This is a genomic window from Aquamicrobium segne (assembly GCF_042656785.1).
In the GTDB taxonomy this organism is placed as follows: Bacteria; Pseudomonadota; Alphaproteobacteria; order Rhizobiales; family Rhizobiaceae; genus Mesorhizobium; species Mesorhizobium segne.
In genome coordinates, this window is sequence record NZ_JBHSLL010000010.1 from 1 (window position 1) to 57,671 (window position 57,671).

45 protein-coding genes and 1 tRNA gene (1 of these 46 running past the window's edge) are annotated in these 57,671 nt (G+C 56.0%); 28 read left to right on the plus strand and 18 right to left on the minus strand.

The window, feature by feature from the left end; translation table 11 throughout:
* Nucleotides 1–172: 172 nt before the first annotated feature.
* The 8 genes from ACFPLB_RS02025 to mutS form a co-directional block, all read right to left on the minus strand.
* Nucleotides 173–1,135 carry a dihydrodipicolinate synthase family protein gene (locus ACFPLB_RS02025; protein ID WP_378227588.1) on the minus strand — a complete coding sequence of 321 codons (963 nt, stop codon included), beginning with the start codon at nt 1,133–1,135 and terminating at the stop codon, nt 173–175.
* Nucleotides 1,136–1,225: 90 nt separating this feature from the next.
* Nucleotides 1,226–1,789 (minus strand): ActR/PrrA/RegA family redox response regulator transcription factor, encoded by a 564-nt coding sequence (locus ACFPLB_RS02030; protein ID WP_378227589.1) that lies wholly within the window; start codon nt 1,787–1,789, stop codon nt 1,226–1,228.
* A gap of 182 nt (nt 1,790–1,971) precedes the next feature.
* Nucleotides 1,972–3,285, minus strand: coding sequence for an ActS/PrrB/RegB family redox-sensitive histidine kinase (locus ACFPLB_RS02035; protein ID WP_378227590.1), 1,314 nt, complete (start codon nt 3,283–3,285; stop codon nt 1,972–1,974).
* Between the two features lie 38 nt (nt 3,286–3,323).
* Entirely contained in the window at nt 3,324–4,238 is a 915-nt protein-coding gene (locus tag ACFPLB_RS02040; RefSeq protein WP_378227591.1) for a DMT family transporter, read from the minus strand.
* Nucleotides 4,239–4,274: 36 nt separating this feature from the next.
* A complete protein-coding gene (gene ilvD, locus ACFPLB_RS02045; RefSeq protein WP_378227592.1) occupies nt 4,275–6,119 on the minus strand; it encodes a dihydroxy-acid dehydratase in 1,845 nt (614 codons plus the stop codon).
* Nucleotides 6,120–6,257: 138 nt separating this feature from the next.
* Nucleotides 6,258–9,344 (minus strand): efflux RND transporter permease subunit, encoded by a 3,087-nt coding sequence (locus tag ACFPLB_RS02050; protein WP_378227593.1) that lies wholly within the window; start codon nt 9,342–9,344, stop codon nt 6,258–6,260.
* On the minus strand, nt 9,341–10,483 hold the full coding sequence (locus tag ACFPLB_RS02055) for an efflux RND transporter periplasmic adaptor subunit (RefSeq protein WP_378227594.1): 1,143 nt from the start codon (nt 10,481–10,483) through the stop codon (nt 9,341–9,343). The genes ACFPLB_RS02050 and ACFPLB_RS02055 overlap by 4 nt, the downstream gene beginning before the upstream one ends.
* Before the next feature lie 179 nt (nt 10,484–10,662).
* The gene (mutS, locus tag ACFPLB_RS02060; RefSeq protein ID WP_378227595.1) at nt 10,663–13,404 is read right to left on the minus strand and encodes a DNA mismatch repair protein MutS; all 2,742 of its coding nucleotides are present in this window, start codon (nt 13,402–13,404) and stop codon (nt 10,663–10,665) included.
* A 134-nt stretch (nt 13,405–13,538) separates the two neighbouring features.
* On the opposite strand from mutS, the gene ACFPLB_RS02065 reads away from it, so the two are divergent.
* The 3 genes from ACFPLB_RS02065 to ACFPLB_RS02075 all read left to right on the plus strand — a co-directional run bounded on the left by ACFPLB_RS02065 (nt 13,539) and on the right by ACFPLB_RS02075 (nt 17,527).
* Nucleotides 13,539–15,818, plus strand: coding sequence for an NADP-dependent malic enzyme (locus ACFPLB_RS02065; protein ID WP_378227596.1), 2,280 nt, complete (start codon nt 13,539–13,541; stop codon nt 15,816–15,818).
* A 157-nt stretch (nt 15,819–15,975) separates the two neighbouring features.
* Entirely contained in the window at nt 15,976–16,206 is a 231-nt protein-coding gene (locus tag ACFPLB_RS02070) for a hexameric tyrosine-coordinated heme protein (RefSeq protein ID WP_378227597.1), read from the plus strand.
* A 100-nt stretch (nt 16,207–16,306) separates the two neighbouring features.
* Nucleotides 16,307–17,527 carry a threonine ammonia-lyase gene (locus ACFPLB_RS02075; protein ID WP_378227598.1) on the plus strand — a complete coding sequence of 407 codons (1,221 nt, stop codon included), beginning with the start codon at nt 16,307–16,309 and terminating at the stop codon, nt 17,525–17,527.
* A 120-nt stretch (nt 17,528–17,647) separates the two neighbouring features.
* On the opposite strand, the gene ACFPLB_RS02080 is transcribed toward ACFPLB_RS02075, so the two are convergent.
* Nucleotides 17,648–18,409, minus strand: a complete 762-nt coding sequence (locus tag ACFPLB_RS02080) for a DeoR/GlpR family DNA-binding transcription regulator (protein ID WP_378227712.1) — start codon at nt 18,407–18,409, stop codon at nt 17,648–17,650.
* 161 nt (nt 18,410–18,570) lie between these two features.
* Between ACFPLB_RS02080 and ACFPLB_RS02085 the strand changes: the two genes are divergently transcribed.
* The 3 genes from ACFPLB_RS02085 (at nt 18,571) to eutH (ending at nt 23,223) form a co-directional block, all read left to right on the plus strand.
* On the plus strand, nt 18,571–19,479 hold the full coding sequence (locus tag ACFPLB_RS02085; RefSeq protein WP_378227599.1) for a phosphotransferase: 909 nt from the start codon (nt 18,571–18,573) through the stop codon (nt 19,477–19,479).
* Complete coding sequence (locus ACFPLB_RS02090) at nt 19,476–21,935, plus strand: GcvT family protein (RefSeq protein ID WP_378227600.1); 2,460 nt, start codon at nt 19,476–19,478, stop codon at nt 21,933–21,935. The genes ACFPLB_RS02085 and ACFPLB_RS02090 overlap by 4 nt, the downstream gene beginning before the upstream one ends.
* A gap of 61 nt (nt 21,936–21,996) precedes the next feature.
* A complete protein-coding gene (gene eutH / locus ACFPLB_RS02095; protein ID WP_378227601.1) occupies nt 21,997–23,223 on the plus strand; it encodes an ethanolamine utilization protein EutH in 1,227 nt (408 codons plus the stop codon).
* Between the two features lie 156 nt (nt 23,224–23,379).
* Here eutH and ACFPLB_RS02100 read toward each other — a convergent pair whose 3' ends face one another.
* Nucleotides 23,380–24,231, minus strand: a complete 852-nt coding sequence (locus ACFPLB_RS02100; protein ID WP_378227602.1) for a transporter substrate-binding domain-containing protein — start codon at nt 24,229–24,231, stop codon at nt 23,380–23,382.
* Between the two features lie 478 nt (nt 24,232–24,709).
* Here ACFPLB_RS02100 and ACFPLB_RS02105 point away from each other — a divergent pair, with 478 nt between their 5' ends.
* Nucleotides 24,710–25,204 (plus strand): SH3 domain-containing protein, encoded by a 495-nt coding sequence (locus ACFPLB_RS02105; protein WP_378227603.1) that lies wholly within the window; start codon nt 24,710–24,712, stop codon nt 25,202–25,204.
* A 118-nt stretch (nt 25,205–25,322) separates the two neighbouring features.
* Here the strand turns inward: ACFPLB_RS02105 and ACFPLB_RS02110 are convergent, their stop codons facing one another.
* From ACFPLB_RS02110 to ACFPLB_RS02120, 3 genes are all read right to left on the minus strand, one after another.
* Complete coding sequence (locus tag ACFPLB_RS02110; protein ID WP_378227604.1) at nt 25,323–26,069, minus strand: SDR family oxidoreductase; 747 nt, start codon at nt 26,067–26,069, stop codon at nt 25,323–25,325.
* 343 nt (nt 26,070–26,412) lie between these two features.
* Nucleotides 26,413–26,859 carry an RrF2 family transcriptional regulator gene (locus ACFPLB_RS02115; protein ID WP_378227605.1) on the minus strand — a complete coding sequence of 149 codons (447 nt, stop codon included), beginning with the start codon at nt 26,857–26,859 and terminating at the stop codon, nt 26,413–26,415.
* 36 nt (nt 26,860–26,895) lie between these two features.
* On the minus strand, nt 26,896–27,354 hold the full coding sequence (locus ACFPLB_RS02120) for a GNAT family N-acetyltransferase (RefSeq protein ID WP_378227606.1): 459 nt from the start codon (nt 27,352–27,354) through the stop codon (nt 26,896–26,898).
* Nucleotides 27,355–28,001: 647 nt separating this feature from the next.
* Between ACFPLB_RS02120 and ACFPLB_RS02125 the strand changes: the two genes are divergently transcribed.
* The 16 genes from ACFPLB_RS02125 (at nt 28,002) to pgl (ending at nt 46,286) form a co-directional block, all read left to right on the plus strand.
* The gene (locus tag ACFPLB_RS02125; RefSeq protein WP_378227607.1) at nt 28,002–31,034 is read left to right on the plus strand and encodes a xanthine dehydrogenase family protein molybdopterin-binding subunit; all 3,033 of its coding nucleotides are present in this window, start codon (nt 28,002–28,004) and stop codon (nt 31,032–31,034) included.
* Nucleotides 31,034–31,867: an FAD binding domain-containing protein gene (locus ACFPLB_RS02130; RefSeq protein WP_378227608.1), complete on the plus strand. Its 834-nt coding sequence runs from the start codon at nt 31,034–31,036 to the stop codon at nt 31,865–31,867. The genes ACFPLB_RS02125 and ACFPLB_RS02130 overlap by 1 nt, the downstream gene beginning before the upstream one ends.
* The gene (locus ACFPLB_RS02135) at nt 31,855–32,379 is read left to right on the plus strand and encodes a (2Fe-2S)-binding protein (RefSeq protein WP_378227609.1); all 525 of its coding nucleotides are present in this window, start codon (nt 31,855–31,857) and stop codon (nt 32,377–32,379) included. Before ACFPLB_RS02130 ends, ACFPLB_RS02135 begins: the two co-directional genes overlap by 13 nt.
* Nucleotides 32,376–33,398: an MBL fold metallo-hydrolase gene (locus ACFPLB_RS02140; RefSeq protein ID WP_378227610.1), complete on the plus strand. Its 1,023-nt coding sequence runs from the start codon at nt 32,376–32,378 to the stop codon at nt 33,396–33,398. Before ACFPLB_RS02135 ends, ACFPLB_RS02140 begins: the two co-directional genes overlap by 4 nt.
* Before the next feature lie 29 nt (nt 33,399–33,427).
* Nucleotides 33,428–33,898, plus strand: coding sequence for a cupin domain-containing protein (locus tag ACFPLB_RS02145; RefSeq protein ID WP_378227611.1), 471 nt, complete (start codon nt 33,428–33,430; stop codon nt 33,896–33,898).
* A 285-nt stretch (nt 33,899–34,183) separates the two neighbouring features.
* Nucleotides 34,184–34,975 carry an alpha/beta fold hydrolase gene (locus tag ACFPLB_RS02150; protein ID WP_378227612.1) on the plus strand — a complete coding sequence of 264 codons (792 nt, stop codon included), beginning with the start codon at nt 34,184–34,186 and terminating at the stop codon, nt 34,973–34,975.
* Nucleotides 34,976–35,063: 88 nt separating this feature from the next.
* Nucleotides 35,064–35,945: an alpha/beta hydrolase gene (locus ACFPLB_RS02155; protein ID WP_378227613.1), complete on the plus strand. Its 882-nt coding sequence runs from the start codon at nt 35,064–35,066 to the stop codon at nt 35,943–35,945.
* Between the two features lie 72 nt (nt 35,946–36,017).
* Nucleotides 36,018–37,154 carry an acyl-CoA dehydrogenase family protein gene (locus ACFPLB_RS02160; RefSeq protein WP_378227614.1) on the plus strand — a complete coding sequence of 379 codons (1,137 nt, stop codon included), beginning with the start codon at nt 36,018–36,020 and terminating at the stop codon, nt 37,152–37,154.
* Nucleotides 37,155–37,342: 188 nt separating this feature from the next.
* Nucleotides 37,343–38,542, plus strand: coding sequence for an ABC transporter substrate-binding protein (locus ACFPLB_RS02165; RefSeq protein ID WP_378227615.1), 1,200 nt, complete (start codon nt 37,343–37,345; stop codon nt 38,540–38,542).
* Between the two features lie 68 nt (nt 38,543–38,610).
* Nucleotides 38,611–39,498 (plus strand): branched-chain amino acid ABC transporter permease, encoded by an 888-nt coding sequence (locus tag ACFPLB_RS02170; RefSeq protein WP_378227616.1) that lies wholly within the window; start codon nt 38,611–38,613, stop codon nt 39,496–39,498.
* 41 nt (nt 39,499–39,539) lie between these two features.
* Nucleotides 39,540–40,556 (plus strand): branched-chain amino acid ABC transporter permease, encoded by a 1,017-nt coding sequence (locus tag ACFPLB_RS02175; protein ID WP_378227617.1) that lies wholly within the window; start codon nt 39,540–39,542, stop codon nt 40,554–40,556.
* A complete protein-coding gene (locus ACFPLB_RS02180) occupies nt 40,553–41,323 on the plus strand; it encodes an ABC transporter ATP-binding protein (RefSeq protein ID WP_378227618.1) in 771 nt (256 codons plus the stop codon). The genes ACFPLB_RS02175 and ACFPLB_RS02180 overlap by 4 nt, the downstream gene beginning before the upstream one ends.
* The gene (locus ACFPLB_RS02185) at nt 41,316–42,050 is read left to right on the plus strand and encodes an ABC transporter ATP-binding protein (RefSeq protein ID WP_378227619.1); all 735 of its coding nucleotides are present in this window, start codon (nt 41,316–41,318) and stop codon (nt 42,048–42,050) included. The genes ACFPLB_RS02180 and ACFPLB_RS02185 overlap by 8 nt, the downstream gene beginning before the upstream one ends.
* 153 nt (nt 42,051–42,203) lie before the next feature.
* Nucleotides 42,204–43,838: a benzoate-CoA ligase family protein gene (locus ACFPLB_RS02190; protein ID WP_378227620.1), complete on the plus strand. Its 1,635-nt coding sequence runs from the start codon at nt 42,204–42,206 to the stop codon at nt 43,836–43,838.
* 274 nt (nt 43,839–44,112) lie between these two features.
* Nucleotides 44,113–45,582: a glucose-6-phosphate dehydrogenase gene (gene zwf / locus ACFPLB_RS02195; RefSeq protein WP_378227621.1), complete on the plus strand. Its 1,470-nt coding sequence runs from the start codon at nt 44,113–44,115 to the stop codon at nt 45,580–45,582.
* Between the two features lie 2 nt (nt 45,583–45,584).
* The gene (pgl, locus tag ACFPLB_RS02200; RefSeq protein WP_378227713.1) at nt 45,585–46,286 is read left to right on the plus strand and encodes a 6-phosphogluconolactonase; all 702 of its coding nucleotides are present in this window, start codon (nt 45,585–45,587) and stop codon (nt 46,284–46,286) included.
* Nucleotides 46,287–46,395: 109 nt separating this feature from the next.
* Here pgl and folD read toward each other — a convergent pair whose 3' ends face one another.
* A complete protein-coding gene (folD, locus tag ACFPLB_RS02205) occupies nt 46,396–47,295 on the minus strand; it encodes a bifunctional methylenetetrahydrofolate dehydrogenase/methenyltetrahydrofolate cyclohydrolase FolD (RefSeq protein ID WP_378227622.1) in 900 nt (299 codons plus the stop codon).
* A gap of 114 nt (nt 47,296–47,409) precedes the next feature.
* The gene (locus ACFPLB_RS02210) at nt 47,410–48,258 is read right to left on the minus strand and encodes a hypothetical protein (RefSeq protein ID WP_378227624.1); all 849 of its coding nucleotides are present in this window, start codon (nt 48,256–48,258) and stop codon (nt 47,410–47,412) included.
* A gap of 217 nt (nt 48,259–48,475) precedes the next feature.
* Between ACFPLB_RS02210 and ACFPLB_RS02215 the strand changes: the two genes are divergently transcribed.
* Nucleotides 48,476–48,560: transfer RNA gene (locus tag ACFPLB_RS02215), tRNA-Leu, on the plus strand.
* Nucleotides 48,561–48,782: 222 nt separating this feature from the next.
* On the opposite strand, the gene ACFPLB_RS02220 is transcribed toward ACFPLB_RS02215, so the two are convergent.
* Together ACFPLB_RS02220 and ACFPLB_RS02225 are read right to left on the minus strand one after the other, a co-directional pair.
* Nucleotides 48,783–49,931, minus strand: a complete 1,149-nt coding sequence (locus ACFPLB_RS02220) for an amidohydrolase (RefSeq protein ID WP_378227625.1) — start codon at nt 49,929–49,931, stop codon at nt 48,783–48,785.
* A gap of 168 nt (nt 49,932–50,099) precedes the next feature.
* Entirely contained in the window at nt 50,100–51,557 is a 1,458-nt protein-coding gene (locus tag ACFPLB_RS02225; protein ID WP_378227626.1) for an aldehyde dehydrogenase family protein, read from the minus strand.
* A gap of 155 nt (nt 51,558–51,712) precedes the next feature.
* Between ACFPLB_RS02225 and ACFPLB_RS02230 the strand changes: the two genes are divergently transcribed.
* From ACFPLB_RS02230 to ACFPLB_RS02245, 4 genes are all read left to right on the plus strand, one after another.
* Entirely contained in the window at nt 51,713–52,501 is a 789-nt protein-coding gene (locus ACFPLB_RS02230) for an SDR family oxidoreductase (protein WP_378227627.1), read from the plus strand.
* Nucleotides 52,491–54,146 carry a thiamine pyrophosphate-binding protein gene (locus ACFPLB_RS02235; protein WP_378227628.1) on the plus strand — a complete coding sequence of 552 codons (1,656 nt, stop codon included), beginning with the start codon at nt 52,491–52,493 and terminating at the stop codon, nt 54,144–54,146. The genes ACFPLB_RS02230 and ACFPLB_RS02235 overlap by 11 nt, the downstream gene beginning before the upstream one ends.
* A gap of 125 nt (nt 54,147–54,271) precedes the next feature.
* A complete protein-coding gene (locus tag ACFPLB_RS02240; RefSeq protein ID WP_378227629.1) occupies nt 54,272–54,604 on the plus strand; it encodes a cupin domain-containing protein in 333 nt (110 codons plus the stop codon).
* Nucleotides 54,605–54,683: 79 nt separating this feature from the next.
* The gene (locus ACFPLB_RS02245) at nt 54,684–55,358 is read left to right on the plus strand and encodes a GntR family transcriptional regulator (RefSeq protein WP_378227630.1); all 675 of its coding nucleotides are present in this window, start codon (nt 54,684–54,686) and stop codon (nt 55,356–55,358) included.
* Between the two features lie 304 nt (nt 55,359–55,662).
* Here ACFPLB_RS02245 and ACFPLB_RS02250 read toward each other — a convergent pair whose 3' ends face one another.
* Nucleotides 55,663–57,671, minus strand: partial view of a xanthine dehydrogenase family protein molybdopterin-binding subunit gene (locus tag ACFPLB_RS02250; RefSeq protein ID WP_378227631.1) — the 3' portion only. The gene runs 334 nt beyond the window's last position; 2,009 of the gene's 2,343 nt are visible here — the last part of the coding sequence; the start codon falls outside the window, past its right edge; it ends in the stop codon at nt 55,663–55,665.

The window sequence follows — 57,671 nt, forward strand, 5'->3', positions numbered from 1 at the left end:
CATAATCAGTCTCCTTGGGGGAGCCTGAATCACATCACAATAATCTAATCAATAGGTCCTGAGCCTAGAGCGCCGTGCGTCCTGTCGGACGCACAAAGGACGCTCTAACTCTTTGAATGAGCATCGGAATCATCCAAAAACCGATTCCACTTTTTGGTCCGATGCTCTATGATCAGGCTGTGTATTTCTGCACAGCGCCGCCTTGTTTCGACCACTGGGCATACCATGTGTCGAACAGTTCAAGCTGGGTTTCGACAAAGCCGCGCTGACTGTCGCTCAAAGCATCAGTCTCATTGAAGTGCAGCTTATATTCGGGGTTTCCTTTCAGCACCAACATATGCTTGAAATACAGCACCAGATCAGTGCCTTCATCATAGGTTGCCAGCACATGGAGCGCCTGCTCCAGTTCCAGCGCCCGCTGGCGCGCCTCAGCGTCGCCCTTGGCTGCCGCCCGGCACAGCGCCAGCAGATGCAGCACTTCGCGCGGCAACACGCAGCCAATGCCGGTAATGGCCCCGCTGGCTCCGCAATTGACAAAACCATGGAAGACGCAGGTATCCACGCCAACCATCAGCCGTATGTCATCATTGCCGCTGGTGATATGTTCAGCCGCATAGGTCATCGGCTCTGGCCCGCCAAATTCCTTGAAGCCGACGAGATTTGGATGCTCGCTGCGCAAGGCAAAAAACAGGTCCGCACGGGTGGAAAAGCCATAATGGGGGCTGTTGTAGATAACGGCTGGAAGATCGGGGGCGGCTGACAGGATCGCCTTGAAATGATTGCGCTGGGCGGCAATGGACGAACCCCGCGATAAAACCCGGGGGATCACCATCAGGCCGCTGGCGCCCACCTTTTGCGCATGGGCGGCATGGGCGGCAGCAATGGCAGAATTGATGGCGCCGGTGCCGACAATGACGGGCACGCCTGCCTTGACCAGCCGTTCTACCCCTTCCATCCGCTGTTCATCGGAAAGCAGAGGCCAGTCGCCCATCGAGCCGCAATAGATGACGGCTGACATGCCGGTGGCCATCAGTTCCTTGCCCTTGCGCACGAGCGCCTCGAAATCAGGTTTGCGGTCTTGGGTACAAGGGGTCATCAGCGCCGGCATGCAGCCGGAAAAAACTTGCGCATTCATGCAAAAACACTCCCTCGAAGCCTGATCCTGAAAAATCTACAATTTTTTGGAATCATGCGCCAGATAGTACCGTCTGGCGCATAAAATGCTTTAGCGTGGGGCACGTTTGGCGAGAATGCGTTGCAAGGTGCGGCGGTGCATATTGAGGCGGCGCGCCGTTTCAGACACATTGCGGTCGCACATTTCATAGACGCGCTGGATATGCTCCCAGCGTACACGGTCTGCCGACATCGGGTTTTCAGGTGGGGCAGCGCGTTCACCGGCAAGGCGCGTCAGGGCGGCAAATACATCATCTGCATCAGCCGGTTTGGACAGATAATCGACAGCACCAAGTTTTACGGCCGTTACCGCAGTGGCAATGTTGCCATAGCCGGTCAGGATAACGGTGCGTGCATCTTCGCGCTTTTCGCGAATGGCGGCCACCACATCAAGGCCGTTACCATCGCCCAGTCGCATATCCACCACCGCATAGGCAGGAGGGTTGGTGCGTGCTTTGGCAACTGCTTCTTCCACACTTTCGGCGGTGTCGACGGCAAAGCCGCGTGTTTCCATGGCCCGCGCCAGACGGGTGAGGAAAGGCTTGTCGTCATCCACGATCAGCAATGTGGTGTCGTCGCCGGTCACCATGCTGCCATTGCTGTCTTCGGCTGTCATGATCTTCGCCCTTGTTTTGTTGTTGCGATAAACATGTTTAAACGGAAATATATGTGTTGGGCGTCGCTGTCCAATTTTTCTGCTGTGTCAGACGCAAACGGCTGACGGCAAAATGCCCTGACCTTTTGTTTTAGCCGCATAGTGCTTGCGTCAGATGGTGCCACCTGTACTCATAAAATGCTTTAGTCACGCGGCAGGGTTGATCCTTCTTCGGCATAGACAAAATCGCTGCGCAGCCAGCGAGTCTTGACGATGGCCCCCTGACCGGGCGTGCTGGCATTACTGAAAGTGATGGTGGCGCCGGAGCGTTCAAGCAAGGTTTTGGCAATGAACAGCCCCAGTCCCAGCCCGCCGCCAGGTTCGGCTCCCTGGCGGGTGGACATATAGGGTTCACCGATCCGGTCCAGAACTTCGGCGGGAAAGCCTGACCCATCATCCATCACTGAAAGCGATACGTAATCATTGTCCCAGCTCCAGCGCACGCTGACACTGGTATGGGCAAAGTCGACAGCATTTTCGACAAGATTGCCAAGACCATAAAGCACACCCGGATTGCGCCGTCCGATCGGTTCAGGCCCGATGCACTGATCCGGCTGAAGGCGAATGATGATGCCGAAATCACGATAGGGAGCGCTCACCTCCTCCACCAGTGAGGTCAGCGGCAGGCGGGCCATTTGCGGCTCGCCTTCGGAGGACAGGCTGGTCAGACGTTTGAGGATTTCGCGACAGCGCTCGCTCTGGCTGCGCAACAGGCTGACATCGTCGCTATATCTGGAATCGGCGCCAAGGGCTTTTTCCATTTCCCTTGCCACCAGTGAAATGGTTGCAAGCGGTGTGCCCAGCTCATGGGCTGCCGCCGCCGCCAGCCCGTCCAGGGCAGAAAGATGCTGCTCGCGTTGCAGTACAAGTTCGGTGGCGGCCAATGCGTCGGAAAGCAGGCGGGCCTCTTGCGCCACCCGGAAAGCATAAAAAGCGGTAAAACCAGTGGCCGAAAGAACCGCTATCCACATGCCGGAAACATAAATGAAAGGCATGACCAGTTCAGTGCCTTCAAACCATGGCAAAGGCTGGTGAAAAAACGCCAGCAATGAAGCGCAAGCTGCCACAAGGGCAGCTTGCATGATTGTCAATCTGATTGGCAACGAGGTTGCCGAAACCACGACCGGTACAATCAGCAGCAGGGAAAAGGGATTGGTCAGCCCGCCTGTCAAATACAGCAGACCTGCAAGCTGAAGCGTGTCGAAGGTCAACAGCGCCATGGCGCCCAGCGGCTCCAGCCGCTGGGCGGCCGGATAGCGGAATGACAAAAGCAGGTTTACCCAGGCAGAGGCAATGATCAGGGCAAGGCACAAGCCGACAGGAAGCGGAAAACCGAGCCAATAGGCGACAACCAGCACCGCCATGCTCTGGCCGACAATGGCAAGCCAGCGCAGGCGTATCAGCGTGTTGAGGCGAAGTCGGTAGCTTTGGCGCAGATCTGGTGCATTGCGTCGCATTATGAAGAATATTCCGGCATATGGAGGTTCACAAACATTCAGTTCACCCCTTTGGGCACGTTTTCAGGTGGCACTGTTGCCTGAACATTCTGACGATGGAAGATGAACAGGCCAGCCAGCACCACAATGCCGCCGCCGATCAATATGCGTGGGCCGGGCACATCATTGAAGAAGAGGATGCCGAAGACCACGGCCCATAAAAGCAATGTGTAATGAAGGGGGGCAAGGGTTGAGGCAGGCGCCATTTTCAAGGCGCGCGTGATCATCAGATGCGCGACACTGGAAACTACGCCCAGTAAAAGCATGGCACCATAGTCGATGGCTGGCACATGTTGCCAGGAACCAACGGCCAGAAGGCCGCCACCAACGCCGACGCCGATTGTCTGCCAGGTGACAAGGGCCGTGTCGCTGGTGCCGCGCAAAACGCGGCTGAGCACAATGGCAATGGCAAAGGTTATCGATCCGACCAAGGCGTAGAGCGATTCAATCGTCAGGGCTGCCGATGACGGGTTGAGCATCACCAGCACACCGCAAAAGCCGAGAATAATGGCTAGCCAGCGCCGCCAGCCGACCTTCTCCTTGAGGAATATATGCGAAAGCAGCGCCACATAGATCGGGCCAGCCATGTAAAAACTCATCACATCGGCCAGCGGCAGGTAAACAACCGCTGCATAAAACAGCAGCGTATCGAGTGCGGTGGCAATGACCCGCATCACTTGCAGCCCGATACGACCCAGATGAAACAATTTGTGCGTTCCCTGCCGCACGATCAGGGGCCCGAGAATGATGAAAGCGCCAACCGAGCGCACAAACACCACCTGTCCGACTGAAAAGCTTGCAACCAGCCATTTGCCCATGGCGTCATTGAGGGCAAACATGAAATTGCCGGCGAGCATCAAAATAATGCCGCCGACAATCATGTTGCGATTTACATACCCGGACAGGCGTGACATGGCGTGTCTTTCTGGAACCTTATCAAGCTATCAGGCTCAAAGGTTTTCGTCAGGCAATTGCCGCACTGCGCCCTTGTCGGCGCTGGTGGCAAAGGCTGCATAGGCTTTGAGCGCTGTGGTGACATTGCGCTTGCGAAGCACTTCCGGTTTCCAGCCAGCCTTGTCCTGTGCGGCGCGGCGTATTTCCAGTTCTGCATCGGAAATGCGAAGGGCGATGGTGCGGCCAGGAATATCGATGTCGATCATGTCACCATTGCGCACCAGACCGATGGCCCCGCCTTGTGCGGCTTCTGGCGAGGCATGGCCGATGGACAGGCCCGAGGTGCCGCCTGAAAAACGCCCGTCGGTAAGCAGTGCACAGGACGCACCAAGCCCCTTCGATTTCAGATAGCTGGTCGGGTAGAGCATTTCCTGCATGCCTGGCCCGCCCTTGGGCCCCTCATAGCGGATGACGACGACATCGCCAGCCTTTACCTCATTGCCTAAAATACCCTTCACCGCCGCGTCCTGGCTTTCAAACACGACCGCAGGGCCGGAGAATTTCAGGATATTCTCATCAACGCCTGCCGTTTTCACCACACAGCCATCGAGCGCGATATTGCCTTTCAGCACGGCCAGGCCACCATCCTTTGAGAAGGGATGTTCAACAGAGCGGATGACACCGTTTTCGCGGTCCGTATCCAGTTCTTTCCAGCGGGCGCTTTGGCTAAAGGCGGTTTGTGTGGGCACCCCGCCGGGGGCTGCGCGGAAGAATTCGCACACGCTTTCGCTGGGGTTTCGGGTGATGTCCCAAGCGTCGATGGCATCGCCCAATGTTGGCGCATGAACGGTCGGGCTGTCGCGATGGATGAGGCCCGCGCGCTCCAGTTCTCCCAAAATACGCATGATGCCACCGGCCCGGTGCACATCTTCCATATGCACATCCGCCTTGGCAGGGGCGACCTTGGACAGGCATGGCACCTTGCGTGACAGCGCATCAATGTCGGCCAGCGTAAAATCGATTTCGCCTTCATGGGCAGCAGCCAGAATATGCAGCACCGTGTTGGTGGAGCCACCCATGGCAATGTCGAGTGACATGGCGTTTTCAAATGCCTTGCGGTTGGCCACATTGCGCGGCAACACGCTTTCATCATCCTGCTCATAATAGCGTTTGGTGATGTTGACGATCAGATGACCGGCTTCTTCAAACAGGCGCTTGCGGTCACTATGGGTGGCAAGTGTCGAGCCATTGCCGGGCAGTGACAGGCCAAGCGCTTCGGTCAGGCAGTTCATCGAATTGGCGGTAAACATGCCCGAACATGAACCGCAGGTCGGGCAGGCGGAGCGCTCAATGGCGGCCACATCCTCATCCGACATGGTATCGTCAGCTGCGGCAACCATGGCGTCAACCAGATCGAGCGCCTGGGTTTTGCCATTCAGGACAACCTTGCCAGCCTCCATCGGACCGCCGGAGACGAAGACAGCGGGAATGTTGAGGCGCATGGCAGCATTGACCATGCCGGGCGTGATCTTGTCACAGTTGGAAATGCAGACCATGGCGTCGGCACAATGGGCATTGACCATATATTCCACACTATCGGCAATGATTTCGCGGGACGGCAGCGAATAGAGCATGCCATCATGGCCCATGGCGATGCCGTCATCCACGGCAATGGTGTTGAACTCCTTGGCGACACCGCCTGCCTTTTCGATTTCGCGCGCCACCAACTGGCCCATATCCTTTAAATGGACATGGCCGGGAACGAATTGGGTAAATGAGTTGACAACGGCAATGATCGGTTTGCCGAAATCGCCGTCCTTCATGCCAGTTGCACGCCACAATCCGCGGGCTCCGGCCATATTGCGGCCATGGGTGGTTGTACGGGAGCGATAGGCAGGCATGGTAATTTCCTCAAGCAGGTTCGGACTACAGCGCAGTGCTGGCTGATTTAGATGAATATGGCAAGATGGGCCATTTTAATTCTGTTCAGTTGCCAAAACACAGATGGCCCGGAAAAGCCGGGCCATCTGTGTTTGGGTTCATACAGAAGCTGCTGTTTCAGGCTCGGGCGAGTCCTTGTGAGCATAGGCGGCATTGTGATCCTTGCTGGCAAGGAACGTATAAAACATCGGCACCACAAACAGCGTGAACATGGTTCCGATGAGAACGCCGGAGAAGATCACCAGACCCATGGAATAGCGGGCGGCAGCACCAGCACCTTGTGCGGTGATCAGCGGCACCACGCCCAACGCCATGGCGGCCGTGGTCATCAGGATCGGGCGCAGACGCACCTTGGCTGACGCGATAATGCCTTCGCGTCGTGACAGCCCCTGTTCAGCCCGGATCTGGTTGGCAAATTCGACCAGCAAAATACCGTGCTTGGTGATCAGCCCGATCAGCGTGATCAACCCCACCTGCGTATAGATGTTGAGTGTCCCCAGACCCAGATTGAGCGGTATGATGGCCCCGAAGATCGACAGCGGCACCGACATCATGATGATGAGCGGATCACGAAAACTTTCAAACTGGGCTGCCAGCACCAGATAAATCACCACCACAGCCAGTACAAAGGCAATCATGATGGTGTTGCCCTGCTCCTTTTCCAGGCGCGACTGGCCCGAATAGTCGATAAAGAAACCGCCAGGCAGGGCTGCCTGGGCAATTTCCTCAATCGTCTGGACACCTGTACCGGTGGTCACGCCTGGCACCGGCAATGCCGAGATAGTGGCCGAATTCAACTGGTTGAACTGGTCGATCGATGCCGGTGACGAATTGGTAGAAATTGTCACCACGCTGGAGAGCGGCACCATTTCGCCCGTGGCGGCGCGCACGAAGAACTCGCCGAGCCGTTCGGGATTGTTGCGATATTCTTTCGGCACTTGTGGAATGATGTCGTAGGAATTGGAATCGCGATCGAACTGACCCACTTCAGCGCCGCCAACCAGCAGGCCAAGTGTCTGGCCGATAGTGCTGATGGGGATATTCATCGCCGCAGCACGGTCCCGGTCAATGGTGACGGTGATTTGCGGGGCGTCAAAGGACAGGGAATTCTGAACGATGATGAACTGGCCGCTTGCCTGTGCTTCCTGTCTGATCTGTTCGGCCACTTCAAAGACCTGAGAGGCCTCACCGGTTGACTGGATGACGATGGAGATCGGCAGGCCACCGCCTGCGCCCGGTAATGAAGGCGGTGCAAACACCAGAGCCTGAACACCTGCTACCTTTTCAAGCCGCTCTTGAATATCGGCCTGAATTTCCTTTTGCGACCGGGCCCGTTCGGCCCAGTCCTTGAAGGCCCAGATGGCAAAGCCGCTATTGTTGCCGCCGCCAATACCGACCACCGAAAATGCAGCGCGCAGTTCGGGCAGATCCTCGGTCAGTTGATAGATCTGGTCGAGATAAAGCGAGGTGTAGTCAGAGGTTGCATAACGCGGTCCGGTGACCAGCGAAAACAACGCGCCGACATCTTCTTCAGGCGCCAGTTCGGAAGAGGTCTTCACGAACATGAAGCCGGTGACCGAGATCAGTGCGGCAACGATCATCAGCGTGACCGGCCGGTAATTCAGCGAGCCGGAAACCAGTCGCTCATAACGGTTGGCAATCCGGTCAAAGCTGCGGTCGATGAAGGCCGCAAAACGGCTGTGACTGCCGGATTTAAGCAGGCGCGCCGACATCATCGGGGTCACCGTCAGCGCTACCAGACCTGAAATCACCACAGCACCGGCCAGCGTGAGCGCAAACTCCCGAAACAGGGAGCCGGTCAACCCGCCGGTGAAGGCCAGCGGCGCAAACACAGCAGCCAGTGTGATCGTCATCGACACGACCGGGCCGGTAATCTCGCGCATCCCGACAAAGGCGGCGTCCATGGGACTAAGCCCCTCCTCCATATGGCGATGGATGTTTTCCACCACCACAATGGCGTCATCGACCACCAGACCGATGGCCAGAACCATGGCCAGCAGCGATAGCAGATTGATCGAATAGCCCAGCAAAAAGAGAAAGAAGCCGACACCGATCAGCGACAGCGGAATGGTGATGACCGGCATGATGACCGAGCGCAGGGAGCCGAGGAACAGCAAAATGACGAGGATGACGATAATGACGGCTTCGCCAATCGTCTTGAAAACTTCCTTGATCGAGGCGCTGATCTGTTCGGTTGCGTCATAGACCATGGTGATGGTCATATCCTGCGGCAGGCTGGCGGCAATGGCTGGCAATTCTGCCAGAACGGCAGCAGATGTGTCGAGCGGATTGGCTGCCGGTGTCGGGAAGATGCCGATGAAAGTGCCGGGCTGGCCGTTGAACACAACGCGGGTGTCGGTGCTTTCGGCGGCCAGTTCGATATCCGCCACGTCGCGCAGCCGGATGACGCCGGTCTTGTCGTCAGCCTTCAGCGGCAAGGCGCCGAAGGCTTCGGGTGTCTGCAAGGTGGAGCGCAGTGTGATCGACTGCGCCACATATTCATTCTCGGTCTTGCCTGGCGCAGCCAAAAAGTTCGAGCTGCTGATCGCGTTTAAAACATCGCTGGCGACAAGACCGCGGGCGGCAAGGCGGACCGGATCGATCCATACACGCATCGAATAATTTGCAGCCCCCAGAACCTGCACCTGCGCAACGCCTTCAATGGTTGACATGCGGGGCCGCAAGACGCGCTCAATATATTCGGTAAGCTGTTCGGCGGTCATATGCTGGTCTTGTATGGCCAGATACATGATGGCGAATTGCTGGCCGGTGCCCTTGACGATGGTCGGGTCCTTGGCTCCGCTCGGCAACAGGCTGCGCACTTCCTGCACCTTGGACATGACCTCGGTCAGCGCCGTATCGGGATTGGAGCCGAGCTTCATCTGCACGGTCACAATCGAGGAGGAGGGCATGCTTTGCGAGCTGACATAGTCGATGTTTTCGGTTGTCGCCACAGCCTCGGCAATCGGCGCGGTGATGAAGCCCTGAATCAGTTCGGGGTTGGCGCCGGGATAGATCGTTGTGATGGTGATGACGGTTTCATCGACCTTGGGATATTCACGAACCGACAGGTTGAACAGGCCCTGAAAGCCGAGCAGCAGGATCAGCAGCGCAACAACGGTGGAAAGAACCGGGCGTCGGATGAAGAGTGCAGAAAAATTCATTCGCCATCACTCCGCGCCTGTCCGGCTTTCGATGGGTCGATCGTGTTGTCGATGACAATGGGTGAGCCATTGTCGAGGCGGTTCTGGCCAGCGGTCACCACCTCGTCGCCAGCTTTGACGCCGCGGGTGATTTCGACCCGGCCATCCGAGTGGCGGCCAATATCGACAAAGGTCTGTGAAACAACCAGTGAAGGTTCGTTGTCCGCCTCGGTTCCGGTTGCCTTATTCTCGGCGGGACCAACCACATAGACATAGTCGCCATACAGGCTGCTGACGAGCGCCGTCTGCGGAATGGCGATGATATTTTCCTCGCTTGGCAGCACGATACGTACCTGTATGAACTGGCCGGGGCTCAGATGACCGTCGGGATTGGTGATTTCAGCGCGCACGGACACCAGCCGGCTTACCGGGTCGATCTTGGGGTCGATTCCGGTGATGGCGCCCTTGTAGGGCATGTCATCGCCGGTCAGCCCCAGCAAAACCTCCTGGCCGATTTTCAACTGGCCAAAGCGTTGTTCGGGAACCGTAAAGTCAACGCGCAGCGTATCCAGATCCTGCAATGTGGCGACAGGGGTGCCGGGAGCAACATACTGGCCTTCTTCGATGCGCGGAATGCCGATGGTTCCTGCAAACGGGGCCTTGAGCAGTTTCTGGTCGAGAACTGCCTGCAATTTGGCGACCTGAGAGGTTGAGGTTTGGAAACTGGCGCGCGCGGCATCCAGTGTGGCTTCCGTTCCAACGCCACGCTTTTGCAGGGCGACAGCACGCTCAAGCGCCTGCTTGTCGAGGGTGGCTTGAGTTTTTGCTACTTCCAGATCAGCTTCTTGCACGGCGTCGTCCAGCCGCACCAGTTCCTGCCCCTGCGCAATTTTTTCATTGGCCTTGAACAGAATTTCCTTGACGATACCGGTGGTTTCGACGGTCAGGTCAACACCGCTTGCCGCGGCGACCGTTCCGATGGCTTCAATGCCGGGCGACCATGTGACCGGCTCGACCTTGATTGTCGAAACAGTCAGCGGTTTGACCGGCATATTGGCGAAGAAATCTGCAATAGCCTTGTCGCGGAACATGTTGAAACCGACAATTCCGCCGCAGACAATTACGAGGAGGATGAGTGCGATGATGAAACGCTTGATCAAGATGGTTCCTCTTGGTCGCCGGTTTTGAATTGGGGCGGCGTACAGAAATTTTAGGGTATTTTATGCTACAGTATCATTCCTTGCCTGACGCTGTCGCCAGTTGCGCTGGTATATAGAAAGATGAGCTGCTTTACAATTTGCTGAATGCTGCAAAATCATGCGGGCCTTGGCGGGGGTTTTTATTCCCCGGTCTGATTGGCAAGCCCCTTGAGCAGATACAGGGCCTCCAGTGCCTCGCGCGGGGTCATTTCATCCGGATGCAGGCCGTCAAGCATTGCGCCAAGCGCATCAATATGTGGTGCGGGGTGTGGCGCAAGGTGCGGCGCGGTTTCATGACGCAGCGCGGCTGAAAACAGCGGCAGATCGTCGATCAACCGTTCCGTCTTGCCTGAAACCTCGCCTGATTCAAGCTGATGCAACACTTCTTTTGCCCGCGCCACCACGGCTTGGGGCAGACCGGCCAGTCGCGCTACCTGTACGCCATAGGAACGGTCGGCGGCCCCTTTGCCGATCTCGTGCAAAAACACCACATCGCCTTCCCACTCCTTGACCCGCATGGTGACATTGTGCAGGCGGGCAAGTTTTTCAGACAGGGCCGTCATTTCATGAAAATGGGTGGCAAAGATTGCGCGGCAGCAATTTTTCTCATGCAGATATTCAACGGCTGCCCAGGCAATGGACAGCCCGTCAAAAGTGGCGGTGCCGCGCCCGATCTCGTCCAGAATGACCAGTGAGCGGTCACCTGCCTGATTGAGGATGGCTGCTGTTTCCACCATTTCAACCATGAAGGTGGAGCGCCCGCGCGCCAGATCATCAGAAGCGCCAACACGTGAAAACAGCCGGTCAACAATGCCGATATGAGCTTTTGTCGCCGGCACGAAAGAGCCGGTCTGGGCTAAAATGGCGATCAGTGCATTCTGGCGCAGGAATGTTGATTTACCGCCCATATTGGGACCGGTCAGCAGCCAGATGGCGCCATGGCGGGCACTGCCTTCCGGCGACAGGTCACAATCATTGGCCACAAAGGGGCCTTCGCCTGCCTGGCGCAGCGCCTGTTCAACAACGGGGTGGCGTCCGCCCTCGATCTCAAAAGCAAGGCTGGCATCGACTTGTGGCCGTCGCCAGTCCTCGCGGGCGGCAAGCAGAGCCAGTGCGGCCGAGACATCCAGCATGGCCAGCGCGTCGGCGCCAGCGCGAATGGCTTGCGCTTGCGCCACCACCTCTTTGACCAGCGTATCGAAGACAGCAAGCTCGATTGCCAGCGCCCGGGCTGCGGCATTGGCAATTTTACTTTCTAGTTCAGCCAGTTGTGTGGTGGTAAAGCGCATGGCATTGGCCATGGTCTGGCGATGAATGAAGCGGGCTTTGGCCTCGTCGGTTCCGGTCATCACCGCTGCATGATTGGCCGTGACCTCGATATAATAGCCCAGCACATTATTGTGCCGGATCTTGAGCGAACGGATATTGGTTTCTTCTGAAAGATCACGTTCCATGGCGGCAATGATGCGGCGTGATTCATCGCGCAATGCCCGCATTTCATCAAGTTCTGCGTCATAACCGGCGCGCACAAAACCGCCATCACGCTTGAGCAGGGGCATTTCATCGCCAAGCGCCTGCTCCAGATGCTGCGTCAATTGCTGCGGCAATGCGGCAATGGCCTCCAGCGCCTTGCCGATTTCTGTCGGCGCCACCGTATCGGTAAAAAGACCGGCAATGGTGGTGGCGGCTGCAAGCCCTGAATGAAGCGCGCCAAGATCACGTGGGCCACCCCGGTTGAGAGCAAGGCGTGACAGGGCGCGTGGCATGTCGGCCACCCCTTTTAACGCCAGCCGTAACGCTTCACCAAGGCGCGGTTCGCTGTGGAAGAAGGAAATGGAATCCAGCCGCGCAGCAATTGCCGCCGGATCGGTCAGCGGCGCTGTCAGCCGCTCGGCCAGCAGGCGGGCCCCGCCGCCGGTAATGGTGCGGTCGATGGCTTTAAACAGCGATCCCTCGCGCTGGCCGGAAAGCGTGCGCAGCAGTTCCAGATTGGCCCGTGTTGCCGGGTCGATGAACAAGGTTGCGCTGTTTTCTTCACGCTCGGGCCGCGACAATGGCGGCCGCTCGGCTTTTTGCGTCTTTTCCACATAGGCGATGATGCCGGAAATTGCCGACAATTCGGCGCGGCCAAATGTGCCGAAACTGTCGGGTGTCGCCACCTCGAAGAAACGGGCGATGCGTGCAGGCGCAGAGGTGGAATCAAACAGGCTGGAAGGTTGCGGGCTGGCTACGCGCCCGAGCATGTCAAATACGGGTTTCAGTTCAGGCGCATGAAAGACCGGCTCGGCCACGATCAGTTCGCGTGGATCGACGCGCAATATATCGGCCAGCAGCCGGTCCTGTGCGGTTTCCGTGACCTTGAAGGTGCCGGTTGAGATATCGATCCAGGCCAGCGCATAAGACGGATCTGCGGCTCCCTTCATGCGGCCCAGCGCCATCAGGAAATTTGAGTCTGCCGGCGCCAGCAGCTTGTCTTCGGTAATGGTGCCGGGTGTGACCAGCCGGATCACTTCGCGGCGCACAACCGCCTTGGAGCCGCGTTTTTTTGCTTCGGCCGGATCTTCGGTCTGTTCGCATACGGCAACGCGAAAGCCCAGCGCAATCAGCTTTTGCAGATAATCATCGGCGGCATGGACCGGCACGCCGCACATGGGAATATCATGGCCCTGATGCTTGCCGCGCTTTGTTAAAACAATGCCCAGTGCCTGTGCCGCCACCTCGGCGTCATCAAAGAACAATTCATAGAAATCGCCCATACGGTAAAACAAAAGCGAATCGGGATTGACCGCCTTGATTTCCAGATATTGCTCCATCATTGGCGTGGGAGGCGCAAAAGCTGGCTGGGCAGGGCTTTGTGTGTGTGATTGTGTCTCGCGGTTCACGAAACTCTTTCCAAAATTTTCATATATACGGCTTGGCGCTTTACGGTGGTTAAGTGTAGCCTTAATCGCCAACACTCCACAACAACAAGCCGCAGCCAGAGCAAGAGCGGCCCCGGTGAGGAAATCTCCAGCACATGCCCAGCACAAACGAGAATGCGACGTCTTCCGTCAGCCCAGAAGAGGCGCTGGAATTTCACATGCGCGGGCGTCCCGGAAAACTGGAGATCATGCCAACCAAGCCGATGGCGACGCAGCGCGACCTGTCGCTTGCCTATTCGCCAGGTGTTGCGGTTCCGGTCAAGGCGATTGCCGAAGATCCCAGCCGTGCCTTCGACTATACCACCCGTGGCAATATGGTGGCCGTCATCACCAATGGAACCGCCATTTTGGGTCTTGGCAATCTGGGTGCATTGGCGTCCAAGCCGGTGATGGAAGGCAAGGCGGTATTGTTCAAGCGCTTTGCCGATGTCGATGCTGTCGATCTGGAGCTTGATACCGAGGATGCGGATGAGTTCATCAATTGCGTAAAGTTTCTTGGTCCTTCCTTTGGCGGCATCAATCTGGAGGACATCAAGGCCCCGGAATGTTTTATCATTGAGCAGCGTTTGCGCGAGTTGATGGATATTCCCGTTTTCCATGATGACCAGCATGGCACGGCCATCATTGCTGCTGCCGGTCTTATCAATGCGCTGGAAATCACCGGACGCGATATCAAGACCACGAAACTGGTGTGCAATGGCGCAGGCTCGGCCGGTATTGCCTGTATCGAACTGGTCAAGGCCATGGGGATGCCGCCAGAAAATGCCATTTTGTGCGACACCAAGGGGGTCATTTATCAAGGCCGGGAAGAGGGCATGAATCAATGGAAGTCAGCCCACGCGGTCCAGACTGAAAAGCGTACGCTGGCTGAGGCCATGGAAGGTGCGGATGTGTTTTTCGGGCTGTCCGCCAAGGGCGCGCTGACCCGTGCCATGGTGCAGTCCATGGCCAAAAATCCCGTCATCTTCGCCATGGCCAATCCCGACCCGGAAATCACGCCGCAGGAAGTAGCGGAAATCCGTACCGATGCGATCATGGCAACGGGTCGTTCGGATTACCCCAATCAGGTCAATAATGTGCTGGGCTTTCCTTACATCTTCCGCGGCGCGCTGGATGTGCAGGCCACCACCATCAATGAGCAGATGAAAATTGCGGCTGCCCATGCGCTGGCCGATCTGGCGCGCAAGGATGTGCCAGACGATGTGGCTGCCGCCTATCAGGGCAACCGACCCAAATTCGGCCCCAACTACATCATTCCCGTGCCGTTTGATCCGCGTCTGATCTCTGCCATTCCTTCAGCCGTGGCCAGGGCTGCAATGGAAACCGGCGTCGCGCGCCGTCCGATTATCGATATGGGGCGTTACGAGCAGGAGCTTTCGGCGCGCCGCGATCCGATTGCCTCCACGCTTCAGCGTATTTTTGATCGTGTGCGCCGCCAGCCCAGACGCATTGTCTTTGCCGAGGGTGAGGAAGAGCAGGTCATGCGCGCTGCCGTTTCTTACGTCAATCAGGGGCTGGGCACGGCTCTTTTGCTGGGCCGCGACGATATTATCAAGGAAAATGCCCGTCAGGCCGGTGTTGATCTGAACAAGCCCGGCCTTGAAATCATCAATGCGCGCCTGTCGCGTCGCAATGCGGTTTATACCGACTATCTTTATGAGCGGATGCAGCGCAAGGGCTATTTGTTTCGCGACAGCCAGCGCCTGATCAACAATGACCGCAACCATTTTGCCGCCTGCATGGTGGCGCTGGGCGATGCTGACGGTATCGTCACCGGGGTGACCCGCAACTATTCGATTGCGCTTGAAGATGTGCGCCGGGTCATCGATGACAGGCCCGGCCATTGTGTGATTGGGGCGTCCATCGTCCTGTCGCGTGGCCGCACGGTCATTGTTGCCGATACGGCTGTTCACGATATGCCAAATGCCGAGCAGATTGCCGACATTGCCGAAGAAGCAGCAAGTTTTGCCCGTCGCATGGGTTATGAGCCGCGTGTGGCCTTGCTTGCCTATTCAACCTTCGGTCATCCGCAAGGAGAACGTTCGGAGCGGATTCAAGAGGCGGTCAACATCCTCGACAAGCGCCGGGTGGATTTTGAATATGATGGTGAAATGGCTGCCGATGTGGCGCTTAACCCGACCGCCATGCAGCAATATCCGTTCATGCGTCTGAACGGCCCGGCCAATGTGCTGGTGATGCCTGCCTATCATTCGGCTTCAATTGCCACCAAGATGCTTCAGGAACTGGGCGGCGCCACCGTGATCGGCCCGCTGCTGGTCGGTCTTAACAAGCCGGTGCAGATTGTATCGCTCAACGCCAAGGATTCCGACATCGTCAATATGGCCGCCATTGCTGCTTTTTCTGCGGGCGGCTGACCGCTTTTTTTAAGCGGCCTCATCATGAGGCCGCTTCCTAAAACCCATGCGGCATTGTGCCGAATAATATATATTCCATATATATCTTTTATTTGCCAGATTGGTGAGTATCAGCAGGCAGGCCTTTGAAACGGGCCAGACAGGAAAGGAATACGGCATGGCTGAAACCTGGCTTTTCTCACTTAAAACGGCAACACCGCAGGAGGGTTTTGATCTGGCCACCAAGCTGGCCCGCGTCGGCGTCAAGGTGACCCAGCCCTCGGCAGAAATGCGCGACAAGCTGCGCGCTGCCTATGAACAGGATACCGCCCAGTTGATTGCCTCGTCTCAGGTGATTGCCACGCATTTCCAGACGGTCGCAGCAGCCAATAATTATTGGCGTGATTGAGACAGACGGCTTTGGATCAGTTGGCAGCAAACCGCCGACTTGTTTCTGGCAAGGCGGAACGGGCCGATAAAGTCTTATCAGGCCGGGAAAGGAACCGGGTATGAATCAGCCATTCGTCATCACAGCACATGATATTGAAAAAGCAGCCAGCCGTATTGATGGCCATGTGTTGCGCACACCGCTGGTTGAGGCTCCCCGGCTTTCCGAACTGACAGGCGCGCAGGTGCTGGTCAAGCATGAGAATATGCAGGCCACAGCCTCCTTCAAGGAGCGCGGGGCAGTTAACAAGCTGTCCTTGCTAACCCAGGAGGAGAAAAAACGCGGTGTTATCGCCATGTCGGCTGGCAATCATGCCCAGGCTGTTGCCTATCATGCCAGGCGCTTTGATATTCCTGCCACCATCGTCATGCCGGAAACAACGCCATTGGTGAAGGTTGAAAATACCCGCAGGCAGGGGGCGCGCATCGTTTTATATGGCGAAACCCTTTATGAATCCGGCGATAAGGCACGTGAAATTGCTGCTGCGGAAGGGCTGGTTCTGATCCATCCTTATGATGATCCGGCCATCATGGCCGGGCAGGGAACTGTGGCGCTGGAGATGCTGGCCGACAGGCCTGATCTTGATGTGCTGATCATCCCGGTCGGTGGTGGCGGGTTGATGGCGGGCAATGCCATTGCCGCCAGGGTAATCAACCCGGACATTGAATTGATTGGCGTTGAAGCTGAACTGTTTCCGTCTTTCCTGAATGTGTTGAACAACACGTCTCAGCCGGTTGGCGGGCCAACGCTGGCAGAAGGCATTGCCGTCAAGGCGGTCGGGGAACTGACCTTGCCGGTCATCCGCAGCCTTGTGCGTGATATTGTGCCGGTCAGCGAAGCGCTGATCGAACGCGCCGTCAATGCCTATGCCAGCCTGCATCATACATTGGCGGAAGGGGCTGGCGCTGCCGGGCTGGCGGCGATGCTGAAAGAGCCCGCGCGCTATGCCGGGCGCAAGGTCGGGCTGGTTTTATGCGGTGGTAATATCGACACCCGCATGCTGGCGGGGGTCATGATCCGCGAACTGGAGCGTGAGAGGCGCATCGTTTCGCTGCGCCTGACCAGCGATGACCGGCCCGGCCTGCTGGGCAAGGTGGCAAGCCTGCTCGGCGCGGAAGGGGCAAATATTCTGGAAGTCAGCCATAGCCGCCGGTTTCTGGATGTACCGGCCAAGGGTGTGTCGATTGAAGTGACGATCGAGACGCGCAATGCCGAGCATTCACAGATGATTGAGGAAAAACTGGCGCAAAACGGTTTTGCCTTGCACCGCCTCGTTGCGTAATTTGTGCTTGCGCGCTTTTAGAGCATTTCTTGTTTTCACGGAAACGGATGAAATGCTCTAAGCTCTCGTTTTAGCCGCATTTATGCGACGCCAGATGATTCCATCTGACTGCAAAATGCTTTAGCTCGCAATCTGGATTGCGACCTCGGCTGTCTGCAGCGCTTTTACCAGATCATCGGGCGGAGCCCGGTTGACGATCAATTCGTCAATTTCAGACAGGCCGCAAACCTGAACCAGACCCTTTTGACCGAATTTTGAGGCGTCGGCCACCACAACGCGGCGTCGCCCGCGTACCAGCACGGCCTGACCGAACTGCGCCTCTTCCAGATTGTAATCCATCACACCGGTTGAGGCGCTGATCCCGCCTGCTGAAATGATGGCATGATCGACGCTGAAGCGATTGACAAATTCAATGGCGGAAAAGCCAAGGGCTGCCCCGCTGTCGCTGCGCAACTCGCCGCCTGCCATATAGACCTTGTTGCCGTTTACCGTCGCCAGAGTGCGGGCAATATCGGAAGAGTTGGTCACCACTGTCAGCCGCCGGTGATTAAGCAGCGCGCGCGCCAGAATGCTGGTTGTGGCGCCTGTATCGAACATGACCGATTCACCATCGCGAATGGTTGAGGCGGCAAGCCTGGCAATCATCTCCTTGGCGGGTCGGTTTTCACGCATGCGGCGCTCAAACGGTGCTTCATTAACCCCTGAAGGCAGGCCGATCTCGCCATGCCTGCGCACAATGTCACCACGCCCGGAAAGCGTTCTGATGTCACGGCGCACGGTTTCAACCGAAACCTCAAGGCGTTGGGCGAGGTCACCAACCCCGATTGTGCCCTTCTCCGCCAGAAGAGCGAGAATGCGGCTGTGGCGGGAGGAATAATGCATCATGCCTGTCCCTGCTGTTCATGACCGATTGTTCCATATTTTGCCCGCTTATGCGCCTAAAATTATCCCAAACGGTCATAAGCCCACATTTTCCTGTTGACATAAAGCCTTGCCGAACCGATCCTCCCGGCAAAAGAGCCGACAAGGCAAGAGGAGGAAGAATGGGAAAGCTCCCGGAAATCACAGCGGAACGCTTTGATCAGATTGCAGCTTTGCCTGTCTGGCAAGGACCGATCGAGATCGAGCCCTTGATAGGCGGCATCAGCAATGAAAGCTGGCTGGTCAGTGATTCCAGCGGTGGTCATGTGGTGCGCTTTGGCGTTGACTATCCTTTTCATCATGTCTTGCGCGACCGTGAATTGATGACAGCGCGTGCCGCTGAAGAAGCAGGCTTTGCGCCCGCCGTTGAATATGCGGCTTCCGGAGTCATGGTCTCGCGCCATTTGCGCGCCAAAACCTTTGCCGAGGCAGATATTCGCGCCAATATTGAAGTGATTGCCGCGCTCATGCGCAGCTTTCATGAAAAAATGCCGCATCATGTTTCGGGACCGGGTTTCATGTTCTGGCCCTTTCATGTGGTACGCGATTATGCGCAAACCCTGTCCAGGGCTGGCAGCCGCATGATACCGCAACTGCCCGCCTATCTGGCTATGGCGGATGAGCTGGAAGCGGCACAGGTGCCGCTGCCCATCATCTTTGGCCACAATGATCTTTTGCCCGCCAATCTGCTTGATGATGGCAAGCGCCTGTGGCTGATCGATTTTGAATATGCCGGTTTTTCAACCGCCATGTTCGACCTTGCCGGTCTGTCTTCCAATGCCGGTTTTTCACAAGATGAGTCGGAAGTACTGCTGAGCGCCTATTTTGGCCACGCGCCTGACGAGGCGCTGCGGCGTTCACTGGCAGCCATGCAATGCGCCTCATTACTGCGTGAAGCTATGTGGAGCATGGTTTCAGAACTTTATCTGGATGCGCCCGGAACCGATTATGTTGCCTATACGGCGGAAAACCTGCGTCGTCTCGATGTCGCGCTTGATGCCTATCACACCCAATATGGACACAGAAGATGACCAGCTCCCTGCCCTCTCATGCCCAGATCATCGTCATTGGCGGCGGCATTATCGGCTGTTCGACAGCCTATCATCTGGCCCGCGACCATAAGGCCGATGTGGTCCTGCTGGAACAGGGCAAGCTCACCTCCGGCTCGACCTGGCATGCGGCTGGTCTTGTCGGGCAGTTGCGCTCGTCAGCCTCGATCACCCGTGTCTTGAAATACTCGGTTGATCTGTACAAGCGCTTGCATGAGGAAACCGGGCTGGAAACCGGCTGGAAGATGACCGGCTGTTTGCGGCTGGCCACCAATGAGGATCGCTGGACCGAATACAGGCGGCTGGCCACCACGGCGCGCAGCTTTGGCATGGACATGCATCTGGTCAGCCCTGAAGAGGTCAAGCGCATGTGGCCCTTGATGGACACATCCGACCTGATCGGCGCTTCATGGCTGCCAACCGACGGGCAGGCCAGTCCGTCTGACATTACCCAGTCACTGGCCAAGGGTGCGCGTATGCATGGCGCAAAAATCTTTGAAAATGTGCGCGTGACCGGCTTTGTCATGGATGATGGCCGCATCACCGCCGTGGAAACCGATCAGGGTCGCATCGCTTGCGAAACCGTGGTCAATTGCGGCGGCCAGTGGGCGCGCCAGATTGGCGCCATGGCCGGTGTTTCGGTGCCGCTTCAGCCGGTCAAGCACCAATATATCGTGACCGAGAAAATCGACGGCTTGAGCGCCGATACACCAACTGTGCGCGATCCCGACCGGCGCATCTATTTCAAGGAGGAAGTGGGCGGTCTGGTCATGGGCGGCTATGAGCCAAACCCGCAAAGCTGGGCCACCGGCCTTCCCGGCGGCGATGTGCCCGACCAATGGGAATTTCAGCTTTTTGATGATGATTATGATCATTTTGAACAGCATATGACGCAGGCCGTCATCCGCGTGCCAGTGCTGGAAAATACCGGCGTCAAGCAGATGATCAATGGCCCGGAAAGTTTTACCCCCGACGGCAATTTCATCCTTGGCCGTGCACCTGAATGCGCCAATATGTTTGTCGGTGCGGGGTTCAACGCCTTTGGCATTGCCTCTGGCGGCGGTGCTGGCTGGGTTTTAGCCGAATGGGTGGTGCGCGGCGAAGCGCCGCTTGATTTATGGGTGGTTGATATCAGCCGTTTCTCCGGCCTGCATCGTGACCGCAAATGGGTCGAGGAACGCACGCTGGAAGCCTATGGCAAGCATTACACCGTGGCGTTCCCGCATGAGGAATATGAAAGCGGACGCCCCCGTATCGTCTCACCGCTTTATGAGCGGCTGAAACAGCACCGTGGCGTATTCGGCTCCAAGCTTGGCTGGGAGCGGCCAAACTGGTTTGCGCCACAAGGGGTGGAAGCTTACGACATTTATTCGATGGGCAGGCAGAACTGGTTTGGCCCGGTCGGCGAAGAACATGCCCATGTGCGCGAAAAGGTCGGCCTGTTTGATCAGTCCTCCTTTGCCAAATATGAACTGACGGGCCGCGATGCGGCAGCAGCCCTTGAGCAGATCTGCGCCAACCATGTTGCCAAGGCGCCGGGGCGGCTGACCTACACGCAGATTTTGAACACACGCGGCGGCATTGAATGTGACCTGACTGTCGCCCGCCTTGCCGAGGACCGTTTTTATATTGTCACCGGCACTGGCTCGCGCACCCATGATTTTTCCTGGATTGCCGACCATCTGCCGGAAAATGCCAATCTGCATTTTGCCGATGTGACTGAAGATTACGGGACATTGTCACTGATGGGGCCGCTGGCCCGCCATGTTCTGGCAGCGGTAACAGATAGTGATGTTTCCAATGCCGCCTTCCCGTTCGGCCATGTCCGTGAGGTTAAGATTGCCGACCACAAGGTGCAGGCGCTGCGCGTCACCTATGTGGGCGAACTGGGCTGGGAACTGCATGTGCCGATTGCTGGCACAGGCGATGTCTTTGATGCGCTGATGCTGGCTGGCAAGGTGCATGACATTCGCCCCACCGGCTACCGCGCCATTGAATCGCTGCGGCTGGAAAAAGGCTACCGCGCCTGGGGGTCGGATATTACCCCTAACGACAACCCCTTTGAGGCAGGGCTTGGCTGGGCAGTCAAGCTGAAGCAGGACACCGGCTTTATCGGGCGTGCGGCCTGTGTGGCCGCTGCAGGTGGGCCGCTGACCAAAAGGCTGGCCGGTTTTACCACCACAGACCCCGATGTCGTGCTTTTGGGGCGTGAGACGATCCTGCGCAATGGTCAGCCGGTTGGTTATCTGACCAGCGGTGGTTATGGCTATACGGCAGGCAAACCTGTTGGATACGGGTATGTGCGTGAACAGGCCGGTGTGGACGATGCGTTTTTATCGTCTGGCCGATATGAACTTGTCGTGGCCAATGAACTTGTTGACGCCACGATCCACATGGCGCCGATCTATGATCCGCGAGGGGAGCGCGTAAAAGCCTGATCGGGAATAATGAATAACGATAAATATGCCGGCGCAGTCAGCGCCTCTGGGAGGGAAACCAATGGCTTCTATCGGTACTTATGTCATTTATATCATCATGATTTGCGCCGTTGCCGGGGCAATTGCTTCAATTCGAGACTCTGAAACAGGTCTCGGCAAGGAATTCATCGAGGGCCTGCATTCCATCGGCCCGATCTTCATTCCGGTGGCCGGTATCATGGCCTCCATACCCTATCTGTCAGAGTTTATCCGGGTCGCCATCGGCCCGCTGTTTGCCGCGATTGGCGCCGATCCATCCATTGCCGCAACAACGGTGATTGCCGTTGATATGGGCGGCTATCAGCTTGCCGATGCGCTGGCCGGTTCACGCGATGCGTGGATGATTGCCACCATTGTCGGCTTCACATCAGGCGCCACCATCATCTTTTCCATTCCGGTGGGGCTGGCAATGCTGGCCAAGGCGGATCACAAATATATGGCGCTTGGCATCATGTCGGGCATTTTGAGCGTTCCAATCGGTGTGTTCATCGCCTGTGCCATTATTGCCGTTGCGGGCCTCGACATCAGGCCCGACGTTTCAACGACCGCCGAGGCAACCCATCAGGTCCTGCTTTCAATGGGTGAGATCTTGCGCAATCTGTTGCCGCTGATCGTCTTCTGCGTCGCCATTGCGCTGGGCTTGCGGCTTGTGCCGGACGCCATGATCAAGGGTTTTTTGTGGTTTGGCCGTCTTATGTATGCGGGCATCACTCTGGTTCTGGTGGCTTCCATCGTCGAATATTTCACCGGCTTCTTCAGCTCGGTCTTCGGCGCCTGGGGCTTTGATCCGATCATTGCCGATGAGGCAGACCAGTTCCGCGCGCTGGAGATTGCCGGCTATATCGGCATCATGCTGGCTGGCGCTTTCCCCATGGTTTACCTGCTGACCAAATATCTGGCAGGTCCGATGGAGGCCATTGGCTCGCGCATCGGGGTTTCACCGGAAGGAACGGCCGGATTGCTGGCGGCAAGCGCCAATATCCTTGCCATGTATCGTCTGGTCGGCATGATGAAGCCACGCGACAAGGTCCTGGCAATTGCCTTTGCCGTCTGTGCGGCCTTCACCTTTGGCGACCATCTGGCCTTTGCGGCCAATTTCCAGCCATCCATGATCTTGCCGCTGATGCTGGGCAAGCTGCTTGGCGGTGCTGCCGGGTTCATGCTGGCAATGTGGCTGTCGGTTCCCAAGGCTGAGGAACTGGAGCGACAGGAAATGAGCGCATCGGCAAAGCTGGCCCCGGCTGAATAAATAGTCGGATAAAGACTGTCTCCCGAAACAGGTTTTTAAGTTTGGGAGACAGTTTTTCAAACATTTCTTGTTTTCCCGAAAACGGATGAAATGCTCTAAATGTTTGTTTTACGCATGATTTTATCCAAAAAGTCTGCAACTTTTCGGAATCATGCTCTAATAAAACCCAATTGGAAAATAACGCAGATACAATTCAGAAAAAACATTTTTTGCCGATATGTCCTGCAAGGCATGGTCAAAGGCGGCGGCAAGTGATGCGTCCTCGATACGGGTTGCAATCGCCATTCCGGTGCCCAGATATTCGGGCGCAATATAAGGGCCGCCGGCAAAAGCGCAGCATTGCTCCGATTCGGTATCTGCCAGCCAAAATGACAGGCGCATGCCATCGGCAAAGGCCGCCTCGATCTTGCCGGATTTCAATTGAGCATAAAGCTCGGCCTCATCGGCTACAGAGACAATGCGTAGCTTGTTGAAATAATCGCGCAACATGCGCTCATGGGCGGTGCCGGTGATCACGCCAACCGGCTTGTCCTGTAATTTTGTATCAAGCGGTTCGGTCAGAAGCTGTGATTTGCGCATGACAAAACGTGCTGGAAATTGCAGATAAGGTCGTGAAAATGCGTAAGCAGTCCGTGTCTGGGCGGTAACCGCCAAGCCCGCAATAATGGCTTCTCCCTCGCCTTTTTCCAGCGCGTCTTGCAATTCATCCCATGGCAGGGCCTGAATCTGGCATTTGTCGGCAAGGGCAAGCCCGTCGCAAATGGCTCGCGCCAGATCGATGTGAAAGCCAGACAAGCGCCCCTGATCATCAAGGAAATTGAAGGGAGGAAAATCTGTTGCAGTCAAGAACCGCAAGCGTGTGAGTGCGGACAGATCAGGTCGGGTGGGGCGTTCCTGCAAATCCCATAATAGCGGTATGTCCAGTGCTTGCGCATCGGCGCTCTTTCCCGGCAGAGGCAACAGACCGGCCAGTAAAAAGATCGAGGCAACAGCAATCCGAAAAGACACGTTTCATGATCCTCGTGACAGGAGCCTGTATGGGGTTTCTAGAGCATTTTGCAGCCAGATGGAATCATCTGACGCAAGCACAAATGCGGCTAAAACAAGAGCATTGATATGTTGATCCTCTCCATGAAACCCGGACATGATCCCTGAAAATGACTTTGCGACAGGTTTTGCAATAATAATTCATGTCCGTTGCATAGATGCCATAATTTGCTTTCATATGACGGCAGGCAAAGAAGCTGCTTCTGGAGATGGCAAAGTGCAAGGTCTTCCGGGTTTTGGAAAACCGCGACGGCTGCGGTCGGTGCAATATGGCTATAGTGCGCCTTCTGTGCATTGGCGCCGTCTCCAAAGTCATTCCCATCTTGTTATCGCCGGGTTTGGTAGTCTGGCTTTTGTTGTCATTGCACTGACTGCTTTCTGGCATGCACGTCCCCAAAGCGATCAATTGGTCACTGTTAAAAGTATCCCGCAGGAAATAGTGACCGGGCAAGCCGATATTCAGCCCCAAACAACAATGGCGTCCGGGCTTGCGGCAAGGCCAAATGCTGCATCCATACCTGCGCCCGTGCCTGAGCCTGTGCCCGATCCCATAATCGAGCCGCTGGCGCTGATGCCGGAAGCGCCAGCGCCCGCAATTGATCCGCAGGCAGCGGCGGCAATCATTGTGCCCGATAGTGAAATGGAGGCCGGCGCACTGATGCCTGATCTGAGCGGTCCAACAACCGCTGCCATTCCCGCACCACGACCAAAACCGCCATCCACATCTAAAACCGATATGGCGACCGGCACATCGCCAGCAGGTGGAAATGGACGCATCACCAGCAGCGTCACCTTTCGTTCTGCTCCCGGCGGTTCAGCCATTGGCACCATTTCTGGCGGCACGCAGGTGAAAGTGATTTCCTGCGATCTGTGGTGTGAAATCATCCACAATGACCGAAAAGGTTTTGTCTATAAAACCTTTCTCGCCCGGTAATTAGAGTATGATCCTAAAGCAGGTCGCTTTTCTTCCAGATTCACGCTGACCGCTTTAAGACTTTGTTTTTACGTATGTATTTACCTTAAAACTGGTTCTTAAGTTCGAGAAGCAGGCCTTAGATACTGCCGCCGCCATCCACTTCCAGCGCCACTCCGGTGACAAAAGCAGCTTCGTCGGAAACCAGCCATAAGGCTGCATTGGCAATGTCCATTGGCGTGGACAGCCGCCCCAGAGGAACAGAAGCGCGCAGCTTTTCGCGCAGTTCAGGCGTATTTGCACCCATAAAACGCTCCAGCGTGGCGGTATCACCAGCCATCGGGCACAGGCAGTTCACCCTGATATGTTCACCAGCCAGTTCGGCCGCCATCGACTTGGTAGCGGTGATGATCCAGCCCTTGGAGGCATTATACCATGTCAGCCCCGGTTGCGGCCTCATTCCGGCTGTTGAGGCCGTATTGAGGATCGTGCCATTGCCCTGCTTGCGCATGATCGGCACTACGGCTTGTGTGCTGTAATAGATTGCTTTCATATTTACAGCGGTGACGAGATCAAAGGTTGATTCATCCACTTCCAGCAAATCACCCTTGCGATGGGTGAAGCCGGCATTATTGACGACAATGTCGATCCGGCCAAAACTGCTCATGGCGGCAGAAACCATGTGATCAATATCGGCGCGCTGGGAAACATCGGTGGTGACGGCAATGGCGTCATTGCCGATTTCTGTGGCCAGTTCCGCCACACCGCGGGCATTAAGATCGGCGACTACGACTTTTGCCCCTTCCTGTGCAAAGCGTCTGGCAATGCCTTCACCAAATCCTGCCGCAGCACCCGTGACGATCGCAACCTTGTCCTTCAATCTCATAGTCTGCTCTTTTACCTTTTTATTGCCGGCCAAATGACCTCACAGCATTCTGATCAAATTAACAGCCCTTGATCCTAGAGCAACGGGTGTTTTGACGAACGCAGCTTCCACTGCTCCAGGCTTTTGTTTTAGCCGCATTTGTGCTTGCGCCAGATGGTGTCATCTGCACTCACAAAATGCTTTAAAGCGTGTTGCAATCTTTCAGATTCACTTCCTGTACTTTAAGTCCCTGTTCTTGTCTGTGTCTTATCCCCCAAAACGGGTCCCCGGTTCGGGAGACAGGTTTTAGAACATTGTGTCTGCCAAGACGCACAAGCTGCAGCCGTCTGGTCTGGCTGCTCGCTCAGCCTTGTGCCTGCCTGGCCAGCTCCTGTTCGTGGCGACGGCTGCGTCGCTCGGTATTGTTCAGGATTGTCTGCAAGGTCACCGATTGAAGTGTTGCCGCAGAAAGCCGATCGATTTCATTCATGACCCGCATAAGTTCTGACGAAACTCCGGTCGGCATTTCGTTCGGTGTCGGCGCTGTGGTCCACCAGTCCGGTTCAAAGAGCTGGATGATCTGATAGAGCGAAACCTTGCGCGGGTCAGCCATCAGGCTGCAACCGCCACCGACGCCGCGGATTGATTCGACCAGTCCGGCGCGTGACAGCGTCCGCAGCACCTTTGCCAGATGATGCTGTGATATGCTGTAGATCTCTGCAATTTCGCTTGTGGCTATCTGTTCGTCCGGACGCGATGCCATGTGCAAAAGTGCAAGTATGGCGCAGCGCGTGGCCTGCTGAAGTTTCATTGCAGCACTCCTTGGAACAACTGGCGGCCCATCCACTCAGTCTGTCTGCATTTCCAGTTCGATATATGGACCGGCCATCATTCCCTGCATGCGAAAGAAGGAAATGAGTTCGTGAGCATCGATATGCACCATGGTCCGGATGGTGGTAATCCCGCTATTGTGAAAATTAGCGACTGCCGCATCGAACAGCCTTGAGGCCACCAGCCCCTTGCGATGATGTGGTGACACGGTGATCGCCTCGACCCATCCGCATGGGTAAGATCCAAATTCCCAGGCCTTGATGGAGCCCAGAACAAAGCCGATGACCTGGCCCTGATTCCGGCCAACAAGCAAAGTAACGGATGAATCTTCCTTCTGCTGGACATAGCGCCCATACCAGAAGTCGGTTTTCTTTTCTCCCGTGACTTCAGCGTCAATCTGAACAATTGCTTCGACATCCTCAAGACTGGCGGGTGAAATTGTCAGTTCAATCGCAGTGTTTGATTCTTTTGCCATATCCGTCAGAGATCTTTCACTAGGGCCAGGACCTGCTAATTTGTTTAGAATGGTGTGAGGTCATTTGGTTGGATACGAGAAGAAAAGGCGCAGGAAATGTGAACATTTTCAAGGCTTTCGACGCTGTTGCCGACCAAATGAACCACATCCCCAAATGAACCACATCCAAAGGACGCTGAAACGACTTCAAACTGCCACGTCGAAGCCCTCGGTCGATGGAAACACATCGACCATTGGACTTCTCCTTGCATTTTCTTGTCGTTTCAAGCGCCATTCTGATCAAATGAACAGGTCCTGACCCTACGCCACTAGTCTGACTGGCCGATTTCATGTCTATCCATATCCCAACTGGCGCCGGAAAACAGCCCTGGATATTTCTTGTTTCTACGCATGTTTTTATCCCAAAACCGGTTCTTGAGTTTAGGAGACAGGTTTTATCATCAGAGGATATATATGGTGGTTTAGGGTCCTTCTATAATTAAATTGGTAATCGAGTACGAAAATTCGCTTTACAATCATGTCGGGCTGATGTTAGGCATCTCCCCATATCGAGTCCCTGTGGTTAGAGGAATGTGTTTCAGTCGTTATTTTGAAAATACATTTTAAGTATCAAATAGTTACATTTAGATCACGTAGGGTTCTAAATTATGTATGAGGATACCACTATCAAAGCCCGTCCTGCTGGTGGGTGGGTGGGACGGAGTGTGGAGCGCAAGGAAGACGCTGCCCTGCTGACCGGCCGGGGTCGGTTCGCCGATGATGTGCCGGTGGCCGCGACCACGCTTCATGCCGCCATTGTGCGCTCATCCCATGCCCATGCGCGTATCACAAATATCGATGTCTCCCGGGCGCTCGCCCTTCCCGGTGTCCGCAAGGTTCTGACCGGTGAGGATATTCGTGCGATTTCCGATCCGTTCCTGATCGTGCTCAAAAAGCCTATCGATCAGTGGGCGCTCGCGGTCGAGCGGGTGCGCTATGTCGGCGAGGCTGTGGCTATTGTGCTTGCCGATGACCGTTATGTCGCCGAGGATGGTGTCGATCTTGTCGAGGTCGAATATGAGCCGCTGCCCGTGGTGGTTGATCCGCGCGAGGCGGTGAAAGAAGACGCAGTTCTGCTTCATCCGGATGCCGGTGGTAACGAGCTTTCTGTCAGACGTTTCGTTTATGGTGAGCCGGACCAGGCCTTTGCGCAGGCTGCGCACACGGTCGCGCTCGATGTTGACTATCCGCGCAGCACCTTCACCCCGATGGAATGTTTTGTGGTCGTTGCGGAATATCTTCCGGCTTCCGGTTCCTATGATGTGCTTGCCAATTTTCAGGGGCCGTTTTCTGCTCATCCGGTAATGGCCAGAGCGCTGCGGATACCGGGCAGCAAGCTGCGGCTGCGCATTCCTGCCGACAGCGGAGGCAGTTTCGGCATCAAGCTGTCGGTCTTTCCCTATATCGTCCTGATGGCGCTGGCCTCGCGGCTTACTGGCCGTCCGGTCAAATGGGTCGAAGACAGGTTTGAACATCTGCAGGCGGCAAGTTCGGCTCCCAATCGGCTGACCCGCATCGAGGCTGCCGTTGAGGCGGATGGCAAGGTTACCGCATTCAGATTCGACAATCTGGAAGATTATGGCGCCTATCTGCGGGCGCCGATGCCCGGCCCTCTCTATCGTATGCACGGTGCGACGACCGGTGCCTATGACATTGCCAATCTTGAACTCGTCAACCGTGTTGTGGTTACGAACAAGATGCCGGCAGGATTGATCCGCGGTTTTGGCGGCCCGCAGCTTTATCTGGCGATCGAGCGTCTGATGCAGCGGATTGCGGCAGAGCTTGGTCTCGACCCGCTTGATGTGATCCGGCGCAACCTGATCCCCTCTTCAGCTTTCCCCTACCGCACCTGCGCTGGTGCGCTGTATGATTCGGGCGATTACCAGCAGGCCATCGACATTGCCACTGGCGAGGGGCGTCTGGAGGATCTCCTGCGTCGTCGTGATGAGGCGCGCAAGGCCGGTCGTATTTATGGCATCGGCTATGCCGCCATCGTTGAGCCCGGCATGTCGAATATGGGCTATCTCAGCACGATCCTGACCAAGGAGCAGCGGGAGCGGCAGGGCCCGAAAAATGGCGCCGTGTCGATGGTCACGATCAATGTAGATGCCGTCGGTTCGGTTTCCATGACCGCTGATGTGACCGTTCAGGGGCAGGGGCATGCGACCGCCCTGTCGCAAATTGTGGCCGACCAGCTTGGCCTGACCCCCGATGACATCATCGTCAATCTCGAAATAGACACGCAAAAGGATGCCTGGTCAATCGCTGCCGGTTCCTATTCCTGCCGTTTTTCGCCGGGAACGGCGGTAGCAGCCCATCTGGCCGCCAGGCAGATTCGTGAAAAGATCGCCCGTATTGCGGCTTCGCTTTTCAACACCTTGCCCGACGACATTGATTTTGCCAATGGCCGGGTTTTTTCGGGCATGAATCCTGAAAATTCCATGCCTTTTGCGCGGGCGGCAGGCACTGCCCACTGGTCGCCGGTACTGGTTCCTGAAAACGATTCGGCCGGTCTGAGCGAAACCGGCATATGGGCGCCACCGGAATTGTCTGCGCCCACTTCCGCTGACGAGATCAACACGTCGCTTACCTATGGCTTTGTCTTTGACATGTGTGGCGTCGAGATCGACCCGATCAGCATGCAGGTGCGCGTCGATCGCTATGTATCGATGCATGATGCCGGAACGCTCATCAACCCACTGTTGGCGGAAGGGCAGATTCGCGGTGCATTCGTTCAGGGTCTTGCCACGGCTTTATATGAGGAGATCATTTACGACAGCACCGGCGCGTTGAAGACCGGCACATTTGCCGAATATCTGCCGCCCACAGCTTCCGAAGTGCCGGCGCTCGAAATATTGCACATGGAAAGCCCGTCGCCGCTGACGCCGCTTGGCGCCAAGGGGCTGGCAGAAGGCAATTGCATGAGCACGCCGGTCTGTATTGCCAATGCTGTGGCAGATGCGCTTTCGCTGCGCGATGTGCCGCTGCCGATTACGCTTGATCGTCTCAATGCACTGATGGCCGGGCCGGAATCGCCGCCACCTGCCGGAAAAGAAATACCAGCCGGAGAAATGGCTGCATCTGCCGCCGGTTCGGCTGAACAAGACAGCGCTGGCGGTATTACCGGAAATGGTAGCACTTTTGTGCCGGGCGAGGCTGCTGCCGTCTGGAATGCCTTGCTGGATCCACAAAGTCTCAAGCGCATCATTCCGGGCTGTCACACGGTTGAGGCGATCCAGCCTGACCATTTCCGGGCCGAGGTCTCGCTCGGTGTCGGGCCGATACGTGGCCGCTTCTTTGCCGATGTGAGGTTAAGCGAGCTTGAGCCGTATGAGCGCGCCCGCCTGAGCGGTACGTTGACCGGCCCTCTGGGCAAGGCGGAAGGCTCAGGGCGTATCAATATGGTGGCACAAAACGGTGGCACCCGCATTGATTACACCTATTCGGTCGATGTTGGCGGCAAGGTGGCCTCGGTTGGCGGGCGCATGATTGGCCGTGCCGCCGATATGGTCATTGGCCAGTTTTTCGAGCGGCTTGCAAAAGTTTCTGCGGGTGAGGATACGGCTCCGGCTTCTGTCGTGGGGTGGGGCCGTGCCAGTGGCTTGTTTGCCTGGTTGCGTGCACTGCTTGGGAAGCGTTGATGAAACCTGTTCCGTTCACCTACATTCAGCCCCGATCGGTACAGCATATCCTTGATGCGCTGGCCGAATATGGGTCTGACGCCAGGATCATGGCCGGTGGCCAGTCGCTGATGGCAATGCTCAATCTGCGGCTGGTTGAGCCGAAGGTGCTGATCGACATTTCACGCCTTGAAGAACTGCGCAACATACGTATCGATGACAATTTTATCGAGGTCGGCGCGGCTGTGACCCAGGCAGAATTTCTAAGCTGGCCACATCTGGAGCAGGAAGCCCCTTTCATCGCCCGTGCCTTGCCGTGGGTTGGTCACTTCCAGACCCGCAATCGTGGAACGGTGTGCGGGTCCATCTGCCATGCCGATCCGAGTTCGGAAATACCTCTGGCGCTAGCGCTTTTGCAGGGCGAGGTTGTCTTGCGCTCGAAGCGGGGTGAGCGCCGCCTCAAGGCTGCGCAATTCCAGACCGGCATGCTTCAGACAGCCCGGGGCGATGATGAGCTGGTGGTGGCTGTGCGGTTCCCGCGAGGGGTCGGCACCAAGGGTGTTGCATTCCGCGAAGTAGCCCGCCGCCATGGCGATTTCGCCATCGTTTCCGTCGGCATAGTCGATACGGGTGCGGGGATGCTGAGAATAGCTGTTGGCGGTGTTGCTGACCGTCCCTCCTGTATCGAGGTGCCCCGGACCATTTCCAGCAGCGATCTGGCTGCCATTGTCGAAACGTTTGCCTGGGACCTCGGCGGCTTTGACGACCTGCATGCCAGTGCACGTTTCCGGCGGGATCTCGTGCGTCGCCTCGTGCCCAGTCTTGTTGTGGAGACCCTTCAATGCGCCGCCTGAAACATGACGAGAATGTTGCTGTTACCGTTCAGTTCAACGGTGAAAACAGGACTGGCATAGCCAGCACCCGCACCCTGCTGTCGGATTTCATTCGCTATTCGCTTGGCGCAACCGGCACGCATGTCGGCTGTGAGCACGGCGCCTGCGGCTGCTGCACGGTCAGGATCGACGGCGTTGCCGCCCGTTCCTGCCTGATGCTTGCGGTGCAGGCTGAGGGACGGGTGATCGACACAGTCGAGGGCATGGCAGACAGTATTGACGAGCTTTCGCCGCTGCAACGGGCGTTTCGCCGTCGGCACGCGCTTCAGTGCGGGTTTTGCACGCCCGGCATTTTGATGTCGTTTTCGGATTTTCTGGAACGTGTTCCTGATCCGAGCGAGGATCAGGTGCGCGAGGTCCTCAGCGGTCATATCTGTCGCTGCACCGGCTATGCCGGGTTGATTGCCGCCATCATGGAAGCCGCAGCCGAGATGCGGGGTGAGCCGGTCCCTGATGCAGAGGTAGCATCATGACGGCTTCTATTGGTGAAGTGATGCAAGACTGCGTCGTTGATGAGGTGGCGCCGGGGATTTTCCGGCTTGATGTTCCCGTGCCTTTTTCCGGTCTCAGACAGATCAATTTGTGGCTGTTGCGTGACGGTGACGGTTTTACAATGATCGATTGCGGCTTTGCCGATGCCCAGACCCGCCAGCGTATTGAGGCCATGTGGAAGGTCGTCTTGAACGGCAGGCCGGTCACCAGGCTTTTGATTACCCATTTTCATCCCGATCATGCTGGAAATTGCCGTTTCATCTGTGAGCGCTGGGGATTGCGCCCGCAACTGACCCAGCTTGAGTGGATGGCGGCCAATGTTGCGTTGAAATCGCTCTACAGCGACGATCCTCAACTGGCGCCCAGATTTTACCGACAAAATGGCGCAACAGACGATCTGATCGACCTCTATCATGCCGATACGATCCTTTATGATACCGGCGTTGAGCTGACCGATGATCATGAACGCCTGAATGCCGGCGACCGGCTTGTGATCGGCGAGCGTGAATGGGTGGTCATGACCGGTCAGGGGCATTCGCCGGAGATGGCGATGCTGTATTGTGCCGATGACGACATATTGATTGCCGGTGATCAGATTCTACCCAAAATCTCACCCAATATCAGCGTCTGGCCGTGGGAACCGCTGGCCAATCCGCTGCGTGAATTTCTTGTGTCGCTGGAACAGCTTGATACCAGGGTAACTTCAAACACCCTGGTGCTGCCTTCACATCGCGCTCCGTTCCATGATGCGAAATCGCGTATTGCATCCTTGCGTGAGCATCATGAAGAGCGGCTCGCCTTGCTTGCCAGGCTGATGAAAGAGCGGGGTGAGATAACGGCAACGGATTTGTTGCAGCCGCTGTTCAACCGGCGTCTTGATGGCCACCAGCTCAATTTCGCCATGGGTGAGGTCATCGCCCATCTCAACTACATGATGTTTGAGGGAACGGTCAGGCGCATGGTCGACCGCGACGCAAATATCCGCTTTTCACTCTGTTAACCCCCTGGCCCTTTATGAGGAGAGCTTCAATGTCCAGAACAATGCCCACGAGAGAAGTCATCACCGTCGATGGGAAGAATATCGTCCTGCAACGCGATGCCTCGCCGATGATCAATGGCGGGGTCCTGGAGCTTGCCGAGGCGCTGCGCGTCATCAATATTTTCGACGACAAGTTCCAGCCTTCCAATTACGGCCTTGCAGATGGCAAGCCGCTGCGTCTTTACGATGGCCCGACCGTCAAGGTCGATCTTTCCAAGCGCAGCAAGGAAGATATGGGTTTTTGGCACCGCAATTCCGATGCGCATGAGATTATCTTCTGCGTCAAGGGTTCGCTGCGCTGGGAAACTGAAATGGGTGTCCGTGTCCTGCGCCCCGGCGACATGATGTTCATCCCCAGGGGGATCGCGCATCGTTCGACGCTTGGCGAGGAGTCTGAAGCAGAAAACGTTCTGGTTGAACTGAAGATTTCAGGAGAACTCAACTACGTCGCCGAAGACTAGAGCATTTTGCAGTCAGACGGAATCGTCTGGCGTCGCAGAAATGCGGCTAAAACAAGAGATTAGAGCATTTCATCCGTTTCCATAAAAACAAGAAATGCTCTAAATCCAGTTTCCTGAACCTGGCGCATTTTACGGCGTCAGACGGTTACGTCTGACGTCGCAAAATACGGCTAAACCGAGATAAAAAATTCTCTGAAACAAGTACTTGGAGAATTTCATTTGTTCTCAAAGAAACAAGAAATCCTCTAAGCAATAATGGTCCGCACAATCGGAAAAGGTCAGAACATGCTGATAAAATCTAATGGCGCGAGTTTCAATTGCGTTGTGGAAGGGCCGGAAGGCGCGCCATGGATCACGCTGTCGCATGCGCTCGCCAACAATCTGAGCCTGTGGGATGAAGTTGCTGCCGAACTTGGCAGCAATTTTCGAGTTTTGCGTTATGACCAGCGCGGTCATGGCAAGAGCGAGGCCGTGGCCGGTCCTTACGATTTTCCGATGCTGGTCAATGATGTGATTGGCATCTGGGATGCGTTGGGCATCAAGCAAAGCCACTGGGTTGGCCTCTCAATCGGCGGGATGATCGGCTATGGTCTTGGCATCCATCATCCCGACAGATTGCAGACAATCGTTGCCTGCGATTCACGTCCCGACGCTCCGCCAGAATATGCCGCCTATTTCCAGTCGCGCATCGATAAGGCCCGTGAGAAGGGAATGGAAGGTGTGGTTGAATCCACCATCGAGCGCTGGTTTACCCCCGAGACGCTGGCCAAGAAATCGCCGGTTCTGGATCGGGTGCGCGAAATGATCCGCACCACTGATCCTGTCGGGCATGAAGGCTGCTGCGAGGCTCTAAAAACGCTTTCTTATGGCCCGGACCTGCACAGGATTACCGTACCGAGCCTGCTCCTGGGCGGTGCCAAAGACAAGGGCGCCCCGCCAGACAAGCTTGCCGAAGCCGCGGCAAAAATTCCGCAAGGCGAGCATGTTGTGATTCCCGATGCCGGTCATATTGCCGTGCTGGAGAATGCACCGGCTTCGCTGGCAACCTTGCGGTCGTGGTTTTCACGGCACGGCTGATCATGATGACAGATGGTGGCCAGGGTTCATCCATGGCCGTCATTTTCCTGAAACTTCAAATCCCGAGCCTGAGAATAGGGTCCTGCTCATGAAGCCTGAAACGTTTACTTTGGAAATGAATGATGGCGCGTCCATTATTGCGCGTCACTATTCCAAACCGGGTGCGCTGCGTCTGTTCATTACCCATGGAAACGGCTTTGCCGTCGATGGTTACAGGATATTCTGGGAACCTTTGCTGGCAGATTTCGATGTCGTGCTTTATGACATGCGCAATCATGGCCTCAACCCTTCAGCCGGTGGCGACGGGCATCATTACCGTCAGTTCTCGCAAGACATCACGACGATTTATGAGGGTGTTACCCAGCGCATCGGCAAGGCCGAGAGCATTGGCATATTCCATTCGATGTCATCGCGTTCCGCCATGAAAAATGCAGTGGAACTGGGCTCGCCTTTCGATAAGCTGGTTCTGTTTGATCCGCCCAGCGTCCCGCCACGCGGCCATGCGCTTTATGAGGCGATGCAATCATTTGAGATCAAACTCATCAATTGGGCAACATCGCGCCGCGACCGATTTGCCTCGCCCGATGAACTTGAAGCAGAATACAGTGCGGCCCGGGCAAGCTCCAAATGGCTTCCTCAGGCGCGTGCGGATATGGCCAAAGCGGTTTTGCAGCCGGACCCGGAAGGCGGTTTCAGGCTTTCCTGTCAGCGCGAACTTGAGGCTGTGATCTATCTGCAGGCCCTGTCACTTGATCTTTGGCCCAGCGCAGAACAGCTCAAGGTTCCCGCCCTTCTGGTTGGCGCCGACCCCGATGGCGATGGCGCGCCGCCGACCGGGCCGGCAAACCGGGCGCTCGCGCAAGAGGGTGGCTATACCTATCACGGCATGAAGGGTACCGGCCATTTGTTGCAGATCGAGCAGCCTGAGCGCTGCCGTGACGTGCTTTACGATTTCATCGCCGGACGCTGAACGGATCACCATGCACGGGCCGGTATTTTTGGCCCATGTGCAAGCAATTCAAGCCATGGGGGGTGGTGACTGATGTGTGCGTGCCTGACAGATGATCTTTTGATTCAAGATGTCGCCAGACGTTTTGCCGAGGCTGAGGTTGCGCCGGGTGCAGCAAAGCGTGACCGCACCGGCGAAGCGCCGCGAGATCTTCTTCGCCAGCTTGGCGAACTGGGCATGCTGTCGATCGCTGTGCCGCAAGAAGCAGGTGGCGCAGGCGCCAGCTATCGGGCATTATGCATGGCGATTGAAGAAATCTCCCGTGCGGATGCTTCGCTTGGTGTGGTGATGTCTACCCATCATTCGCTTGCCTGCCTGCCGCTGGCCGAGCATGGCACTGCCGAGCAAAAGCAGCGCTATCTGCCAGCATTGCTGAAAGGTGAGATGATCGGTGCGGTTTCGATCACGGAAAGCCATGCAGGCTCGAACGCTGCCGATATCCGCTTGCAAGCCAGGGCCCGCAACGGCGCCTATGTGCTGTCGGGCGAAAAGCAACTGATCACGGCCGGGGCTTTTGCGGATCTGTTCATACTGCTTGCCAGTACCGATCCCGATGCGGGTCCCAAAGGGCTTACATGTTTTCTTCTGCCACGGACCGCCAGGGGGGTGCACATTGGCCGGGTCGAGGACAAGCTTGGCCTGACCTCGTCAGGCACCGCGCAACTCGTTCTCGACGAGGTGGAACTGACCGATCATGACATACTGGGCGGCAAGGGAAACGGCTATCGCATCCTGCTGGCCCTCTTGTCGAAGAGCAGGCTCGGTATCGCCTCCCAGGCAAACGGCATAGCCCGGGCTGCGCTTGATGCGGCCCTGGCCTATGCCAAAGAGCGCATCTCGTTCGGTCAGCCGATCATTCGCCACCAGGCGGTTGGTTTCCGTCTGGCCGATATGGCCACTGAAATCGAAGCTTCGCGGCATCTTACGCTTCATGCCGCCTCGCTCATTGATGCGGGACTGTCATTTCATCGTGAAAGCTCGATGGCCAAGCTTTATGCCGGTGAAATGGTCGAGCGTGTCTGCTCGAAGGGTTTGCAGACCCTGGGGGGCAACGGCTATCTGCGCGACTATCCGCTGGAACGTTATTTCCGCGATGCGCGTGTTTGCCAGATCTATGAGGGAACAAGTGATATTCAGCGCATGATCATCGCGCGTTCGCTGGAGGAATGAGGGGGGTGATTGCGGTTTCTGCAAATGCTGATTGGCATATTTGTCAGAACCAAGGGGCAGTATTCCGGAAATGTCTTGACAAGGAAATGCAACTAAGAACAGATGTGTTTTCTTAAATAAGTAAAAGCGCACCAATTTACGCTGTTTAGGCTTTTGCCATTACGGGAACCAGTTTTAGGGAGTGAAACATGAAATTTCGTAGATATGCCGGTCTGCTCGCCATGCTTGGCATGCTGGGCTATAGCGCCAATGGCAGTCTCGCCCAGGAGAAGGTCGTAAAGATTGGACTTCTGACCGATTTCAGCGGCGTTTTTGCTCAATTGGCCAAGGACATCGAGGATGCCTGGATGCTTGCCTATGACGAGCGCGGGGGTATGATCGCGGGTCATAAGATCGAGATTATTCGCGAAGATGCCGAAAACTCTCCGCAAGTTGCCGTCCAGAAAGCCAACAAGCTCATCAAGTCCGATGGCGTCGCGGTTTTTGGCGGTTTGATCTCTTCAGGTGGTGGAATTGCACTTGCCGGTCTTGCGGATCAGGAAAAGGTGCCCTTCGTTGCCGGTTTTGCCGTTGCTGACGAGCTGACCGGGAAATATTGCAGCCCCTATGTGGCCCGCACCTCCTTTGCCGCGAATGCGCTCCAGTCTGCTGCTGGTGCCTATTGGGCCAGTGAGGGTGCGAAGACGGCTGTCTTTATGGGGCCTGATTATGCCGCCGGTCATGCGATGCGCGATGGCTTCCGTCGTGGATTTGAAGGCGGTGGCGGCGAGGTCGTGCTTGAAATTATGACGCCGCTTGGTTCGACCCGTGATTGGGGGCCGTCATTGCTGCGCGCCCAGCAGAGCAATGCCGAGATGATCTATTCTTTCTATGCCGGTTCCGAAGCTGTCCAGGTTGTCAAGCAGCACTCTGATTTTGCAATGAAGCAAAGCATGCCGCTGCGCGGCGATATGTGGCTTTATGACGAAGCGCTCTGGAGCGCGATGGGTGGCGCCCAGCTCGATGCGGTCCAGATCACGGTCTATACGAATGCGCTGGAGACGGAAGCATCGGAGCGCTTCAAGGAGGCCTTCAAGAAGAAGTACGACCGCCTGCCGGTCGCCTCCAACGCAATGGGCTATACGAACGCCAATGCGATCTTTGACGCGCTTGCTGTCGCCATTGAGGAAAATAATGGTGAACTGCCTGAAGACGGCGCGAAGATCATCACGGCCCTGAGCAATCTTGAGCTGGATGATCCGCGCGGCCCGGTGCGTTTCAATGCGTCCAATAATGCGGTGCAGGACGAGCTTTACATGATCCGGATCGTCGAGGGGCCCGAAGGGCTCCATCACGAACTGATCGCGCACACCCCTTACGGGGAAGACCTGCCCGGCTGCGATATGTAGCAGGGCAGCTCGTGAGCCAGATTTCTTTCATCCTCAATTGGCAGCGAATGGTCGGATAATTTCGTGTGATGTCTTTCTTTCTGTTCAATCTGCTGAATGGTCTTCAGCTTTCCATGCTGCTCTTCCTGATGGCGATCGGCTTGACCGTCATCTTCGGGTTGATGGATATCCTGAATCTGGCTCACGGGGCTTTCTATATGGTGGGCGCATATTTCGGATATGTGCTCTACCAGCTTACCGGGAGTTTCTGGTTCGCCCTGGCTTTCGGGCCGCTTCTGCCGATGTTGCTGGGCTTTATCCTGCAGCTATTCGTGCTTCAACCCCTGATTGACCGGGGGCGAAGTGCTCATCTGGACATGGCGCTGCTCACATTCGGTATCCTGTTCTTCATAATCGGGCTGATTGATCTCATCTTCTTTGAAACATTCGGTCTTACCTTCATCAGCATCGAAAAGCCCGACTTGCTGCGCGGCGCCATTTATGTCGGCACCTTCTATCCGGCCTACCGGCTGCTTATCATTGCGCTCGGTCTGATTGTCGGTCTTCTGGTCTGGGTTCTTCTCGACCGCACTGTTATCGGCGCCGTGGTGCGGGCCGGGGTGGATGATCGTGAAATGGTCCGCGCCATGGGCATTGATATCTACAAGGTGTTTGCTCTGGTCTTTGCGCTTGGCTGTGGTCTTGCCGGATTGGCGGGGGTTGTTGCTGGAGCCGAGCTGTCGATTGACGTCAATATGGGCGTGCAGATCCTGATCCCGACGCTTGTGGTTGTCATTTTAGGGGGGCTGGGCTCGGTCAAGGGCTGCTTTATTGGCGCCCTGATTGTGGGAATGGCTGACACCATGACCCAGGCCTATCTGCCGGCACTGTCGATGTTCACGACATATATCTTCCTGGCTGTGATGCTGATGGTTCGTCCGCAAGGCTTCTTTGGCCGCGCTCCCAAAGTTCTATAGCGCGAGGTAAATGCGTTTTCATGCAAAACCGAAACAGCCCCATGGCTGAAGTTCAACAAGCTGATCCGCAGACAAGCGCGGTTGCGATGGCTGCCGATCGGGCTGAATCCAGAACCTTCTGGATTGTTGCCGTGCCTGGTCTTGCGGTCCTGACCATCGCGCCTTTACTGAGCGGCGCCTATTTTGTGGCGCTGCTGACCGAGATTCTGATTTTTGCGATCCTGACATCCGGCCTCAACCTTCTTGTCGGCTATACCGGGCTGGTTTCGCTTGGTCATGCCGCTTTTCTGGGCGTCGGAGCTTATGTCACCGCCATCATCAGCCTGCTGTGGGGCTATCCTGTCTGGCTGGCCATGATTGCGGCGGTTGCAGCAGGTCTGGTGATTTCCTGCCTTATCGGTGTTTTGAGTGTGCGCACCCGCGGTGTGCAGTTTCTGCTCATCACCCTTGCCTTCGGTCAGCTCTTTCACGCCGTCGCCGAAAAATCGCGCTATACAGGCGGCGATGATGGCATGACCCGGATTCCGCGCATCAATCTTGAATTTATCGGATTGGACAGTAGCGATGCGCAGGTCTTCTATTTCTTCGTGCTTGCCTGCTTCGTTGTCGCGCTGTTTTTCCTGCGCATTGTCGTGCGCAGCCCGTTTGGGCGTGTATTGATCGGCATTCGCGAGAATGAAAAACGTGTTCAGGCTGTCGGCTACCGGATCAGTCCCTACAAGAGCCTTGCATTTGCTTTTTCGGGAATGCTTGCCGGACTGTCGGGCAGCCTTTGGGTGCAGCATACCTATTTCATCAATCCGCATCTCATGACGTGGCAGATGTCGGGTGAAGCACTGCTGATGGTCATCATCGGCGGCTCACAGGCATTTTTCGGGCCCTTGCTGGGATCAGCGTTTTACGTCCTTCTCAAGAGCTATTTGTCAACGATTACCGATGCTTACCTCGTCATTTTCGGGCTGATGTTCGTGTTCGTGGTTGCTTTCTTTAACGGTGGCATTGCCGGTTTCACGTCCAGTATGGCGGCACGGGTCCTGGCGTTCTGGAGGCGGCGTTGACACAACAACTTCAGATAAACAACGTTACGAAACGTTTTGGCGGGCTTCGCATTATTGAAGGCTTTGACCTGGAGTTACAGGCCGGAGCAAGACATGCAATCATCGGCCCCAATGGCGCAGGCAAGACCACACTCTTCAATATGATTTCGGGCTGGCTTGTTCCGACATCGGGCAACATTTCCATCGATGGCAAAAACATCGCTGGCATGAGCCCGGAAAAGGTGACGGAAGCTGGTCTGGCCAGATCATTCCAGAAGAACACGCTTTTTGAGGGCCTGAGCGTGCTGGAAAGTCTGCGGCTGTCCATCCAGGCGCGCAGCCGCGCCCGCTTTAATTTTCTTGCCGCTGCCAGCAGCTTCAAGGACATCATCGAGCAGGCCTGTATTGCTGCCGAGAAGATGAACCTTCAGGACGTTCTGGACCGGCAAGTCAAAACGCTTTCCTATGGCCAGAAGCGCCAGCTTGAAGTTGCCATGGCCCTGGCTTGTTCACCAAAAATCCTGCTGCTGGACGAACCGGCGGCCGGAACGTCTCCGGCCGAGCGCACCTTGTTGATGCAGTTGTTGAACGAGTTGCCTAAGGAGATGACGTTGCTTCTTGTCGAGCATGACATGGATGTGGTGTTTGGCGTCTGCAGCCAGATTACCGTTCTCAATTATGGACGGGCCGTTGTTACCGGCACACCAGAAGAAATTCGCCAGAATGAAGATGTAAGGGCTGCATATCTGGGAAAAAGCCTGGATCAGGATGGAGGCCGCCATGAGTGAGCCGGACAAGGGCACAAATGGGTCGATCCTCGCAGTCTCTGACATTCATACCTATTATGGCGATAGCCATATTCTGCAAGGCGTTTCTCTTGAGGTCAGGCGGGGCGAATGCACAGCGCTGCTCGGTCGCAATGGGGCAGGCAAGACCACCACGCTGCGCTCGATTGTTGGTCTTACCCCTGCAAGATCAGGACGGATCGTTTTTGCAAATCAGGATATTTCCGGATGGACAACTCATAGGATCGTCAGGCTGGGGCTTGGTTATGTTCCGGAGAATCGGGGGATTTTCAGCAATTTGACCGTACGCGAGCATCTGATGGTGGCAGTATGGGCAAGTGGTGTCTCCAGTCAGCGCCTGGATCAGGTGCTGGCCATTTTCCCGCGTATTTCGGAACGGATGGACAATCTTGGACAGCAGCTTTCGGGCGGTGAACAGCAGATGCTGTCGATCGCGCGCGCTTTGCTGGGTGAGCCTGATCTTCTGGTTCTGGATGAACCGTCGGAGGGGCTTGCGCCCATCATTGTCAACGAGGTGAGTGACACGCTGGCCCGGATCAAGGAAACCGGAACCTCGATCCTGCTGGTCGAACAGAATGCCGAAATGGCGCTGTCGCTTGCAGATTCTGTCACCATCCTGTCGCAAGGTCGCGTGCAATTTTCCGGCACGCCGAAGGAGCTGGAGGAGGCGCCACGGATCAGCGAGGCCTATCTCGGCGTTTCCGTCTAGAGCATTTGTGCGGCGTCAGATGTTTATATTCGACGTCGCAAAATGCAGTTAAACAAAGACTTAGAGAATTTCGGCCGCTTCCGGCGAGACAAGAAATACTCTGGCTGGGCGGAGCGATTGAAAGGAAATATATTCAGGTGAGGAAATTACGGTATGAATTCGCTTATTTATAGCGAGGCGTGGCGGGAATGGTCAGATCCGGAAATTCCGGACTATATCAGCCCGACGCAACTGATGCTCGACAGGCATATCGACAATGGTCTGCAAGACAAGACTGCAATAATCGTCGATGGCGTGCGGGTGAGCTATGGTGAACTGCTGGCGGAAACCTGTCGCGTCGCCAACAGCTTGATTGGTCTTGGACTTCCCCGTGAAAGCCGGGTTCTCGTCTCTGCCAATGACAGCCTGCAAACCATCGCCATCTGGCTTGGCGCGATACGGGCAGGGCTCATTCCTGTCAGTATTTCTGACCTCTACAAGCCCGATATGTTTCTCTATTTTATCGAGGATACGGGAGCCAGGGCGGTCTATATCGATCCGGCACAGTTGCCCAAGCTTCGCGCCTTGCAGGAAAGGCTGCCGGTAACGCTGGAGAAGGTCATCGTCAATGGCGCCACCGATGATGCCGGACCTATCGGCGCTGTCGAGGTTTTGAGCTATCCGGATCTGGTGGCGGGGCATTTTCCGCAAATGCGCTCTGTAGAACTCCACGCCAATGACATGGCGTATATGTTTTATTCAGGAGGAACGACCGGAACCCCGAAAGGTATTGTTCATCTGGCGCATGACTTCATACTGGTTCCCGAGCGCCATGGTTTCTGGTGGTACTATAATCAGGACGATGTGGTCTTTGCGACCTCAAAGAAATACTTCACCCATGGTCTGTGGCCGGGCGTCCTGATTCCGCTTTATTTTGGTGCAACCATTATATTGTCGAGCGGGCCAGCCACGCCGGCAGTGGTGACAGAGCTGATCGAAACTTTCCGCCCGACCAAGCTCATCACCGTGCCTACCATCATCAAGCTGCTGCTTGCCTATTTTGATGAAATCGGCCTGTCTCCTGATTTTTCCTCATTGCAGGCAGTCTATACGGCTTCCGAAAAAATGCCTCCGGAGATCTTTGAGAAGTGGCATGCGCGTTTTGGTCATGAATTGATGGACAGTATCGGCTCGTCCGAGGTTACTTATGAGTGGATTGCAAACCGTCCATCGGACTTTCGCCGCGGTTCGCTTGGCCGACCTTTGGTGGGCGTGGAAATCCGGCTTGTAGACGATAATGGCAAGGATATAACCCAGCCTGATACACCCGGTGAATGTCTGGTCAAATCCCGTACGGCCTGCCTTTTCTACTGGCGCAAATTCGACCAGACCAAGGCGATTTTTCAGGGCGAATGGGTTCATACCGGAGACCAGCTTCAGTTCGACAGCGATGGCTATTTCTGGTTTGCCGGACGCTCCAATGATGTTTTTAAGGTCAAAGGCATGTGGGTTTCGCCTATCGAGATCGAGGCGGCCATTACCAGTGACCATCGCGTTCAGGAAGCAGCGGCGATATGCGTCGAGGATGGTGAGGGTTTTTCTCGCGTCAAGGCGTTTGTTGTCCTGCGAAAGGACGTCGGCGGCGATGAGAAACTCGTTGCCGAGTTGAAGGCGCGTGTTCGTGCGGATGCTGGCGGTTACAAGGTTCCGGACACGATTGAGTTCGTGGCCGAATTGCCCCGGACCCCGTTGCAGAAGATCGACCGCAAGACGCTTCGTGAAATGGAGGCTGGTGCCAGACGCCAGTAAGCGACTGGATCATTTTTATCTTGTCGGAAACAGATAGAATGCTCTAAGCTGTTGTTATAACTGCATTTGTATGACACCAGATGATTCCATCTGTATTTACAAAATGCTCCAGCTTTCTGTTTCATGTATGATCTTATCACTGTCAGTGCTGTATCAAGGCTGGTACTATAATCTTGTGACACAGGCATGTTAAATCGATTAGATGGCGGTAACAGCGCCATTTGCGAGAGAAAACAAGCTGCAACAGCGCACAGAAGGCCACCACGGACACGCTATGACCAGTCAGATCATTCCTGTTGACCCTTTTGATTTCATCATTTTTGGCGGCACCGGCGATCTGTCGGAACGCAAGCTGTTGCCTTCGCTTTACCACCGGCAGCGTGATCATCAGTTTTGTGAACCGACACGCATTATCGGCACGTCGCGGACACAAATGAGCAAAGACGAGTTTCGTGCCTTTGCCCGCAAGGCAATCGAAGAGCATGTTGACGCCGACTATATCGACCCGGCCGAAATCGACAGGTTTCTTGCCCGTCTCTTTTATGTCCCTGCCGATGCCGTCAGTGGCGAGGGTTTTGAAGACCTAAAGGCGATGATCGCTGACAGCACCAGCATCCGCGCTTTTTATCTGGCGGTCGCGCCTGCCTTGTTTGACGACATATCACGCAATTTGAAAGCGCATGATCTGATTACGCCAACAGCCCGCATCGTGCTGGAAAAGCCGCTTGGGCGAGATCTGGCTTCAGCCCGCGAACTGAATGATCTGGTGGGCCGGAATTTTCATGAAAGCCAGATTTTTCGCATCGATCATTATCTGGGCAAGGAAACGGTGCAGAACCTGATGGCGCTGCGCTTTGCCAATGCGCTTTATGAGCCGTTGTGGAATTCCGCTCATATTGATCATGTGCAGATTACCGTTGCTGAAACGGTGGGGCTGGAAGATCGCCTGACCTATTATGACAAGGCCGGTGCGCTGCGCGATATGGTGCAAAATCACCTGCTCCAGCTTTTATGCCTTGTTGCCATGGAAGCTCCCGCCTCCATGGATGCCGATGAGGTGCGCGACGAAAAGCTTAAAGTGTTGCGTGCGCTCAAGCGGATCCATGACAATGAAGCGCCTCGCCGCACGGTGCGCGGGCAATATCGTGCTGGCGCCTCCGCCGATGGTCCGGTCAAGGGCTATGTCGAGGAACTGGGCAAGGAAAGCGGCACCGAAACCTTTGTTGCCATCCGCGCTGAAATTGAAAACTGGCGCTGGGCAAATGTGCCCTTTTATCTGCGCACCGGCAAACGGATGGCCACACGGGTTTCAGAAATCGTCATTGAGTTCAAACCCATTCCGCACTCGATTTTCGGTGAAAATGCCGGGCCGATTTTTGCCAACCAGCTTGTCATTCGCCTGCAACCTGATGAGGGGGTCAAGCAGTTCATCATGATTAAGGACCCCGGTCCGGGAGGAATGCGGCTGCGCCAGATTCCGCTTGATATGACTTTTGCTGAATCTTTTCGCGAGCGGGCGCCCGATGCCTATGAGCGTCTCATCATGGATGTGGTGCGCGGCAACCAGACCCTGTTCATGCGCCGTGATGAGGTTGAGGCTGCCTGGAGCTGGATTGATCCCATTCAGGACGCCTGGGAAAATGCCCGGCAGGAAGCACAAGGCTATACATCCGGCACCTGGGGACCATCGGCGTCCATCGCTCTGATTGAGCGTGACGGGCGCACCTGGCATGAAAGTACGTGATGATGTCGGTAAAAACCTGTGAATGGCTTGAATTTTCAACACGCAAAGCACTGGCCACCGCTTTGGCGGACACTGTTGCACAAAGACTGACAGCCGCTATTGAATCGCGGGGTGGGGCCCTGCTTGCTGTTTCAGGTGGCACAACACCGGCGCTGTTTTTTGAAACGCTTTCAACCCGCGCCATTGCATGGAGTAAAGTGACGGTGATGCTGGTGGATGAGCGTTTTGTGCCGTCCTCCTCCCCTCGCTCCAATGCGGCTTTGGTCAGCGAAAAACTTTTGCGCAACAAAGCAGCCGTCGCCCGCTTTCTGCCACTCTATCATCCGGCGCAAAATGTTGCGGCAGCAGCAAGCCGGGCTGAGGCAGAGCTTTTGGGCCTTGACTGGCCGCTTGATGTTGTCGTGCTTGGCATGGGCACAGATGGCCACACAGCTTCCTTTTTTCCTGATGCCAGCACGCTTGACCTGTTGCTTGATCCGGCCAGCTCGCAGGTCGTTTTGCCGGTTGATGCAGTCAGCGCAGGTGAACCACGCCTGACGCTTTCAATGCCGCGCCTGATCAGTGCCGGTTTTCTGGCGCTGCATATTGAGGGGCAGGAAAAGCGCGCTGTTTTTGAAGCGGCTATGGAAGGAAATGCGGTCACGCCGATCCGGGCGGTGATTGAGGCATCACCGCAACCGGTAAAGGTGTTTTGGGCAGCTTGACTGCCAATTAGAGCGCCGTGCGTCCTATCGGACGCACAAAGGACGCTCTAACTCTTTGAATGAGCATCGGAATTATCCAAAAACCGATTCCACTTTTTGGTCCGATGCTCTAAAAACGGGGGCGGGCAAGTCCGGCCGCCAGATAGGCGGAGACAATTGTGTTGGCCATCAGCATGGCGATGGTCATGGGGCCAACACCACCCGGAACCGGGGTGATTGCACCTGCCACGCTTGCCGCTTCCTGATAGGCGACATCCCCAACCAGTCGTGTTTTGCCCTCGCCCTTTTCGGGGGCGGCAATGCGGTTGATGCCGACATCAATGACCGTTGCGCCCGGTTTTACCCAGTCACCTTTCACCATTTCCGGCCGTCCCACCGCTGCCACCAATATATCGGCTGTGCGCGCCAGAGCTGGCAGGTCTTTTGTGCGGGAATGGGCAATGGTGACGGTGCAATTGGCTTCAAGCAGCAGACTGGCCATGGGTTTGCCGACAATATTGGAGCGGCCGATCACCACGGCATTCAGCCCGGAAAGATCTTGCCCGCGCACCCGCTCGATCAGCAACATGGAACCAGCCGGTGTGCAGGGCACGAAAGCTGTTTGCATTTCGCCGGTGCCCAGCTTGCCGACATTGGCGAATGTGAAACCATCGACATCTTTTTCCGGTGCGATCGCCTGAATGACCTTGCCGCTGTCAATATGACCGGGAAGCGGAAGCTGCACCAATATGCCATGGATGGAAGAATCGGCATTCAGTTCGCCAATCAGTTCCAGCAGTTTTTCCTCGCTCGTCTCGGCGGAAAGCGTGTGCTGCACGGAATGGAAGCCGCATTCTTTTGCGGTACGCGACTTGCTGGCGACATAAACCTGACTTGCCGGGTCTTCACCGACGATCACGACAGCAAGACCGGGGGCAGCATGGCCTTTTGCCGCCAGATCCGCGACCAGCGCCTTTACATTCTCAATCACTTCGGCTGCTGTTTTCTTGCCGTCGATTATTTTGCTCATACTGTTCTCCCATTGGACTGTCAGACATATATGACGCGGATTTGCCCATTATAGTCTCCTCGATGCGCCACCCTGTGATTTAATCGGGTAAGACGGATCTGGAAAAGAAGCAAATCAGCGCGGGGTGCGTGAGCGGGCGAGGTCTTGTGTGGCTGCTCGAAACTGGCGCAGGCTGGCGCGAATTTCATCCGTTGTGGGGGGATGGCCAAGCGCCACAGGGTTGGGCTGTTCGACCTGCTCATGCAGGTCATGCGCAATTGCTGTATCAGCGCCTGTGGTTGATTGTGGGTTTACCACAATTTTTGACTGAAACAACGCAGCGACAAGACCCGCGCCAAGCCCTGAAAGCAAACCCGCAAACGGCAGGAATGCAGCAATTGCGCCATAGGGTTTCCACAACAACAAAGCGGCTGCGATGCCTGTCAATGCACCCAGCAATGTGAGACGCATGATCAGCGGCCGTGAGGTTGCTATGCCCGGCCTGACCAGCGCCGCTGCTTCCGGCGTGTTTTTTTCAGTTGGCAATTCGTTGAGCGGTTCAGTCATAGATTCATTTGCAGAATCCACAAAAGCCAGTGGCGCTTCAAACTGCTCTTCTTTTGCTTCCTCTGCAAGCGTGATGGAAGGTGTCAGTGGCAGTTTTGGCGACTGCAAAGTCGTATCAGCAGCATCTGACGGCACACTGTCAAAGGTTTCCGACTTGTCTTGATATTCAGACAGTTCCTTTTCACGTGCTTCAGCTCGCAAAATGGCTTCATGTTTTTGCCAGATGTCTTTTGAAGACGATGGCGTGGTTTTCTCAAGTGGTGGGGCGGTGATTTCTGCCGCAGATGATCCGGGAGCAGTTTTTTGCCTGGCGGGCAAATTTCCGGGTGCGTCTTCGTCGTCACCGCGCATAGCGCGCGCAAGCGCTGCAAGAGCACGTTCGCGTCTCCAGTCTTCGGGGCTTTGTTGATCGCTCATATATGCTGCCAGTTAACGCCTGATCGTAATCCTGTGGCCTGAGTTAATCCAGATTAACCAAGTATGGGTTGGAAGGATAGGCCGCCTTCCAAATTCTAAAAATCCTGTCTCTTGAGTTTAAAGCGTGTCGTGATCTGTCAGATTTGCTCCTTGCGCTTGAGTGTATCGAAAAAGCTCGTTGACAGGACCGTTTTGCCCGCTTACATGAGCGCCATCAGCCCAGGTGGCGGAATTGGTAGACGCGCACGGTTCAGGTCCGTGTGCCGCAAGGTGTGGAGGTTCGAGTCCTCTCCTGGGCACCATTCTTTTTTGATCCCCGCCAGATCAAATATTTCAGCTTTTTAAAATGATTGCGCTTGCCTTACTGTCGCCAAAGCCGCGGCATTGGTTTTGAAGCTTTTTGCAGACAGGTGGTTAAATGCTTGCCTGTCTCTCGAGACTTGAGAATCAGTTATCGAGATAAAGACATGCGTAAAAACAAAAGCTTAAATCAGCCCGCGTGAATTTGAAAGAAAAGCGACCCGCTATAAAAGATTATGTACCAGACGCATGAACACTTTTGATCCGATTGCAATCAGATCATCGGGAAAATCATAATCAGGGTTGTGTAATGCCGGATGCTGCTCGCCTGCACCAAGGAAGAACATGGCCGATGCCGCAGTACCTTGGCCAAATATACCAAAATCTTCAGAGGCGCGCATTGGCAAATTGTCTTCTGTGTGCAGGATGCCTTCATCATCGAGCGCCTGTTGCAGATGCGCTACTGCTTCCGCTGCATTGACGCTGGCGAGGAAGATTTCCTGATAGTCATATAAAAGCGACAGGCCGTGTTCACCGGCAATGTCTGCGGCCAGTGCTTCTGCAGAAGCACACAGATTGGCCATGCGATCATCGCGCCGGGTGCGCAAAGTTGCCCACACTTCGGCGCGACCGGGTGCAATACCAAACACCGCTTCGCCCATCGAGACATGTGTGACGGTGAGCATGCCGAAATCATCATCGGCAAATGTCCCGGTTCCCAGCAAGGGGAGTGCCGGCAGCAGTTTGCTCACGGCCAGCATTGGCGAAATGCCGGTTTCGGGCATGGATGAATGGGCGGTCTTGCCTTCCAGTATGATGCGCATGCCGCGTGAAGCGCAGTTGACCACACCGGTTTTGAGCCGCACCTGGCCGAATGGCACACCCGGCAGATTGTGGAGCGAGAACACAAAATTGGCTGCGATCTCGCCAAAATGTGGGTCGGCGACGACATCGGCTGCACCATTGCCGGTTTCTTCCGCTGGCTGAAACATCAAAACGACCCGGCCTTGAGCGGGCCTTGAGCGGCCAAGCTGGCGGCCAAGAGCAGCAAGGATTGCCATATGCCCGTCATGGCCACACATATGCGACTTGCCGGGAATGAGCGATGAATGGGCAACCCCCGATATTTCCTGGATGGGCAGTGCGTCAAGCTCCGACCGGAACATGAGCGTTGGCCCTGCTTTGCCGCTGTCGTAGATTGCCGCCACGCCATGTCCGCCAAGCCCCGTCAGCAGTTTGTCTGGCCGGGTATCTGCAAGGAAGTCGACAACGGCTTTTGCCGTCATCTTTTCTTCATTCGATATTTCCGGATATTGGTGCAACTTGCGCCGCCATGCGGTTAATTCGATCAGGTCGCGATTGGACAAGGTCACGGCTCATCTCCGTTTGCACTGCATTTGACCCATATATAATCAGACGCTGACGGTATAGTATTTCATGTTTTCATGAAAAACGGATGAAATGTTTCAAAATAATAAAAGCGCCGTGCGTCCAGCAGGATGCACGGCGCTTTTAAAAATTAACGATCAGGAAAGCAGAAGCTATGCCAGCGGGTGATGGATGGCGATGTTCTTGATCTGCTGGTAAGCGCTGAGCGCCTCAAGCCCCTTTTCGCGGCCAAAGCCCGAAAGCTTATAACCGCCAAACGGGAATTCCACATCAAGGCCGACGCCAAAGGAATTGACCCAGACCTGCCCGACCCGCAGCTTTTCACCAACGCCGAGCGCTTTGTTGATATTGGTCGTATGAATGCCCGCAACCAGACCGAAAGGTGAGTCATTTGCACCCATGATTGCCTCTTCTGCCGTATCGAACGGGATGACGGTTAAAATCGGCCCAAAAATCTCCTCACGTGCGATTTGTGTCGTGTTGTCAGCCCCAACAACCAGTCCCGGACGCACGAAGGCGCCATTGGCCAGGGCTGGCGCTGTTGGCAATTCGGCGCCAAGAAGAAGTTCGCCTTCCTTGCGTGCGACCTCGTAATAACGCTCGACGTCTGACTTGTGCGTCTTGCTGATAAGCGGTCCCATATCGGGATCGTCAACGCCTGCCCCCAGGGTCATGGCCTTGATGCGGCTATGCAGCTTCTCCACAATATCGTCATGGATCGAGCGCTCGACAAACAGACGGGTGCCTGCATTGCACACCTGACCGCAATGGGTGAGGAAGCCACCGGCAATGATCGGCAGCGACTTGTCCAGATCGGCATCGGCAAACAGGATCTGGGGCGACTTGCCGCCAAGTTCCATATTGCAAGGAATGGCATGTGAGGCGGCAGCAACCAGAACCCGCTCGCCGGTCGGTACCGAGCCGGTAAATGTGATCTGATCAACGCCCTTGTGTCTGGCCAGCATGTCACCGGCAACAGAGCCACGGCCATTGACAAGATTGACCAGCCCGTCGGGCAGGCCCGCTTCTTGGCAGATTTTGACAAACTCATAGGCTGTGACCGGCGTATCGGCTGACGGTTTGATGATGACAGCGCAACCGGCGGCAAGGGCTGGCGCTACGCCGCGGGCAATGAGCTGAAACGGGTAGTTCCACGGAATGATATGCAGGCTGACGCCAACCGGCTCCTTGACGGTCCAGTCCGACCAGTTGGGCCCAAGCGGGATCGAAGCGCCGTGGAGCTTGTCTGCTGCGCCGCCATAAAATTCGAAAAACCGGGCCGAACAGTCAACTTCCCAATAAGAATCGCGCAGCGGCTTGCCGCTGTCCATGCTCTCCATGCGTGCGATCTCGTCGCGCTTTTGAAGCATCAATTCGCCGATGCGGTGCAAGATCCGGCCCCGCTCGAAGGGGCGCATGCGCTGCCATGGGCCATCATCAAAAGCTTTGCGTGCGGCAGCCACCGCCATCTCGACTTCGGCAGCCCCGGCACGTGCAAATTCCGCCACCACCTGACCGGTGGCAGGATTGATGGACTGGCCCACACCGTCCGAGCCTTCATACAAGACCTTGTTGCCGACGACGATGGGAATAAGGGGATGTTGACTCACGACTTTAGTCTCCGGTGGTTGAGGCATTTGATACGATGTGACATTGCTAATCATTCATTATTGTATGCAAATCAAAAAAAATTGTCTACACAAATTGACAATATGCCCGCACATTGGTAGCGAGAATAAGTCTTAGAGTGGGGAGTATTTGCCAGATGGAACTTGGCTTGACGGGTCGACGCGCACTTGTGACTGCAGCGTCACGTGGTTTGGGGCGGGCTTCTGCTCTTGCGCTTGCTGGCGAAGGCGCGCGCGTGGCTGTTGCCGGTCGCGATACGGCGGCGATGCAGGAACTCCTGAGCGAGTTGAAACAGGCTGGTGCTGCCGATGCCATTGCCGTGAAAATGGATCTGAGCGATCGCTCCACACTCAACTCGGCAGTGGACGAGGTGGTGGAAAACTTTGGCGGGCTGGATATTTTTGTCGGCAATACCGGCGGCCCGGCGGCTGGCCCTTTCCTGAGCGTTCCCCGCGAAGGCTGGGAGCAGGCGCTCAATGAAAGCCTGCTGCCGCTGGTTGATCTTTCACATGCTGTGCTGCCACACATGCAGGCCGGAAAATGGGGCCGCATCATCTTCGTCACCACGGTTGGGGTGAAGGTCGTTCAGCCCAATATGGTGCTGTCGGATTCGGTGCGTCTTGCCGTTGTGGGTCTGGCAAAGTCGCTGTCGATTGAGTTTGCGCATGAAGGGATCATGGTCAACTGCCTGTGTCCGGGGCCGTTTGCGACCGATCGCATGGAATATCTTGTTCAATCCAGCATGGAAATTGAAGGCCTCGACCGTGCCGCCGCTGAGGCGCTGTGGCTTGAGGAAGTGCCTGCTGGAAAGTTTGGTAACCCAGATGATTTTGGCGCAATGGTTGCCATGCTCGCATCCGAGCGTGCCGGTTTCATAACCGGAACGGCCATCGCCCTCGACGGAGGAAAGTCTCGTGCATACTGATAACAAGCCCCTTAAAAATGATGGCATGGATGGCGGAGCAGCCATTGTTTCCTGGCTGAAGAGTGCCGGTGTCGAGAATGTGTTTTCAGTCTCTGGCGGCCCGATCAACTCGATTTATCGCGCCTGTGCGCTTCAGGGTTTGCCGCTGATTCATGCCCGCCATGAGTCGGCCGCCTGTTTCATGGCAGAGGCGCAATCGCGTGTGACCGGCAAGGCGGGCGCTGCTGTTGTCACATTGGGACCGGGCGTCACCAATACGGTAACGCCGGGACTGGTTTCCAGCCTGGCTGGCACACCCGTCATCATTATTGGCGCACAGGCAGGAACAAGTTCGGCTGAGCGCGGCGCCGGCATGGCCTATGATGTGCTGCCGATCATGAAGAATGTAACCAAATGGGCGGCGCGCTGTACCGATCCGAACCGGTTGCAGGAATATCTCGATATGGCCTGGCGCAATATGTGGGCGGGCCGTCCGGGACCGGTGTTTCTGGAGGTGCCAACCGATATATTGTCGAAGCTGCTGGACAATGAGACCATTGCCACCTGCCCGCCGCTGCCGGGTGCGCCGGGCATAATGGCTGCCGATGCAGATCAGGCGCGCCAGTTGCTGGCGCAGTCGAGGAAGCCGCTGCTGATCCTTGGCGATGAACTGTTCTTCAATCGTTCGCAGCGTCTGGTTGAGGCGATCGAGAAGCATGATCTGGCCTTTGCCACGCTGCGTCTGGCGCGCGGCATTGTCGATGAGCATCATCCGCGCTGGATGGGACCAGCCTATGCGCCGTGCAACGCCACCTTGCGGCGCGCCATGGATGAAGCGGATTGCATTCTGCTTCTGGGTCATCATTTCGAGTTCGATCTGGAATTCGGTGATACGGTCGGCGCAGATACACGCATTGTTCAGGTGTGTTCGGATCAGGAGTTATTGCATCGCAACAAGCGCGCAGACCTTGCCATTAACGCCACCCCTTCAGCATTTGTCGAATTGCTGGCTGAACTGCCGGTTCTGAACACGGACAAGGTCTGGAGCGACGGGCTTGTTGCAGACTGGAGCAAGGAGTGGACCGCCCAGCTTGGTGAGGGCGATGCCGCCGGACTGCATCCAATCGCGGCTGTTGATGCGGTCAGCAATGCTGCCCCGGACAATACCATCTACGTGACCTCGCATGGCAATATCGACTTCTGGGCAGATGCACGTTTGCGTATTTCTGCACCGGGTCGCTATCTGCGCGCGGGCCAGTCGGGTGCGCTTGGTGCTGAGGTGCCTTATGGTGCAGGCGCCAGTTTTGCCGATCATCAAGCCCCTGTGGTTGTTTTTGTCGGTGATGGTGGCGTGGGCTTCCATGTTGCTGAACTCGATACTGCCGAGCGCTATGGCCGCGCTTTCATCGTCGTCGTGCTCGACGATGAGATGTGGGGGGCAATCGCCCTGCCACAGGAGCGCAGCTTTGGTGAAACCTATGAGATGAACCTGCCGCGCCGGGACTGGACGAAGGTTGCGGAAGGGCTGGGGGGGCGCGGCTATTTTGCCCGTGATGCCAAAGAGATCGAGACGGCGCTGAGCGATGCGATTGCCAGTGGCAAACCGGCAATCATTCAGGTGCCGGTGCGCAGCGTTATCAGCCCTTATATGGAATATATTTCCTAACGCATTTGGGCTGTGTCGGATGAAATATCTGGGGCAGCCCGATATTGTTCAAGCAATAGAAAGTGCATTGCGTCTGTTTCCATGAAAGCAAGACAGGCACTGACAGGTAAATTCAAGGATATAACATGAATATCTGGAAGAATGGCGACGCCACCGGGATCACACCACCAGCCCATTTTGGTGGTCTTAACGTGCTTGACATTGTGCCGTTTGCCGGTAGCAATTTTTCTGTGCAAGTGTCGAAGGCGCCGGTTGGCGGCGGTGGCGAGCTTCATCATCATGATGACTGGTCGCAGGTGTTTTATGTGTTAGAGGGACAGATGACCTTCGATACCGGTACGGAGCGCTTTACCCTGATAAAGGGTGAGGCGGTCTTGTTTGAGCCGGGTGATCCCCATTACACGATCAATGAGGGCAAAGAACAAAGCATGTGTCTGGTGATAACCGTCAAACAGTAATCATTGACGCAACGCTTGCAACAAGCCTGACACCGGGATGCAGACAATCTGAGAGATGGCAATAGCAGTGAGCGGAATTATGGATAGTGTAAAAGAGCCGAGGCTGTCTGCTGACAGCCTGATCAGGCTTTTGGAAAGCGACATTCTAAACAGCGTGCTCAAGCCGGGCGAGCGGCTTGACGAGCAGTCGCTGGCCCGCCGCTTCGATGTCTCGCGCACTCCGGTTCGCGAGGCGCTGCGCCATCTTGCATCGAGTGGCCTGATTGATATCCGTAAAAATCAGGGTGCGACGGTGAAGTCCCTGACGACGACCGAACTGATCCAGATGTTTCAGGTGATGGCAGAATATGAAGGGCTTTCAGCCAGGCTTTCAGCCAGGCGCATGACGACAGCCGAGATTGCTGAAATGCGGAGCTGGAATGCGGAATGTGAAATGCGGGCAGAGGCGGAGGACTATGACGGGTTCTATGCCGCCAACACCAGGTTTCACGACATGATCTTTCAGGGCGCCCGTAATGAATTCCTTCAGGAGGAAAGCCGCAAGCTGCGTAACCGGCTTAATGCTTATCGTCGCCACATCACCACTCAGCCGCGGCGGATGCAGAAATCGGTTGGTGAACACAACCGCATCACGGATGCAATTACCGCAGGCGATGAAGATACGGCCCATAGCCTGATGCGCCAGCATGTTGACCTGCTGGCTGGAACCGCTGCCGATGTCCTGCTGGCGCTGGAGAGCGAGATTCTGGAATAGATTTTTTATCTGATTACAAAATGCTCTTGCGAGATTCATAAACTAGAGCATCGGACCAAAAAGTGGAATCGGTTTTTGGATAATTCCGATGCTCATTCAAAGAGTTAGAGCGTCCTTTGTGCGTCCGACAGGACGCACGGCGCTCTAAAAAACCGGCAAAGATTTTTTATCTTTGCCGGTTTTTTTAAAGCCTGTCTCTCGAGATTTGAGAACCAGTTATCGAGATAAAGACATGCGTAAAAACAAAGGCTTAAAGCGGGTTACGTGAATCTGAAAGATCGCAACACGCTTTAGAAAAAAGAGTTTATTCTGCCTTGCGGATATGTTCAGACAGTTTCCACAGGGCATTGCTGTTGAGCGGTGTTTCGGCCACGCCAACGCCAAGCGCATTGGCTACAGCATTGGCAATGGCTGCTGCCGGACCGATTGCGCCACCTTCACCAAGCCCCTTGGCGCCAAGCGGTGTCAGTGTGGTTGGTGTTTCAATGTGGTGGACCTCGATATTCGGGATTTCCGGCGCCAGCGGCATCAGATAATCGGCAAAATTGGTGGTCAGGGGCTGGCACTCGCTATCATAGATGAAATGCTCCAGCATGGCCGAACCAATGCCCTGAACCACACCGCCGCGCACCTGACCGTCCACCACCAATGGATTGAGAATGGTGCCGCAATCCTCGACGACAACAAAGCGCCGCAATTTCATCTTGCAGGTCAGGATGTCGATTTCGACCACTGCGGCATGAACGGCATTGGCATAGGTGCCATCGCGTGGTCCATCGACGCTGGCATGGGCTTCCAGGCCCGGCGTCATTCCTTCCGGCATCTGCTCGACATTGCGCTGTGCAATGCGGGCAAGCTTGCTGATCTCGATGAAGTTGCCGGGATTGCCCTGAACCGAAGCCCGCCCGTCGGCCAGTTCGATCTGCTCAGGTTTGGCTTGCAGCAGATGAGCGGCAATCAAGCGCAATTTGTCGGCAATCTGAGTGGCGGCCACATGTACTGCTCCACCACCAAGTGCGCCGCCGCGGCTGCCCCAGGTGCCGACGGAATAAGGGGTGGTCATGGTGTCGCCATGGCGGACATAGACATTTTCCGGCCTGATGCCGAGCGCGTCGGCAGCGACCTGCGCCATGGTTGTTTCAAGGCCCTGTCCATGGTTTTGCAGGCCCAGATCAATCGTGACTTCCCCGTCTGGCGACATATCGAGCCGTGCGGCTATATAGCCGGTCTCGATGGGGGTGCGGCGGCGCGTGAAATCGGGTGTACCATGTGCTGTCTGCTCGATGAAACAGGCAATGCCGACGCCGATACGTTTGGTAGAGGAGTTGTGTGAAGCGGCTGCCTGAGCAATGTCATCGACCAGCAGCGCCTGCATCTGTTCCAGCGATTGGGCATAAGAGCCTTCATCATAGCTGAAGCCAAGAACATTCTTGTAGGGAAATGTGCGGATAATGTTTTTGAGCCGGAATTCAAAGGGGTCCATTCCCAGTTCCACGGCAATGTCATCCATCAGCCGCTCTTGCGAGAATACGGCAGAGGGCCGTGCGACACCGCGATAGGTTCCAATGGCGCATTTATTGGTCGCCACCGCCCGGAATGTCGCCTCATAGGCCTGAAAATCATAAGGGCCGGGAAGAACTTTTCCGACCATGCCAGGTTCACCCGCAGAGGTGAAAGGATAGGTGGAATAGGCGCCATTATCGACCGTAATGTCAGCCTTCAGCCCAAGCAGGCGGCCATCTGCAGAAACATAGGCCTCCAGCGTATGCTCGTGGTCACGGGCATGGATGGAAGCGATCAGATGTTCGCGTCGATCCTCAATCCATTTAATCGGGCGGCCGGTCTTCATGGCCAGCCATGCAATCAGGATCTCGTCGGCATAGACTTGACCCTTGACCCCAAAACCGCCGCCGACATCAGGCGCAACCACGCGGATCCGGGATTCGGGCAGACCGAGTTCCTCGGAAATATAGGTGCGCACCAGATGCGGCATCTGGGTTGACGACCAGACGGTCAAAACCCGGTCGGCAGGATTGTAGTTGGCGACGACGCCGCGCCCTTCCATCGGCACGCCTGCCTGACGCTGCGTTCTGTAGGTGCGCTTGATGATATGGGCGGCCGCTTGCCTGGCGGCTTCCAGATCGCCACCCTTCATCTGGCGCTCGACGATGACATTCCCGTTCCAGCCATCAAACAAGGTTGGCAGCGATGGATCGCGGGCTTGCTCCATGGTTCCGATGACGGGCAGCATGTCATAATCGACAAAAACCAGTTCGGCAGCATCCTCGGCCTTGTAGGCGTCCTCGGCCAGAA

Excerpts from the sequence above, each read along its gene's own strand:
- ACFPLB_RS02025 (WP_378227588.1), bottom strand. The coding sequence starts at position 1,135 with ATGAATGCGCAAGTTTTTTCCGGCTGCATGCCGGCGCTGATGACCCCT.
- ACFPLB_RS02030 (WP_378227589.1), bottom strand. The coding sequence starts at position 1,789 with ATGACAGCCGAAGACAGCAATGGCAGCATGGTGACCGGCGACGACACC.
- ACFPLB_RS02035 (WP_378227590.1), bottom strand. The coding sequence starts at position 3,285 with ATGCGACGCAATGCACCAGATCTGCGCCAAAGCTACCGACTTCGCCTC.
- ACFPLB_RS02040 (WP_378227591.1), bottom strand. The coding sequence starts at position 4,238 with ATGTCACGCCTGTCCGGGTATGTAAATCGCAACATGATTGTCGGCGGC.
- ilvD (WP_378227592.1), bottom strand. The coding sequence starts at position 6,119 with ATGCCTGCCTATCGCTCCCGTACAACCACCCATGGCCGCAATATGGCC.
- ACFPLB_RS02050 (WP_378227593.1), bottom strand. The coding sequence starts at position 9,344 with ATGAATTTTTCTGCACTCTTCATCCGACGCCCGGTTCTTTCCACCGTT.
- ACFPLB_RS02065 (WP_378227596.1), top strand. The coding sequence starts at position 13,539 with ATGCCCAGCACAAACGAGAATGCGACGTCTTCCGTCAGCCCAGAAGAG.
- ACFPLB_RS02070 (WP_378227597.1), top strand. The coding sequence starts at position 15,976 with ATGGCTGAAACCTGGCTTTTCTCACTTAAAACGGCAACACCGCAGGAG.
- ACFPLB_RS02075 (WP_378227598.1), top strand. The coding sequence starts at position 16,307 with ATGAATCAGCCATTCGTCATCACAGCACATGATATTGAAAAAGCAGCC.
- ACFPLB_RS02080 (WP_378227712.1), bottom strand. The coding sequence starts at position 18,409 with ATGCATTATTCCTCCCGCCACAGCCGCATTCTCGCTCTTCTGGCGGAG.
- ACFPLB_RS02085 (WP_378227599.1), top strand. The coding sequence starts at position 18,571 with ATGGGAAAGCTCCCGGAAATCACAGCGGAACGCTTTGATCAGATTGCA.
- ACFPLB_RS02090 (WP_378227600.1), top strand. The coding sequence starts at position 19,476 with ATGACCAGCTCCCTGCCCTCTCATGCCCAGATCATCGTCATTGGCGGC.
- eutH (WP_378227601.1), top strand. The coding sequence starts at position 21,997 with ATGGCTTCTATCGGTACTTATGTCATTTATATCATCATGATTTGCGCC.
- ACFPLB_RS02110 (WP_378227604.1), bottom strand. The coding sequence starts at position 26,069 with ATGAGATTGAAGGACAAGGTTGCGATCGTCACGGGTGCTGCGGCAGGA.
- ACFPLB_RS02115 (WP_378227605.1), bottom strand. The coding sequence starts at position 26,859 with ATGAAACTTCAGCAGGCCACGCGCTGCGCCATACTTGCACTTTTGCAC.
- ACFPLB_RS02120 (WP_378227606.1), bottom strand. The coding sequence starts at position 27,354 with ATGGCAAAAGAATCAAACACTGCGATTGAACTGACAATTTCACCCGCC.
- ACFPLB_RS02125 (WP_378227607.1), top strand. The coding sequence starts at position 28,002 with ATGTATGAGGATACCACTATCAAAGCCCGTCCTGCTGGTGGGTGGGTG.
- ACFPLB_RS02130 (WP_378227608.1), top strand. The coding sequence starts at position 31,034 with ATGAAACCTGTTCCGTTCACCTACATTCAGCCCCGATCGGTACAGCAT.
- ACFPLB_RS02135 (WP_378227609.1), top strand. The coding sequence starts at position 31,855 with ATGCGCCGCCTGAAACATGACGAGAATGTTGCTGTTACCGTTCAGTTC.
- ACFPLB_RS02140 (WP_378227610.1), top strand. The coding sequence starts at position 32,376 with ATGACGGCTTCTATTGGTGAAGTGATGCAAGACTGCGTCGTTGATGAG.
- ACFPLB_RS02145 (WP_378227611.1), top strand. The coding sequence starts at position 33,428 with ATGTCCAGAACAATGCCCACGAGAGAAGTCATCACCGTCGATGGGAAG.
- ACFPLB_RS02150 (WP_378227612.1), top strand. The coding sequence starts at position 34,184 with ATGCTGATAAAATCTAATGGCGCGAGTTTCAATTGCGTTGTGGAAGGG.
- ACFPLB_RS02155 (WP_378227613.1), top strand. The coding sequence starts at position 35,064 with ATGAAGCCTGAAACGTTTACTTTGGAAATGAATGATGGCGCGTCCATT.
- ACFPLB_RS02160 (WP_378227614.1), top strand. The coding sequence starts at position 36,018 with ATGTGTGCGTGCCTGACAGATGATCTTTTGATTCAAGATGTCGCCAGA.
- ACFPLB_RS02165 (WP_378227615.1), top strand. The coding sequence starts at position 37,343 with ATGAAATTTCGTAGATATGCCGGTCTGCTCGCCATGCTTGGCATGCTG.
- ACFPLB_RS02170 (WP_378227616.1), top strand. The coding sequence starts at position 38,611 with ATGTCTTTCTTTCTGTTCAATCTGCTGAATGGTCTTCAGCTTTCCATG.
- ACFPLB_RS02175 (WP_378227617.1), top strand. The coding sequence starts at position 39,540 with ATGGCTGAAGTTCAACAAGCTGATCCGCAGACAAGCGCGGTTGCGATG.
- ACFPLB_RS02185 (WP_378227619.1), top strand. The coding sequence starts at position 41,316 with ATGAGTGAGCCGGACAAGGGCACAAATGGGTCGATCCTCGCAGTCTCT.
- ACFPLB_RS02190 (WP_378227620.1), top strand. The coding sequence starts at position 42,204 with ATGAATTCGCTTATTTATAGCGAGGCGTGGCGGGAATGGTCAGATCCG.
- zwf (WP_378227621.1), top strand. The coding sequence starts at position 44,113 with ATGACCAGTCAGATCATTCCTGTTGACCCTTTTGATTTCATCATTTTT.
- pgl (WP_378227713.1), top strand. The coding sequence starts at position 45,585 with ATGTCGGTAAAAACCTGTGAATGGCTTGAATTTTCAACACGCAAAGCA.
- folD (WP_378227622.1), bottom strand. The coding sequence starts at position 47,295 with ATGAGCAAAATAATCGACGGCAAGAAAACAGCAGCCGAAGTGATTGAG.
- ACFPLB_RS02210 (WP_378227624.1), bottom strand. The coding sequence starts at position 48,258 with ATGAGCGATCAACAAAGCCCCGAAGACTGGAGACGCGAACGTGCTCTT.
- ACFPLB_RS02230 (WP_378227627.1), top strand. The coding sequence starts at position 51,713 with ATGGAACTTGGCTTGACGGGTCGACGCGCACTTGTGACTGCAGCGTCA.
- ACFPLB_RS02240 (WP_378227629.1), top strand. The coding sequence starts at position 54,272 with ATGAATATCTGGAAGAATGGCGACGCCACCGGGATCACACCACCAGCC.
- ACFPLB_RS02245 (WP_378227630.1), top strand. The coding sequence starts at position 54,684 with ATGGATAGTGTAAAAGAGCCGAGGCTGTCTGCTGACAGCCTGATCAGG.